Source organism: Gottfriedia sp. NPDC056225, assembly GCF_042267765.1.
Taxonomy (GTDB): domain Bacteria; phylum Bacillota; class Bacilli; order Bacillales; family Bacillaceae_G; genus Gottfriedia.
Genome location: NZ_JBHJTJ010000015.1, coordinates 38,991 through 95,880, shown reverse-complemented (window position 1 = coordinate 95,880; position 56,890 = coordinate 38,991). Strand labels below are relative to the sequence as shown.

Here is a 56,890-nt window from a genome sequence, read left to right as displayed (position 1 = left end):
AAGTAATACTTAATCATAATGTAATAATTCTTTGTTTAAGAAGAGCTTAACTTTAATTTCAAAAATATTAAATTTATTAAATCAATTCAAATATGTACAATAACTAATGTTACTATAAAAAAATTAGGTATTCGGAGGTGGTAGTAGTGTTAGCAAAATTAGTAACTAATCATCCGATAAATAATAATACTGTTATTTTTGTTGAAAATTCGCTTTTCGTGGCGGGTATTCGTACTATATTAGAATTCAATCAAATAAACGCAATTAAATTTAATATAGAAGAAAATGTACTAATTCAAGAAGTTAGTAATTCTGTTCTTATAACGCAGGTTTCAGGCGAAGAAATGGTAAAAGAAGCGAAAAGAATTATGTTACATGATGATTCTACTAAAATAATAACGATAAAAAATACTTTAGACTTTTACGAAATAGATCGTTTACTAAACGTAGGAGTGAAGGGGATTTGTTTAACGGACGTTGACGAAGCGTATTTAGTAAATACTGTTAAGCAAGTTCAAGGTGGACAATTCATGGTAGACAATCGTTTTACAAATGAATTAATAAAAGAATATAGATTCCTTAAAGAGAATTCTATCCATTTTATGCCACCTGATGACAAATATATTAAAGAATTACTTACAAATAGAGAATTCGAAATATTGCACCTTTTAGTAAAAGGATTTTCTAATATCCAAATTGGAAAAGAATTATTTATTTCAAATAAGACTGTTAAAAATCACGTTGCTAATATCTTAATGAAATTAGATGTTCAAGATCGTTTAAATGCAGTAATTAAAGTGATAAAGAATAATTGGATCTCTATTAAGCAGGAAGTAAATTAACTAAAATAGCACTTTATTAAACACGTAGACAACATTAATGAATGCGTGTTTAATAGAGTGCTTTAGTTTTGGAGTAGGCTAAATAAAAATTGAGATAGTAAGTAAAGCTTAATAGTTGGATATTCGTTAATATTTGCGCTGTTATTTACACTAGAAAACAATTCATTAAAAATTAAGTAAAATGACTTTGCAATTTTAATTTCTTCCTCTTGTTTAGATGGCAAAGCGTCTAAAATAAATTAAGAATGATCTCTTAAAACATGCAACCAAAATGAGTGCTCGTAGGTAGCAGTTTGTACAAAATCTGGCATCTATTCCCCCCTGTTAGTTATGCAAGTTAATTATATTAATGATTAAACGAATATAGTATAAAACAAAAAAAGAGAAAACTTTGACAAAACAAAGGTTTTCACTTATTTGTTATTAGTTAGAAATAGTTGAATCCGCTAATAGCTCAAAAGCAGCATGGGTCATTAGTTTTACACCAACTTTTATTGCTTCTTCATCAACCATAAATTTTGGGTGATGCCATCCGTAAGTTATACCCTTTTCTTGATTCCCAGAGCCTAGCCATAAAAAGCAGCCGGGTACTTCTTGTTGATAAAATGAAAAATCTTCTCCGCCCATTGTTGATTCTGCCGTCACAACATTGTCAGTTCCGACTGTTGTAATTGCTGCTTCACGTACTACTTTTGTTACTTTTGAATGGTTGAAGACGGTAGGGAGTAAGATGTCATAATCGATTTCTACTTCTCCTCCAAGTGAATGAACAAGGTTTTGAACTAATGTTTGAAAGCTTGTTTGAATTTGCTTTCGAACTGATTCATTTGAAGTTCGAACGGTACCTTTTAAAATTGCAAATTCGGGAATTACATTATTTGTATTTCCAGCCTGGAATGCCCCAACTGTAATGACAGCTGATTCTTTTGGTGAAATTGTTCGGCTAACTAGTGTTTGTAGAAGGTTGACAACCGCGCTACCAATTACGATCGGATCAATTGCTTTTTCTGGAAGTGCTGCATGACCGCCTTTACCTTTAATCTTAATTGAAAAATCATCTACACTTGCCATTAGGAAGCCTTCTTTTATTCCGATTGTACCAACTGGAAGATCAGGCATATTGTGAAGTCCAACAATTGCTTTTACATCATTAAGCAATCCTTCAGCAATCATTTTCTCTGCACCACCTTCTGCCTCTTCGGCAGGTTGAAAAATTATTCGAACGGTACCAGGAAGTAGATGTTTTAATTCCTGTAAAATGAATCCAACTCCTAGTGCAATTGTAGTGTGAACATCATGCCCACACATATGAGCGACTCCATCAATAACGGAACGAAATGGTAAATTAGCTTCCTCTTGAATTGGTAATGCGTCAATATCTGCTCGGAGTGCAACAATCGGTCCTTCAAGACCAGTTATTTCAGCACATGCTCCAGTTTTACTATTTAAAGATAATTTTTTGATGTTAGCCTTGTCTAATTCTTGATTAATAAAAATCGTTGTTTGGAACTCTTGATTACTTAATTCAGGATACATATGCAAATGTCTACGTATTTCTAATAGTCTTGAAAAATATTTGTCTACTAATGCGTCTATATGTGTTTCTAATTGATTCATCTTAAGATTCTCCTTTTGAACTGAACTCATACCTTTTTGTTTGTTTATGTAATAAATTGTATAATTATTCTACCCTTCATACAATACCTTTTTACTATTTTGTAATTAGATAAGGTGTTTTTTACTATTTTGATATTGTACTCATTGGGTATTTAGAAGTTAACATCTATAAAAAATTTAAGTATATTTATTATTTGTGGATAAGGTGAAATGAGTAAAAATTCATTTTGTAGAACAAGTTTCTCGATGTTCCTGGAAAATAAACTTTCATCCTTTTCTTTTACAAAATTGAAATTCTGTTTTAAGGTATTAGGTATAAAAAAGTAAAGGAGTGAGAGAATTGGTATATGCAGTTGGATTAATGTCAGGTACATCTTTAGATGGAATCGATTCAGCCTTAGTAGAGATCACTGGATATGGATCTGATACAGAGGTTAAATTGATTGATTTTATGACGCTTCCTCTAGAGGAAGCTTTATTAAAAGAGATTGAAGATGCGATTACACTTGTTTCTTCAAATGCCCAGCATTTGTGTAGTTTGAATTTTAAACTTGGCTATGCTTTTGCAGATGCAGTGAAACAAATTTGTAGTAAAAATCAATTTCCACTAAATAAGCTAGATTTTATTGGATCACATGGTCAAACGATTTATCATCAGCCTGAAGTAGAAGCAAATTTTGTACAGTCTACATTGCAGTTAGGTGAATCAGCAGTAATTGCCTATGAAACGAATACGAAGGTTGTTTCTAATTTTCGAGTGATGGATATGGCAGCTGGTGGATATGGAGCACCTTTAGTACCACATTCAGAGTTGTTACTTTATAGGAGTAAAACGAAGACACGCTTATTACAAAATATTGGTGGAATCGGTAATGTAACGATCATTCCAAAGAATGCTACGATTGATGATTTAGTAGCCTTTGATACAGGCCCAGGTAATATGATTATTGATGAAATTTGTAAGCGTTATTTTAATGTGCCATTTGATGCTAGTGGTGAATTGGCTGCTAAGGGGAATGTAAATGAGAGATTACTAGAAAGATGTATGAGTATCCCTTATATATTAGCACCAATACCTAAAACCACAGGCAGAGAGTTATTTGGTACACAGTTTGTTGATGAAATTTTAGTAGAATTTAGTGATGTTTCACCGATTGATTTCATTACTACAATGACGATGTTTACAGCAAAATCAATTGCTGAAAACTACAAAAAGTTTATTTTACCGGATCATCCAATTGATGAAGTCATTGTTGGTGGTGGTGGTAGTCATAATAAAACGCTATTACACATGCTTCAAGAGTTATTAGGTGAACATTCAAAAGTATTAGTCCAAGAGGATATTGGCTTTTCTTCAGATGCAAAAGAGGCAATTGCCTTTGCTATTTTAGCAAATGAAACATTAAATGGTTTACCAAGTAATGTTCCTGGGGCAACAAAGGCAAATCGATTAGTTATTTTAGGAAATATTACACCTAAACCATATTAGGAGGATGAATCGTGAAAAAATTGGGTATCTCAATCTATCCAGAACACTCAACTGTTGAAAAAGATAAGGCTTATATTAAATTAGCTCATCAATATGGTTTTAAACGAATTTTTACTTGTTTATTATCAGTAAACGGTGACAAGGAACAAATTATCAAAGAGTTCAAAGAAATAATTGATTATGCAAATAGTTTAGAGATGGAAGTGCTTGTTGACATTGCACCCCGAGTATTTGGTACTTTAAATATTTCATACAATGATCTATCATTTTTTGCTGAGTTAGGTGCTTACGGTATTAGACTCGATATGGGATTTACTGGGAATGAAGAGTCCATTATGACTTATAATCCTTACGGGTTAAAAATCGAAATTAATATGAGCAATGCTACAAAATATTTAGAGAATATATTAGCTTATAAACCTAACCAGTCAAATTTAATCGGATCTCACAATTTTTATCCACATCGTTACGCAGGTTTAAGCTATTCACATTTTGTAAAATGTAGTGAAGAATTTAAAAAGCATGGAATTCGCACAGCTGCATTTATTAATTCACAAGCTGCAACATATGGTCCATGGCCAGTATCAGAAGGTCTTTGTTCTTTAGAAATGCATCGTAATTTATCGGTTGTAACCCAAGCAAAGCATTTATTTTACTCAGACTTAATTGATGACGTCATTATTGCAAATGCATACGCGTCTGAAGAAGAATTCAAACAGCTTGCAGAACTTAACAATAACGGCAAAGATTTATTTACTTTAACGATTGATCTACATGATTCAATTACAGATTTAGAAAAAAAGATTGTTTTAGATGAATTTCATTTTTATCGAGGGGACGTATCAGATTACCTAATTCGTTCAACGCAATCTCGTGTTAAATACAGAGACGAGGAATTTAAACCAACTTATACACCACAGATTCGTAGAGGAGATATTTTAATCGAAAATGAATTATATGGTCAGTATAAAGGTGAATTGCAAATAGCACTACAGGATATGGAGAATTCAGGGAAAACAAATGTAGTCGGACGCATTGTCGAAGAAGAAATTTTCCTACTAGATTTCTTGCATCCATGGAGTAAATTTCAGTTTAAAGAAAACTAAATAATCAGTATTTCAAAAAGGTGTGAAATTTTTTTTTACGTCTTTTTGAAATTTTATTTCAATTTTTTTCGGAAAATATTGAAATTTATTTTTGGTAGGAATATAATAGCCTCATAGAAAACGATTTCAATTTTTTGAATCTTTTATTTTATCGAAATTAAATTAGGAGGATATAACTATGAAAGTATTATTTGTATGTGCAGGCGGAATGTCTAGTGCAATTGTTGTAAACGCTTTAAAAAAAGAGGGAGAAAAGAACGGATTAAGTCTAGATGTTTTAGCAGTAGGAACGCAAGAGTTTGCTGAAGAAGTTAAGAATGGTTGGGATGTAGCGATGGTTGCACCACAAGTTAGACACCGTTTTGATGGATTTAAAGCTTCATCTGATGAGGCGAATGTACCTTGTGCAGTAATTCCACCTCAAGCATATAGTCCACTTGGAGGGGCAACTTTATTAAAACTAGTTCAAGAATTAGTTAAATAGTTTAGTAATTTAATAAAAAGGGAGAAGAATAAATGGATAAGTTTATTGCATTTTTGGAAAACAATCTATCAACACCAATGGCAAAACTATCTGAACAGAAGCATTTACGCGCGATTCGTGATGGAGTAGTCTCAGCGTTGCCATTTATCATTTTTGGAAGTTTATTCTTAATTATTGCCTTTCCACCAGTTCCTGCAGATTCTGCAGTTGGGGTATGGGCAGCAAAACATGCGGCGGACATTTTAATTCCGTACCGACTTACAATGTACATGATGACCGTTTATATTACCTTTGGAATCGGGTATAGCTTATCTCAAAGTTATAAACTAGATCCACTTTCTGGTGCATTATTAGCTGGCTCCGCGTTTTTATTTACAACTGGGGTTCAAATGATTGATAAAGTAGGTTTTGTGTTACCGATGGCTAACATGGGTGGTCATGGACTTTTCGTTGGTATGATTACATCGATCTTTGCAGTTGAAGTATTACGTTTTTGTAAAACCAAAAATATTACAATTAAAATGCCTGCTTCAGTGCCAAGTTCTGTAGCGCGTTCTTTTGAAGCACTTATACCTGTAACAGTTGTTTTAACAGTAATGACTTTAATTACAGTTGTATTTAAAGTTGATACACATTCTCTTGTAGACAAAGCTGTTGCTCCGCTAATTAGCGCTGGTGATTCACTACCAGGTGTATTAGTACCCGTATTCTTAATTACATTTTTCTGGGCATTTGGTATCCATGGGGTATCGGTAGTAGGTGCAGTTGCACGTCCCGTTTGGGAAGTTTATATAGCTAATAACTCTGCAGCAGTTGCAGCTGGGAAAGTTGGTAGTCAATTACCACATATTGCCCCTGAAACTTTCTTCCAATGGTTTATTTGGATTGGTGGTTCAGGTGCAACACTAGGTCTAGTAATTGCTATGTTAATTGCAGGGAAATCTAGTTACTCAAAAGCTCTTGGAAGAACTACTATTATCCCGAGTATTTTTAACATTAATGAGCCAGTCATTTTCGGTATGCCAATTGTATTAAATCCTGTACTAATTATTCCATTTATGATCGTTCCAATAATTGGTGCTACGGTTGCTTATCTAGCAACTGCAGCTGGATTAGTTAATCCAACTTACGTAACGGTTCCATGGACTTTGCCTGCTCCAATAGGTGCATATTTATCAACAGGTGGAGATTGGAGAGCTATTATTCTAGTAGTAATCAATTTGACTATATCTGTTGTAATCTATTTACCATTCTTTAAAATGTACGATAAAAAATTGTTAGCACAAGAATCGGCTACAATCGAAATCGATAAAGATGTAAAAATGTCTGTATAAATTCATAGTAAAGGGAGTTTGGGATCATAGATTCCAGCTTCCTTTATTTATTACTAAATAAGCAAGAAAGGAAGCTTAACATGAACACTACAAAGAATCTTCATTTTTTTAGTTATAAAGGTGCTTTTGTATTTTTTATATTTATTCTTGCGTTTAATCTTATCTTTAATCCAGTTCTACTATTTATTGGAACGAGCAAAGATCTTGCAGTATTTATTACGAATAGCATAGGTCTGAGTGTAGGACTTACAAGCGTGATTGTATTTATTGAAGGTAAGTTTAAGAATAAGAAACAAGCTTCAATCTTATTTTTTATATTATTAGTTTTCTGCACCGTGACTTGCTATATTGTTGTTTTCAATTCATAAGAAAAAATATGAAATGAAGGTGTATTCAAAATGAATAAAAAAAGCGGAATTAAAATCGTAACAATAGGTGGAGGCTCAAGTTATACTCCAGAATTAGTTGAAGGATTTATAAAAAGATATAATGAACTACCTGTTAGTGAGCTTTGGTTAGTTGATATAGAAGCAGGTAAAGAAAAGCTAGAAATTGTCGGTAATTTGGCTAAACGAATGGTAAAAGAAGCAGGAGTTCCAATGGAAATTCATTTGACTCTTGATCGAAAATTAGCTTTAAAGGATGCTGACTTTGTAACGACCCAAATGCGTGTAGGATTATTAGAAGCAAGAATTAAAGATGAACGTATTCCGCTTCAACTCGGTATGATTGGTCAAGAAACGAATGGTGCAGGTGGTTTATTTAAAGGCTTAAGAACAATTCCTATCTTACTTGAGATTGCAAAAGAAATGCAGCAACTATGCCCAGAAGCTTGGTTGATTAACTTTACAAATCCGGCTGGCATGGTGACAGAGGCTTTGCTTCGTTATAGCAATCATAAAAAAGTAATCGGTGTTTGTAATGTACCAATTAATATGACGATGACAATTGCTAATTTATTAGAAGTGGACAAAAGTCGTGTACATATCGATTTTGCTGGATTAAATCATATGGTTTACGGACTACATGTTTATGTTGATGGAAAAGAAGTGACAAAGCGTGTTTTAGAGCTATTGGCAGATCCAGCTATACAAATGACGATGAAAAATATCGCACCATTACCATGGCAAAAAGAATTTCTTATGTCATTAGGAGTCCTTCCTTGTCCATACCATCGATACTATTACAAAACTAAACATATATTAGATGAAGAATTAGAATCATTCAAAACTGGTACTACTAGAGCAGAAGTTGTTAAGAAATTGGAAGATGACTTATTTGAATTATATAAAGATGAAAACTTAGCAATTAAACCGCCACAGCTTGAAAAACGAGGTGGAGCATATTATAGTGATGCTGCTTGTAGCTTAATTACTTCTATATATAATGACAAAAAGGATATCCAAGTATTAAACGTTCAAAACAATGGTTCAATACAAGGGATTCCAAATGAGTCAGCTGTAGAAGTAAATTGTATTGTTACAAAGCAAGGTCCAATTCCAATTTCAGTCGGTGAATTACCACCTCAAATAAATGGTTTAGTTCAGCAGATTAAATCATTCGAACGAGTTGGGGCAAAAGCAGCCGTTACTGGATCTTATGAGTTGGCTTTACTAGCTTTAACAATTAATCCTTTAGTACCAAGTGATGAAGCTGCAAAGGACGTTTTAGACACATTATTAGATGCTCATAAAGAGTACTTACCATTATTCTTTAAAGATAAATTGGTAGTTCAATAACGATTAAAATAAATAAATAACTAAGGGGATCATGAAGATGAATATGACTAACGAACAAGAAATTTTTGAAATTATATCACACGGTGGAAATGCAAGATCACTAGCTTATGAAGCATTAGAAGCTGCGGAAAAAAATGATTTTGAAACGGCCGATCGTTTAATTGAAGAGTCCCACGAAGAAATCGGTCATGCACATAAAACACAAACGACTTTAATACAAGCTGAATTAAACGGTCAACCATGCGAAAAATCTTTACTGATGATCCATGCACAGGATCATTTAATGACAGCAATGAGCGAGCAAAAGTTAATCGAGCACATCATTCGCTTGCATAAAAAATTAGCTGAAAAATAATAGTTATATAGATAGAGTATAGATAGAGATGGTGGGGGACAGCCTGGTGAAATATATAATTAGTCTTGACGGTGGAGGAACTAAGTCAGAAGCAGTTGCTTATGATTTAGAAGGCAATGTTATTAGCCAAGGTTACTCTGGTTTTAGTAATCTACTAATTAATGAAAAAGATGGAATTAATCACATTATAGAAGCGATTGAAAAATGTTTAGGCACTTTATCAAAGGAAAATTGTCTATTTCTATTTATAGGAATTGCTGGAATTGGTGGAGTTAAAGATCGAAGTCCTTTAGAAAAAGCATTAAATGATGCCTTTCAGATTCCTTTTAAAATTGTAAACGACGCGCAAATTGCCCATGCGGCAATGCTTAATGGGCAAAGCGGTGTATTGACAATTGCCGGTACTGGGTCAATTTGTATTGGAATGCATAAAGAACATACAATTACAGCGGGTGGATGGGGACATCTACTTGGAGATGAAGGAAGCGGTTATTGGATTTGTATGGAAGTTTTTAAAAAAATTACGCAAGAATTTGATGAAGGCATACCGTTAAGTTATTTATCTTTAAAAATGCTAGAAAGATTACAGCTAAAAGAAGCTGATGGACTCAAAAAATATATTTATCATAATATAAAAGCTGAGATTGCATCTCATGTTCCATTCATTGTTGAAATGGCGAATTTGGGTGATCTAATGGCCTTAACAGTACTAGAAAGAGCTGGTCAACATCTTGGAAAAACGACAATCCATGCGATAAAAAAATTAAGCCTTCGAGAAGAGCTTCGAGTTGCTATTAAAGGAAGTATTCTTCAAAGAATACCAGTTGTTCAGAAAACGTTTATTCAAACAATTCATGAGCAATATCCAACAATACTATTCTATACAGAAGATGTTTCCTCGACGTTTGGAGGATATCTTCTAGCGATGAAAGAATTAAATAATTATTAAAAGCAGGAATAGTTTAAGTGCAGGGAGAACTGGAAATGCATTTAATAGAATATCCTTTCCTTCATCCTTAACCCCTGCCCTTTTATTCCTGAACTTAAGGGGTGGTATTGTGTTAGAGGATTTAACAACTGAAATTAGAAATGAGCGTACAAGTAAACTAGATGAGTTAAGTGTTGATGAATTTTTAAAGATAATGAATGAAGAAGATCAAAAAGTAGCATTGGCAGTTAAAGATGAGATCCCGATGATTTCGAAAGTAGTTCAGCTAGTCGTTGAAGCATTTCGAAATGGAGGCCGTTTAATCTATACAGGTGCTGGTACAAGTGGAAGAATTGGACTTTTAGATGCAGTAGAGTGCCCACCTACATTTGGAACTGATCCTAGTGAAGTAGTTGGCTTAATTGCAGGGGGAGAAAGAGCATTTATTAAAGCAGTTGAAGGTGCTGAAGATAGCGAGGAGCTTGGCAAAGAGGACCTTCAAAGTATATCACTTACTAAAAATGATATCGTTATCGGTATTGCTGCATCTGGTAGAACGCCTTATGTAATAGGTGCTTTAAAATATGCTAACGAGATTGGAGCAAAAACCGTCGCTATAGCATGCAATAAAGAATCGAAAATTGGAGAGGTTGCGATACATAAAATTGAAGTAGATAACGGTCCAGAAGTATTAACTGGCTCTACTCGATTAAAAGCGGGGACATCTCAAAAATTAATTTGTAATATGATTTCAACTGCTTCAATGATCGGTATCGGAAAAGTATATAAAAACCTAATGGTAGACTTGCAATTGACGAATATTAAACTAGTAGATCGAGCGAAAAGAATAATTGTAGAAGCAACTGGATGTGATTATGAAACAGCAAGTCATTATTTAGTGAAAGCACATAATCAAACGAAGATAGCAATCGTCATGATTTTAACAGGAATGAATTATGAAGAAGCCATTAAGAGTTTGAAAAAAGCTAGTGGTTTCATTAGCAATGTAGTGAAAAATTAAGTAGAGCGGCAACTAGTAAATCGCTTACTAGCTTGTCGCTTTTCTTTTCGTGGCAAAATTGTATTCAATTTTTATACTATATAATTTATAATTTGTTTAGATTGTATTCATGCGAAAAAGAGTGGAATACAATATTTTTCGGTTTAAAATTTTCATAATTCTTAATTTTATATAAATACAAAGAGAGTTGAGTAGATTAAATGAATGCATTAAACGGCGGTTTAATCATGTTAAAAGAAATGCTATATAAACTTCCTCCATCTGAAAGAAGAGCAGCCAAATATATTATCGAAAATCCAGAAAAATCAATTCAATATACAGTTTTTGAGCTTGCAGAAAAAAGTCAAACAAGTAATTCAGCCATTATTAGATTATGTCGTTCACTAGGCCTAAAAGGGTTTCAGGAGCTAAAGCTACGCATTGCAGGTGATATTATCACGACAACTGAGACAGGTTCAAGAGATATTAATTCAGGAGAATCAACTGCATCCATCGTAAAAAAAATGATGAATAATAATATTCAAGCTATTAAAGATACTAGCGATATTATTAATGTTAGTGATTTAGAAGAAGCTGTACAAGCTCTAACAAAAGCTAGAAATATTTACTTCTTTGGTGTCGGAGGATCAATGGTAGTTGCATTAGACGCCCAGCAAAAGTTTTTACGTATTAAGAAATATACATCTGCATTTACTGATTTACATTCGTTAGCTGTACAAATAGCAAACCACGAAGAAAATGACGTATTAGTTGGAATATCGTTTTCCGGCGAAACATGGGAAGTTCAAAAAGCTCTTCAAATAGCTAAGGAAAATGGTGTAAATACAATTAGTATTACTGGTTTTGGTTCTAATTCAGTTTCGAACCTATCAGATATAAAGTTATTCAATTCTCCACACCGAGAAGCGACATTTCGAAGTGGAGCAACGTCTTCAAGGATGGCTCAACTACACGTAATTGATATTTTATTTATTGCTGTTGCGACACAGGAATACGATCAAACAATTCAGTATATTGACCAAACAAGGACGGCTATTTCATCATTAAAAAAATAAAGATGATAAAAGTAATGAAAGATCGATAATGCTGACGGAAATTTTAAAATATTTGTATCCTCAATTTATTTGAGATATAATACGTTAAACCATTTCTTTACCAGGATCCACGTTAGATAGCCCTTATTCTATTTTGGAATAAGGGTTTTTTGATTTTGCACATTAAGAAAATATAAATTGGAAGGTGGTGAAGGTCAGTCGACGTAGATGCCAATTTTAGGTATAAGTATAAGTGCAACTACCCCTCTGTCTTCGCCTAAGGCTCGCCAATCGGCGAGTTTTCTTTATAAACATAAAAAAGTCAGATTCTACTATGGAGAATCTGACTTTTATTAATTATGCTTTTTTAACGTTAGTTGCTTGTGGACCGCGTTGACCTTGTTCTACTTCAAAAGTAACTGCTTGTCCTTCATCTAATGATTTGAAACCATCAGTTTGAATTGCTGAGAAGTGTACGAATACATCATCACCATTTTCACGCTCGATGAATCCAAAACCTTTTTCTGCATTAAACCATTTTACTTTACCATGTTCCATTAATGTAACCTCCTTGTGCTGCTTATGCACATTGTAATAGTTAAATTTTAACAATTTTATTAAAGATAAGCAAATTTCTCTGAAAAATAATTTATTAATTAATTTTAGCGACTTGTTAAAAGTCCATTTTAAAAGAGCAAAATGAATGAGTTTGATAAAACTTTGAGCATGATATCAAACGGTTCTATTTTCCATTTTTTTTAATGTCTAAAAAATTTTTTTGGAGCTATTTATGCTAGGAAACCTTGTCATATCAACGAATTTTAAGGATGGACAAATTATGTCCATAGGGTGGGTAAAGTCCCTGGAGAAATGCTGATTCGAACGTGTTATAGTGTGCTTAGGAGGTGTTTCTAATGCAAATTTTAATCTGTAAAGAATGCGAAGAAACCATTGAGTACACTGAGTATAAAAAAGTTGTCAAAATCTATTCAACTTGCGAAACTTGCAAAAACGAAGCTACTAATTCAACTGCAGAATAATATATATACTAATAAATGGAAACCAGCAAACTTAATTTCATTCTTTCGGTTTTCTACAATTATTCCAAATATTAAACGGAAAGAGGCACCTCCAAGCTAGGATGGTGCCTCTCACGCTGTTTTGAATCGGATTAATTTATTAATTGCATCACTTTTACTTATAAATGGGCCGCTTTGACCATTTAGCATACGTAATTCACAACGTCTGCACATTTTATCAACAAATTTCACCGTTATATCAACAAAAACTCTTCTTTTATCAACGAAATGCACCGCTTTATCAACAAATTTCACAACTTTATCAATAAAATTCACAATGCGTTTGTATTTTCGATATAGATTGGGTTATATTTCAACACACGAAAAAACACAAGGAAATTCCTTGTGCTTTCTCATCATGTTTATTTTACTTCGTATTCAGCTGCTTTTAAAAGTATATCAACGATATGCACGACTTCCACACGATCTGATTGTTTTTCTCGATCGACACCTAACTTCATTTGAAGTAAGCATCCAGGATTTGCAGTTACTATTGACGTAGCTTGCGTTTTTGTTGCTTGCTTCATCTTGTAATCTAGTATTTGCATCGACATTTCTGATTCGACAATATTATAAATACCGGCAGAACCGCAGCAACGGTCTGCGTCTTTCATTTCGTGATAGTAAACATTTTGAATGGACTTCAATAATGTTCTAGGAGCGGAAGCAGTTCTCATGACATTTCTTAAGTGACATGAATCCTGATACGTAATAATTTGTTCTGGTAAACTTAATTTCACTTTTTTATGGAATTCAACTTCTACTAGAATTTCTGATATATCTTTTAGTTTATTTTTAAATGAAAACGCTCGATCTTTCCAAATCGGATCATCTTTAAGAAGGTGATCGTAGTCAATTAGGAAACCACCACAGCCACCTGCATTTGTAATGATATAATCTACTCCAAGATTCTCGAAAGCTTCGATATTTTTCCTAGCCATATCCTTCGCAATCGACTTTTCACCGCTATGTCCATGCAATGCACCACAGCAGGCTTGGTTCTTAGGAATGACAATTTCACAGCCAGCTAATTGTAAAAGCTTCATTGTGGCATTGTTGGTGTCTAGGAACATCGTATCCATTAAACATCCAGAGAAAAATGCTACCTTTTTAACTTTTTCTTTTAGTGGAGGTAGATAATCAGGGCGTGATTTCATTTGTTTCATAGTTGGAACTTTTGGTAAAACTTTTTCCATAGCAGATAAGTTGTTTGGTATTAACTTCATGATTCCAGCTTTTCTTGCAACGACTTGAAGGCCTGTTCGTTGATATAATCCTAATAAGCCCACAGCTAGTCTCATACGCTTTTGGTGTGGAAAAAGTTCTTTAAATACGACTTTACGTATTGCTCGTGCAGGAAGTGAATGCTTTTTGTGTTGCGCAATAATATCTCTTGCTTCTTCTAGTAAATGGCCGTATTTTACACCAGAAGGACAAACAGGCTCACATGCACGACAACCAAGACAAAGCTCAAGTGTACGTTCCACATCTTCATCTGGTTCAATTAAACCGTCCGTTACTGCTTTCATTAAAGCAATACGCCCACGTGGTGAGTGCGATTCTTTTTGCCCAGATTCAATATATGTTGGACAGCTTGGTAAACAAAAACCGCATCGCATACAGTTTAAAAGCTCATCTTCGTTCATTCGTTCTTTAAATTGTTGACCGATTGCTTGTTGTTCTTGAAGTGTTGTCATTTTGACACCACCATTCTTTTGCGACTATCTTTTGCAAAGACTTTACCAGGGTTCATAATGTGATTTGGATCTAAAGCTGATTTGACAGCAAGCATTGCATTAATGCCTTCTTTGCCAAGCTTTAATTCAAGGTAAGGAGCTTTTACTATTCCAACTCCGTGTTCACCTGTAATCGTGCCACCTAGTTCAATTGCTTTTTCAAATATCTCTGCAAATGCTTCTTCTACTCGTTCCATTTCTTCATGATTACGAGCATCAGTTGGACAAGTAGGGTGTAGATTACCATCGCCCGCATGGCCGAACGTACAAATTTTTACATTATGTTTTTCAGCAATCTCATTAATTGCATTAACCATTTCAGCAATTTTAGAACGAGGTACAGTCGCATCCTCTAAAATTGTTGTCGGTCTTAATTGTGCAAGAGCTGAAAGAGCAGAGCGTCTAGCCGTACGTAATGCTACTGCTTCTTCTTCAGATTTAGCTACACTCACTGAAACGCATTTTTCTTGCTGACAGATTGATTTAATTAATTCGATGTCTCTGTTAACAACTTCTTCGGGACCATCTTGTTCAATTAGTAATACAGCTTTTACATCGGTCGGTAAGCCAATTTGTGCAAAGTTTTCAACTACTTCTAGAGTAGGTTGATCCATAAATTCAAGTGAAGTAGGAATAATTTTATTAGCAATAATTTTAGAAACAGTTTTGGCTGCATCTTCTAAGCTATCATATAATGCAAGCATTGTTTTTTTCGTTTCTGGCATTGGGATTAGCTTCAATGTAGCTTCAGTAATAATCCCTAATGTTCCTTCAGAGCCAACAAATAAGCGAGTGAAATCATAACCTGCAACATCTTTTGCTAGTTTCCCACCAGTTCGAATGATGTCTCCGTTTGCTAATACGATTTCAAGAGCGATTACATAATCACGTGTTACGCCATATTTTAATCCACGCAGGCCACCTGAATTTTCATTAATATTTCCACCTATTGTAGAAATTTTCATTGAGCTTGGATCTGGCGGATAAAATAAACCTTTTTCTTCGATTCTATTGATCATATCAAGTGTCACTACACCTGGTTGAACTGTAATCGTTAAGTTTTCTTCATCAATCTCAAGGATATTGTTTAAGTGTTTAAATAAAATGACGATTCCGCCCTCAGTTGGACAAGTACCACCGCATAAATTCGTTCCCGAACCTCTAGGTACAATTGGAATGATGTGTTCGTTACAAATTTTCACAATTTCGGATACTTCTTTAGTAGAGCGAGGACTAATGACTGCATCCGGAAGTGATTGCAAATTAGGTGTAGCATCGTAAGAGTAGACGAGTCTCTCAACTTTTGAATCATCATAATTTTCATTTCCAACAATTGCTATAAAACGTTGAGCAATGTCTTTTGTAATCATAAATAAATTCCCCCCATTATCTTAATTCAAGTATAAAGAGTTAGCAGACGAATTTACTATAGAGAAAAATACAGAAAAAACACCAATTATCGGTGTTTTTTTGTAGAATCATCTAAAAGATATGTTCCTATATATAGTTTGAATAAATCCTGGATATTTTTAGGATTCAAATTCGTTAATTCATAAATTTTATTTAGACGATATAGTAGTGTGTTTATATGAATATGTAACGCTTGTGCAGTATTTTTAAGCGATAGATTTTGGTTTAAATATTCTTTGATCGTACTATATAAATCTTCTTCGCTTAAAATCGGTGAAATCGTCCGTTGTATAAATGTTTTCTTAATTTCTGGTGAAAGTTCCTGCAAGATTAGATCAATTGTTAAGTCTACATCAAAAATAATTGAACTTGTTTTCAATGCGACCTTCAATGCTCGAACTGCTTGATGGTATGATTTATGTAATTGATTTGGAAGGATTTGTTGACCAACACCAGCAGCGATTGGGAAGTTTAGTCGATTTTTAATTATTTCATAAAGGTCATTTACTCGTTGTAGAGTATCTTTATTCAAATCGTCAACTTTCATCAAAACTACAATTCGGTTATTGCCCCAACGAACAAGTACGTCCTCTGAAGATCGATTAGTTAAATCCAACAATAGTTGGCGAGTATCGATTGGTAACATATTTGAATTTTCCCACTCAAAAATAACAATCTGTCTTGCATAATTTAAATCAATATTTAACATAGTCGAACGTTCATAAAAAGGATCATCCCACTCGATATCTTGAATCCAATCAAATACAAATGCTTCAAGTGCTCTTTGGTGTAAATCAATTTGGTCTGTATAATAATTTTCTCTAATTAATAATTCGGTCATTCTACGAAGCATTTCTCCAAAAGGTGAAATATGTTCGGGATTTCCTGTAATGCCAATCACTCCAACTATTTCATTTTGAAAATAAATAGGAAGATTAATACCAGCCTTTACACCAGTCAATCGACTTTCATCTTCGGAAGTTATCGTAAAAGTTTTCCCCTCATTAATTGCAATTAAGGAACCTTCGTGAAAAGTACCAGTTCGCGTTGGATCCGTACTTGCTATAATGAATCCATCTATATTAATAATAATGATATCCTCTTGTATTAGTTTCCTAACTTCATTTATGATTTTTAAAGCTAACTCATTGAGTACCATGGTTTTCTCCAATCACAATAGTTAATACTAGTATAATGAAAAATTTCGTTATTTCTACTATATGTTATACAATTTAGTTTGTGATAATAGTAAGAGCAGGAAAAATAGGATTCATTTAACCCTGTCTTTTCTTAGTTTTGCCCGTAATATCCTAGTTTTAACGTGAAGGGTTACTAAATGGAAAGGGTATAATAATCTATATATAAGTAATAAAAAGGAGTAAGTGATGAACAATTATAAATTAATCATTCAGTACGATGGAGGCCGTTATAAAGGTTGGCAAAGGCTTGGTAATGGTGAGAACACAATTCAAGGCAAAATTGAACATGTAATTTCAGAAATGGTAGGAAGAGAAATTGAAATTATTGGTAGCAGTCGAACGGATGCAGGTGTACACGCCTTTGAACAGGTTGCTAATTTTAAAATAAAAGAAAACATACCTGAATTAGAAATTAGAAGTTATTTAAATCGTTATCTACCAAATGATATTAGTATAAAAGAAGTTTCGATGGAATCTGACCGTTTTCATTCAAGATATAATACGAGTGCTAAAACGTATGTATATAAAATTTGGAATGAAGAATATACGAATCCTTTTATGCGTAAATATAGTATGCATGTAGAAGAGAACTTAGATCTTAAAAAAATGAAAATGGCAGCAAAGTACTTTTTAGGTGAGCATGACTTTACAGCATTTTCAAATGCCAAGTCTAAGAAGAAATCAATGGTTCGTGAAATCTACTCAATTGATTTTGAAAAGAAAGACGGATTTATTCAAATAAGAATAAGTGGTAATGGGTTCTTATACAATATGGTTCGAAAAGTTGTAGGAACATTAATTGAAGTTGGTACTGGTAGATTAAATGCTGATAATATACCAAAAATAATTGAATTAAAGGATCGTGCACAAGTAAGTAATCTTGCTGATCCTGGTGGGTTATATTTGGAAAAAATAGAGTTTAAGTCATAAACTTGAGTCACCTTAGAGTATTACGAACACAATGTGAACTTTATTGATAAAGCTGTGAACTCCGTTGATATAATGGTGTTTCTCGTTGATATCTCACTGAACTCTGTTGATATATTGCTGATTCACGTTGATATAAATCTGGTACTGGTTAAAATCATCATTTTGCCAGCAGATAATACCTTTTTAACATCAAAAAAGAGCATGGAAATAATATTCCAGTGCTCTTTTTTTAGTTCTTAAGTTTATTTTCTCTAGCATCATATGCTTTTTCTTTAAATAGAAGCATAAGGAAAAATCCGATTAGTAATAAAATTAGCATGAAAAAAACGGAATGATTCCATGTAGATTGTTCGCCTTTAATGAACTGCATCGCATCGATTACAATTACCGCCCCTAAATTACCTGCCATTAGAAGTAGCCCAGTTGCTTCTCCTGATACAGTTTCATCAACTAGCTCTTCTGTAGATGATAATAGTAAGGCGAAGGCCGGTAAAAAAATGAATCCAAGGACACTACCTAATACGAGTAGAAATGTAAAGTTTCCTGAAGTGCAAACAGGATAAATTAAAAGGAGGGATCCGATTATCGTAAAGAGTAAAAATGGTTTTCGTTTGCCAACTTTGTCTGATAAAAATGGAATAATAACTGAGCCAATTATGCCCCCAATGATTAGAGAGCCTCCGACAATTCCAGCTTGTTCCGAGGAAATTCCGAACGGTTTTAATATTTGTTCAAGCCAGGAAGTTAGCCCATTAAAGACGCCTAATCCTAAAAAGGAAACAATATTTAACAGTAAAAGGTTTTTGGTTTTGAGTAATTTAAATGTAGTACTAAAACTACTAGATGTCGTTTGTTTAAAATCTGTATTATGATGACCGATGAAGTAGAAGATGAGAGTAGCAAGTATTGTTAGAATTGCCATGATGACTAAAGTTAATTGAAATCCAAAAAAATCGACAAAAAGGGGAGTCACTGCTAATGCTATTGCCATGCCGATGAACATCCCTACGGTGCCAATGCCTGTTGCGGTAGCTTGCTTAGTTTTAGGAAACCAGTCAACGACTAAACTTGATATGGCATTTAAAATATAAGGTTGGCCAATCGCAATTCCTATTTGACCAAGTAAGAGGAATGAGAAGCTTGAATCAAATATTCTGATACAAGAAAAAACTGACATGAATAATCCACCTATTAATATGCTAACACGATATCCACGTCGATCAATTACTTTGCCAGAGTGTATTGAAAGGAGTATATAAATTAGTGGGAATACAATTAATAACCAATTAATGTCTGACTCGGTTACTTCATAATGCGATTTTAAATAAGAGATAAGAGGTGCAAAATTTAGCCAAAGCATTTGACTAATACCAGCAAGTACAGCAAATGACACTAAGACATACCAGTTTGTGAATGGCTTAGAAACTTTAGTAGACGTCATTCGATCACTTCCCTAACATATTTTCTATAAATAAATCGATTTAATAGAATATATGTTACGAAGTCTACTAATAACAACTCGTTTGAATAAACAAATATAAACATTTTCTTCAAATTTAAACACCTCTAAAAGTAGCCTAACTAATCTGCTACTTTTAGAGGTGTATTTAAACTATTGATTCCTTTCTAAGTAATCAATCGCGTTTTTTAATCTGTTTAATCCTTCAATAATCTTAGATTTTGGGCATCCAATATTCATTCGGATAAAATCCTTTCCGGCCAAACCGTATGTTTCTCCAGGCATGATCGCTACTTTTGCATGATGAACAAGTGCATGCTGTAACTGCTCGGTAGAAAAAGGGAGCTGGGAAATATCAATCCATGCCAGGTATGTTGATTCAGGCATAGTAAATTTAAGTTTTGGAAGGTTTTTATTAATGAAATCTTCTACCGTTTTTAAATTATCATGTATATATTCGACCAACTCATCAACCCAGTCGCCACATGTATTGTACGCTTTAATTGTCGCCAGTGTCCCAAAAATACTTGCTGATGAAAGGCCGTCTCGATTTTTTAATGATAAGAGAAATTCATTATTCATTGTTTCATTAGGTAAAATCATATATGAGCCACCTAATCCAGGCGTATTAAATGTTTTACTAGCGGAAGTACAAATACATACCTTTTCCAAATTGATGCTAGTGTTTATGATTGGAATATGAGAATTAGGCTCATGCACAATATCCATATGAATTTCATCAGAAATAATGAAAACATTATGTTTATTACACAAGTCAATAATTGCTTTCAATTCATGTTTTGTCCAAACCCGACCTGTAGGATTATGTGGACTACATAATAGCATGACTTTAGCACGCTTGTGAGATAGTTTTTGTTCCAAATCATCAAAGTCGATTCGGTATTTACCATTTTCGTAGAGTAATTGATTGTCAGAAATGAGTCGATTGTTATCTTGAATGACTTTAAAGAAAGCATCATAAGCTGGAGTTTGCATCACGATATGATCACCTTCAATCGTCAAGTATTCAATTACTTTCGAGATCGAATAAATGACACTTGGACTGTAAACGATCCAATCTTCTTTTATTTCACATGAGAAACGATTACGAAACCAACCGATAATTGAATCTTTAAATTCAGCATGATTCCAACGCGTATAGCCAAATATGCCGTGATTCATTCGTGTTTCTAATGTCTGTATTATTTCATCTGGACACTGAAAGTCTGTATCTGAAATCGAGAAGGGGAGCAAATCTGGTTCTCCAAAACGATCTTCAATATAGTCCCACTGTGTACAATAAGTGCCAGTTCGATCAATCATTTGATCAAATTTGTATTTCATTTCGTACATCCCCAATTTTATTTATGATGATAATTTTTCTAATTGTGATTTAAGAATACCTACTTGTGGACCAATAACAACTTGTAAATTGTGTTCATCTAATTTCACAACACCAAGTGCACCGCAATCCTTTAATACTTTTTCGTTAATCATCTGCATATTATCGACAACAAGTCTCAATCTAGTAATGCAGTTATCTAGTGATTGAATATTCTCTTTCCCACCTAAAGCAGTAAGAATTTTTAAAGCTTGTGCATTTGTACCTTTAACTACTGGTTCTTTACTTTGATTTTCTTCTTCTGCTATTTCTCTACCAGGAGTTTTTAAGTTGAATTTTAATATTGCGTATCTGAAAACTGAGTAATAGACGGCAAACCAAATTGCACCTATAACGGGTACGAGATACCATTTTGTTTTAACGCCTTGTAAAACACCGAAGATAATAAAATCAAGTATGCCACCATCAGTATTACCGATTGTTAAGTGAAGCAGAGCCATTACCATAAAACCTAATCCTGTTAAAATAACATGAATGAAATATAACGGTGGAGAAACGAATAAGAATAAGAATTCGATTGGTTCTGTGATTCCGGTTACAAAAGTTGCAATAACACCTGAAATTAAAAGTCCTTTAATTTTCTTACGATTTTCTGGACGAGCAGTGTGATAAATTGCCAGTGCTACTGCTGGTAGACCAAACATAAATGTTGGCATTTTTCCTTGTGATAAGAAAGCTGTCGCTGAAGGACTAAATGGTACACCAGCTTTTAATTGTGCGTAGAATATATTTAGAGCCCCAGATACTGATTGACCATTAACAACCTCAGTGCCACCAGCATCAGTAAATCGAATCATTGCAACTAAAATATGATGAAGACCAAACGGTAATAGTAAACGCTCACCAGCACCAAATAAAAATGGTCCGAATACACCAGATTTTTGAATCAAAGTTCCAATACCTGTAATTGCGATTGCAAAAATTGGCCAAATCATTGGAATGATAATCCCGACGATTGATAAAGTAAGTGTTGTTATGATTGGAACGAAGCGGGCACCGCCAAAAAAGGCGAATGCATCTGGAAGTTTTATACTATAAAAACGGCTATGTAATAAATAAACGATTATACCGGCAATGATCCCGCCTAACACACCCATTTCGATTGTTTGGATCCCCATTACCATACCTTGGCCAGCTTGACGCATTTTATCTGCTGCTACTAATTGATTTGTTTCTGTTAAATAAAAATTAATTGATAAGTGCATGATGACATAACCAACAAAACCAGAGAAAGCAGCTACGCCTTTTTCATAACGTACAAGACCAAACGGAATGGCCATCGCAAATAAAACTGGTAAGTACGAAAATGCAAAACCACCTATCGTAGACATAAAGCTAAAAATAACTTGCAGTACATGATTTCCTAAAAATGGGAATGTATCAATTGTTGTTGGACTAGTAAATGAACTTCCAATACCCAACATAAGACCCATAAAGGCCAATAAGGCTACAGGTACCATAAAAGTCTTACCTAAACCTTGGAAAAATTCCCATAGCTGTGATTTAACGGACTTCTTCTTTGCCATGTTATTAGCTCCTTCGTTTTTTATTATGTCTTAAGAATACTCACACCCAAAAAGATTAACAACCGTTTGAGATGATTATGTAAGCGTGTACAATTTTTGTATATTGGAAAGAAATTAAGAGTAGAAAAAGAAGTGAAAGCAGGAAGAGAAAAAAGCAGGGGGACTAGGAAAAGTTTAAAAATTTTACCTAGATCCTGCTCATTATTTTTCATTTAGATAGGCAATGATTATGAAGTCAAGTACCATACTTAAAGGGAATCGTGATGTCATATCAAGTTCTCCGAAGTAAGTATTTGTAATGTAGGCTTGGAGTGATAAATTTACTTCTTTTTGTAGGCGGTTGCTGTGATTTCCGGTGATGGCAATCGTTTTAACATTTCTGTTTTTTAAAATATGAGCGAACTCCAACATGTGCAAAGTTTCTCCACTATATGAAACTAATATAGCTAAATCATTTTCTGTTAAACTATTTGCTGCACTTCGTAGCTCGTCCCAATCAGTTCGGGCATTACATAGTTTTCCCGCAAACATAAGTTTTCTAGAAGCATCGACACAAGCAGGAAGAGAATTACCAACTCCAAAAAACTCTACATGTGTGCTTTCTTTTAGTAATTTAGCGGCTAGCTTTATTTTTTCCTCATCAATATACTCTAATGTTCGCTCCATTTCTTCCTTCATTCTCTCAATATGTGTATTCAGTAGATAGGAGGTAGAAGACACTGGACTTTGAGCTTTATTCGTTTCCATTGAGAGGGTATACTTTAAGTCCTGAAACCCACGAAATCCTAATTGTTGGCATGTTCTACTGATCGTAGCTGTAGAGACATAAAGCTCCTTAGATACCTCATCAAGATTAAGCTTCGTAATATAATCAGTATTTTGCAAAATATAATCCAAAACTTGTTTTTCAAGCTGGCTTAGTTTTTCTCTATTTTGTGATAGACGCTTTAATAGTATTTGCATAAAATCTCACCTGCTTTTAGTGAACTAGAATAATATCTTATTATATAGCAATTATTCAGAATTAAGTGAAAGAAATGTGGGTAATTTGCAACAGGATTAAAGAAGAGAAAGATATTTTAATTTTAATTTAATCTATTCAAAAGAATAATAGGGTGATAATTTAATATAGAGATTAAATTTTTTAATTAAATCTAAATAAAGGGGAAATCATTAGTTGAATAATTTGCAGGATATTTTTATTCAGAATGGATTTAAAGTAACAAATGAGGGAAGTAAGTCAATTGAATTTGAAAATAGTTTAATCAATGAAGTAATTTATTTACTCCCTAATATTGAAATTACTATTGTTAGGAGTCCAGAGAAGATTGAAGAGAAACCAGAATTAATTAATGATAACATACGCAAAAATCACAATGCATCGTTTAAAAAGTTCCCTAAAAAAAGAAATAAAGGGAAAAGTCCAATTCACTATGGCTATGCCTTTAAATTTCAATCACCTCAAGAATTATCTACGTTTCTTTACACTTTAAATAAAAATTAACTTAAACGAAAAGGGGAAAGAATATTGAAAAAGTATTTTACATTTTTAATTGTTATTAGTTTTATTCTATTAAGTTTTAAAAAACCAGTAGAAGCAAGTACAATTACATATCCTATTAATCAACCAACCTATGTTTATAAAGATAAAAAATTCACCTCAAATATTAAAGGTGATATAAGACCAAAAAAGAAGGTAACAGTCGTTAAATCTAGCAAAGATTGGTATTATGTAAAATACACAGATCTAAATGATAACCAGCAATATGGATGGATTAACACTAAGGGCACGAAGGTACAAATAACGAAACCTAAGACATTTTATTCAGTACCTATGAAGACGAATGCTAATTTAGTAAAAAAGAAGGTATTAAAAGGTTATTACATAATAAAAGGTGCAACGAAGACAGGGTGGTACAAGGTCTTATATAATAATCAAGATTATTTTATTCCGATCTCACCTTTTAATGTTACTCTAAATGTAAATACTTTAGCATTTAAAAATCCAATGGAGCAGACCAATCATATAACTGTAAAAAGTGGAACATATACAATATTAGATGAACAGGCGGAAAATTGGTATAAAATCTCTTATAATAAACAGCAAGTTTGGGTGCAAAAAATAAAAAAAGTAAGATCCGACGAAAAAGATGTTTTTAAGAGTGGCTTAAATATTGTTAAAGAGTTGGAAGGAAACGCATGCACTAAGTTGGGGAATGATCATGGCGGTTTGACTAAGTATGGAATTACCCAAACTGTTTATGATGAATATCGAAAGGGTCAAAAATTAGGGGGAAACTCTGTTTGTTATATCTCAAATAAAGGGGTTGAAGACATAATATACAATACATATTATGTACCAACTAACGGAACAAAAATGAGCTCAAAATTAGCAATTGTCATGTTAGATACAGCTGTTAATTTTGGTAAAGGGACCGCGTACGCGATTTTTCAAAGAGCATTGAGCATTGATAAAGGAACGACGAATTGGGGTCCATTAACTAATTATAGTTTTAACCATTTACCGACGAACCAGGAAAATGATGTTGCATTAAGAATGATATATGAAAGAATGCGTTCGCGTTATAATATTGTAGCCAAAGACCCCGGTCAAGGGCAATTTCTTAAAGGCTGGCTAGCTAGAGATCAGAAGTTACTCACGAAATTGGCATTGAAATAGTATAGTTTAGAGAGTGGGTGTCCCAAAAGTAATTTTTTAGGGACACCTTTTTTATGTTTAAAAGTAAAAAGGATATGAATCAATTCAGGAGAAAAGATTCATATCCTCAAGGTAGTAAAGTTTTAAATTAAAACTCACCAGTTCCGTGATTAAACATCCAATGAATGCCGAACTTGTCCGTTAAGCTACCGTAAGCTTTGCTCCAAAAAGTTTCTTGAAGCTCCATTTCAACTTTACCGCCATCACTTAACTTATTAAAGACAGATCTAAGTTCTTCTAAGTCTTCACTTAAAAATGATAAATGAATATTATTGCCTTCCACAAAAGGGAAACCAGGGAATGTATCTGAGAACATAACATTGCTACCGCTAATGTTAAGTCTTGTATGCATAACTAAATTTTTTGCTTCTTCAGGTAGTGGGTACTCTGGATTTGGAGGTGCTTCTCCAAAAGTCATGATTTTTGGTGTTTCCGTGTTAAATACAGCTGCATAGAACTCAACTGCTTGACGAGTATTTCCATTAAAATTTAAATAAACATCGATTGGCATTTAATTCACTCCTATTTCTTATGTATTTAAAAGCCTACAAATCCATTCTATCCAAAAAAAGGGAAATTAACAAACTAAGATTTGTAAAATATGTGAAATATTCTGATTTTATTTTTAATTGGAAATAAAAAAGTGGAATCGCAAATAAATTAAAAAAATATCAAATGAATAACTCAAAATGAACTAAATTAAGTCGTTTCTATAAAATTATTTCTTAAAAAACAATTAATCTTCTGTAAATCACTTCATGAGTAGGTTAAAAAGCTTCTGTTCAAATAAAATTTGCTCAGTTTTAACCCGGACCGCTAATCTCCATAAAAGTAATTACTGAGAAGTTCGTAGAAAATTGTCGTAAAGATAGTAAAGACTGATTATCTTGTTTGTTTTACTGGCCATATATTTTCCTATTCTATAAGTGGTATTCCACTAATGAAAATGTAAAATTGCATCTTTATACTAATTAAACTTGCAATTGCCTCAACATTTATTTAGCTTTTCCCGGAAAAATAAATTTTTTTCGTACCTCATCGACTGAATATGTCAAAAATTTCTTTTTTTCTACTCGGTATTATGAAAAATTTTCCTGTTCGTGCATGCCAAAAGTCCAATTGAATAACCCAATATGATTATAGGGGTTACGTAATTAAAATTAAGTTAGTATCAACTTTCTTACCAAAGCATTAGCAATTAATTGGAACTGTTTGGGGTGAATCTATTTTTATTTTAATAGATTGAGAACATTAAAGTTTACTGTAGAGGAGATTAGAAATGAAAAAGAGAAAAAGCTTTCCTTACCAAGTTCTAGCGACGACAACTTTAGCTTCAATGTTATTTACATCAACTGGATTTGCTGAAGGAACAAACGAAAATCAAGTACCAGCTCCAAGTTTAGATGAAATTGTAAAACAAGGTCAAAAAATTTTTGCTGAGGAGCAGAAGCAAGCAGGAGGAGAGGTTGTAGATCCATTTGGATATAAAGATTTAAAAAATGCCCAAGCTTATAAACCAACTGATAAAGTACGTGTAATTGTTGAAGTTGAGGAACCAACATCTACAGATACTTCTACTCAAACTAAAAAAACACGTTTTAAACAAAAGCAGGATCAAGTAATCTCACAAATTTCAAAGGGAAGATCGACTCCTAAAATTAAGCAACGTTTTTATGAAGGATTTAATGGATTTAGTATGGAAACTGAATATCGTAACTTAAACGATATTCAAGCAACTCCAGGTGTAACAAATGTACATATCGCAAGACAATACCAACCATCAATGGGAGCAAGTAAAGAATTAGTACAAGCTCAAAAAGTATGGCAAAGTTACGGATATCAAGGTGAAGGATTGTTAGTAGGGATTGTCGATACAGGAATCGATTACACACATAAAGATATGACGATCACTGTAAAAGGTAAAGCGAAAGAAAAGTGGACGAAAGAAAATATTCAAAGCAAGCTTGATCAAACAAGTGTCGGTGATATTTGGTATAGTGACAAAGTTCCAACTGGTTATGACTGGGCAGATCATGATACAGATGTAATCCCGCATGGTGCAGGGAATGAACATGGTATGCACGTAGCTGGCACTGTTGGTGCAAATGGTGATGAATCGAATGATGGAGTTCAAGGTATTGCTCCAGGCGTACAGTTATTAGCAGAAAAAGTATTCTCTGATAATGGAAACGGTGGTGCTTATGAAGATGATATCATAGCAGGTATTGAGCACGCTGTAACAATGGGTGCAGATGTTATTAATATGAGTTTAGGAACTGATTCTGGTTTTGTTAGTGAAGTAGATGATCCTATTCAAAAAGCGATTCGTGAAGCGACTGAGCAAGGTACACTTGTAATTGTCGCGGGTGGAAACTCTGCTTATAGTACACAAAATAATTTGTTACAATCTTCTGCAAAACCTTATGCCGAAAATCCTGATATTGGTACTGTTGGGGAACCAGGAGTAAGCCCTTATGCTATTTCAGTTGCATCATATGAAAATACAAGCATACATATGAGTACACTTCAAGAAGAAAATGGTTTACAACTTCCTTACCAAGATCAAACACAATATAATTTTAACTTGTCAAAAGTATTATCTCCATTAGAGTCGTATGACATGGTATATGTAGGAGAAGGTAAAACGGCAGATTTTAAAAATCTTCCTGATTTAACAGGTAAGATTGTCGTTGCAAAACCAAATGTAAAGTATAGTACTTACACTTATATTCAATCTGAAGCGCAGAAGAAGCACGCAAAAGCGGTGATCCTTGTTCCTGCAAATGAGGATATTGATTATCCATACGTTTATTGGAGTTCTTACTCATTATTCCCGCAGGCAGCTACGACAAGTAAAGCGATTGGTGATGCATTGATTTCTAAGTTAAAGAGCGGTTATGTTGTAAAAATGAAACCTTCTAAAGGTGTATATGTAGATAATCCAGCTAAGAATACGATGTCATATTTCTCATCTTATGGAGCTCCACATACGCTAGACTTTAAACCTGAAATATCAGCACCAGGAGGTAATATCTACTCAACAGTACCGGATAACGGGTATGAAGTAATGAGCGGTACGTCAATGGCATCGCCACATGTTGCTGGTGGTTCAGCATTAGTATTGCAATCACTTTATGAAAAAGGATTAAAGCATTCAGAAGAAACGGCATTAAAAGCGAAGATTGCTTTAATGAATACTGCGAAATTAGTACAGGATCCTCGTACGAATAATGAAGTGCCGTATTCTCCACGCGTTCAAGGTTCTGGTTTAATGCAAATTCAAAATGCAATTAAAACACCGGTGATTGTTACGAGAAAAAATACACCACTTGAGCAGGCGGGAGCAGTTGCGTTAAAAGAAATTAAAAATGATCGTGCGGTCTTTAATTTAAATGTTGAATCGCTTCAAACAGAGAAAACGAAAGATGAATATGAGTACACTGTAAATGTTGACTTATTAACTGACGGAATTGAAACGAAACAATTTGACTTAGATAACGATGGCGCATTAGATACAAAAGACTATTTAACTTTAAAAAGCGAACGTATTGAAGGTGCTTCTGTATACGTTAACGGCGAAAAATTATCTGGATCAGAAGGTGCAACATTAAAAATTAAATCTGGTCAGAAGAAAAACCTAAATGTTGAAATTCGTTTGCCTAGAACGATGAAGAAAAATGAATTTGTTGAAGGATTTGTGCATCTTGTACCAACAGGACAAAATAGTGATTCTGCAGTACCTTTAACAGTACCATACATGGGCTTTAATGGAGATTGGGATGAGCCTAAAAATATTGATCCGGCGGCATATGAAAAAGATGCATTCTTAGGCTATACGACGCTTTGGAATGATGAAATAGGAGCGGAAGGGGTATTCCCATTAGGTTATGACCCAAGAACAGGAAGATTTAATATGGATCGAATTGTCATGTCTCCTAATACTCCATTGAACGAAGTGTACCCATCATTTACAGTACTTCGTAATTTAGAGAAGGCAGAAATGTATATTGAAGACCAAAAAGGCAAATTGATTCAATATTTAAGTGATTTTAGTGAATACACTGGGACTGGTCAACCTTGGAAATTCCGTAAAAATATTATGTCTTACAGAGATTATATGAACACTGGATATTTTTGGGATTTAAAGGATAAAAATGGACAGTTAGTGAAGGATGGCACTTATAACTATGTCATTAAAACAACGCTTGATTATAATGGTGCGAAGCCACAAATCGTTAAACTTCCATTGCATATTGACTCAGTTGCGCCAGTAGTATCTGATATTAAGGTAACACCTAAAGATGGTCAATATGAAATATCCTTTAAAGCAACAGATAGTGGAAGTGGCTATAATGGAGCAATTGTTTGGTACAATGGTAAATATACTCCACTACAACAAGGTGCAACATCAATTCTTGTAAAAGAAGAGCCAAAAAGCGTAGTTGTTTTAGGAGCAGATTATGCCCTAAATCAAAGTTATACAGTTTGGGGAGATCCTTCTTATATTAATGAAGAAATGCTTGTTAGTTACTTCAGTGTCTATCCAAACAAAAACGTAAATGCTAAAACTCCAGCAGGAATCAATGCATTTGCAAATAACGCTATAAATTGGAAAGTGTATGTTAAAGATGTAAATGGTAATGTAATTGATACTTTAAACGTAGAAAATCAAACTGAAATTCACTTGAAATGGACTCCAGAAGCTGATGTTCCAAACGGTACGTATTCAGTTTATGCTGATGCATCTAGTAAAGATGGATTTAAAGTAACAACTAAGCCACAAACAGTTACAGTACAGCAATAAAAATGCAAATAATAAAAGTGTAGGAAGAATTTTTCCTACACTTTTTCATTTTTAACAAGATTATTAATGTAGAAAGTACTAAAAACCAACTTTAATCGGGTTATTAATATGATTTTCTGAACATTTGGTCCATAATAGAGAATAGAAGTAGTTTGTATGTTTTTTGCAGAAAGGTGTTTAGTAAATGAGGCATTTAACAATCTTATCAAAAATTGAAAATTACATGGATCGATTTACGCAAGCGGAAAAAAAAATCGCTGTATATATAATGGAGCATGCTGAAATAGTACCGAACTTAACGACTAAAGATATTTCTAATAATACTGGAGCGAGTGAGGCGAGTGTTGTTCGATTTTGTAAAACAATTGGAATCGGAAGTTTTAAAGCATTCAAAATAGCTTTAGTTCGTGATTTGACTGTTGCTGAAATGAATATTAATGATTTTTCTGTAATGGATAAAACGGACACACCGTATGATTTATTTAATAAAGTAACATATGTAAATAAAGCTGCGATTGAAGCGACAGTATCAACTTTAGATAAAAGAGAATTAGAAAAAGCAACCGAAGAAATTGTAAAAGCAAAAAAGATCATATTTTACGGAGTGGGCGGGTCAGCTGTATCAGCAATGGACGGAGCATATAAATTTGGAAAAATTGGCTACCACGCTATTATGTCTCCAGATTTCCATATGGTGATCACATTAGTAGGACATATGGAAGAAGGAGATATTTTTGTTGCTGTTTCTAATTCAGGTAAAACGAAAGATGTTTTAGAGCTGGCGCGTTTTGCTAAGAAAAGAGGAGCGACAATCATTGCAATTACTAAGCTAGGTAAATCTCCTTTATTTAAGGAAGCAGATATCAAACTTTGTACCCCAGATATGGAACAGGACAATCGAATTGGTAGTATAGCTTCTAAAATGGCACAACAAAATATAATCGATTCATTATATGTAATTTGCTTTAACCGTATTGGAAACAAGGTATCAACTAAGTTACATGAGTATAGTGAAGAAGCAGGCAAATTAAGAAGATAAAAGTGAATATGGATGATGAAAGAAGATGAGCAAAAGTAAAATTTGACTTGTCTTCTTTTTTTTCGACTAATAGGAGTAAAATGTCAAAATTTGAAGAGGGAATTTTATCCAAAATATTAATGTTACATATTTTACAGTAGAAAATGCATATTTTTAATATTTGTAATAATACTAAAGTGCTAAACTTCATTACTAGTATGAAATAAAAATATGAGGCTAAAGGTAGTGGTTTTAAAAAAACAAGCTATAAAAACTGACGAATTTCGTCATTATTCTATAAAAAAATGTTAGAAAAATGTTAGAAAATAATGAAAAATGTTAGTATTTGATGAAAAATACCCTCTATAACTAAAAGAATTTTTAGAATATTATTAAAATGTACTAAGGAAACTATTAGGGAGGGCTTATTTTGAACAAATTTGTTTTATCAAGTTTCGCATCTGTGATGGTTGCAGGCACATTATTTTCTGGAATTCCATTAAAAACAGCATCATCTGAAAGCTTAAGTAAAGTGCATAGTCAATTAGCTAAGCATTCAAAAAGTACTTTAGATTTATCGTTAGTAAATGATGAAAAACTTTTAGCTGCATTAGTTAAACGTGGAGTTATTTCTGGAAATGCTTCTCAAGATCAGAAGCAGGCTGCATTACAGAATTATTTAGAGGTTAAAGGACAAGCTAATTTAGTAACAGAAAAAGATCCAATTGCTAGTAAAGCTAAAAAAGCAGAAGCTGCTAAACATAATGAATTTAAAGATTTTAATAACGGATTATTACATGGAAATGGTAAGAAAAATGGTCAATTAAAGGGTAATCCTGATCCTGTTAAAGAGTCAGCTTCACCAGGTATTCAGAAGAAGGGTAAACTTTTAACATTAATGGTTGAGTTTTCTGATCTTCCACATAATCAAATTAAGCCTTCAGAAACAGACAATTACTATAAAGATTACGATACAAAACACTATGAAGATATGATTTTTGGTGAAAACGGTGTGAAAGGTCCAAACGGAGAAACATTCCTTTCACAAAAACAATATTATGAACAGCAATCTGGTGGGACTTATACTGTTGATGGGAAAGCATATGGTTGGTTAAAGGTACCTGGAACTGCAACATTTTACGGAGCAGATTCTAAATCTGGACATGATAATGTAGCGCCAGGAGGATCAAAACAATTAGTAGTTGATACATATAAGGCTGCATTAGCTGCAGGAATTCCTTTACAAGATTATGATTTAGAAGATCCACATGATTTAGATGGTGACGGAAACTACTGGGAGCCAGATGGATTAGTTGATCATCTTCAAATTATTCACTCAGGTATGGGACAAGAAGCTGGCGGTGGAGCACAAGGCGACAATGCAATTTGGTCACACCGTTCTGCTAAATACGTTGACGATACAGATGTACGTGGAGAAGGTTTACCAGGATTCTATGACTACACAATGATGCCTGAAGACGGAGCAACAGGTGTATTCGCACACGAATATGGTCATGATTTAGGATTACCAGATGAGTACGATACAATTTATTCTGGTGATGGTGAAGCTGTTGAATATTGGTCAATCATGTCAGCAGGTTCATGGGCTGGAAAAATTCCAGGAACAGAGCCAACTGGTTTCTCTCCTTGGGCTAAGTCATATTTCCAATCAACATTAGGTGGAAAATGGACAAACCCAACTGTTGTAAATTGGGAAGATGTATCGACAAAAGGTACTCAATTCTTATTAGACCAAGCAAATTCACCACTTGGACAAAATAACCAAGCGGTTCAAGTGAATTTACCGAAAAAAACTACACCAGTTAATAAACCAGCTACTGGCACTTATGAATACTGGGGTGGACAAGCAGACGAAATGGATAATAGTTTAGTAACAAATGTAGATTTAACAGGTAAATCATCAGCATCATTAACTTTTGATGCTTGGTACGATATGGAAGAACAGTGGGATTTCGCATTTGTTCAAGTTTCAACTGACAATGGTGCTACTTGGAAGTCATTAGGTAACGAACATACTAGAAATGATGTCGTTTCAAATGGCTATCCAACAATCATAAGCTCAATGCCTGGTTTTTCTGGCAAATCAAATGGATGGGAAGCACAAAGCTTTGATTTATCAGCATATAAAGGTCAAAAAATTCAGCTTCGCTTACGTTCTGCAACTGACTGGGGTACTTCAAATGTTGGATTCTTTGCAGATAATATCAAAGTAGTAGCAGATGGAGCTACAATTATTGATGATGGAGCTGAAAATGCAACTTCTCCATTTACATTAAAAGGATTCTCAAAATTCGATGGTAACAAATATTCAAATCATTACTATTTGTTAGAATGGCGTAACCAAAAAGGTGCTGACGAAGGTTTAGCTCATATTAAACGAGGAAACTCTCTATTAAGCTATGATGGTGGTTTAGTAGTATGGTATGTTGATGATAGCTTTACAGAAAACTGGACAGGTGTTCACCCAGGTGATGGTTTCTTAGGTGTTGTTGACGCGCATGATGATACGAATTTATTATGGAACTACGGTGATCAAGCAGTTTCACGCTATGCTGTTGCGGATGCAGCATTCGGATTAAATTCAACATCAGGTTATAACATTGGTTATACAACAGGTGAAAAATTGACTTCTCCAAGTCAAGTAGGTATCTCATTATTTGATGATAGCAAGGACTATAATAACAAGTTCTTACCAGATGCTGGTCGTAACATTGGACACTTTGGTTTAAAAGTTCGAGTTAATGGTCAGTCTACTGATAAATCAGTTGGATCAATCGTAGTATACAAATAATATGAAATCAGAAAGGCAACTTGATGTTGTCTTTCTTTTTTTTGACTCTTTTATAATTAAAGTCTTCCATTATTTGTGGATTTTTTTGAAATGAAATTTCATTAAAAATCACATGTTATATTGACTTTTAATTTCGAAAGCTTAAAATGATAAGCAAATAGTATTATTCTAATAGTAGGAAGAAGGAATGAGATTATGCTAGGGATATCAATCTATTTATCTGAAAAAAATATTGAAAAGAATAAAAAGTATATCGAAATAGCGAAGAAAAATGGATTTACTTCAATTTTTACCTCATTACACATACCGGAAGATGACCCTTCAACTTATAAAAATCTACTTCAAAACCTTGGTGCAGTGGCAATGGAAAATGAAGTCGAGCTTATGGCAGATATTTCAGCAAAATCACTTACTCATTTAGGGCTAGATTACTCAAACGTTAGTGAATTACTAAATTGGGGTGTTACTGGATTACGAGTTGATTACGGACTGGACGAAAAACAAATAGCAGACCTTTCTAAAAAAATGAAAATTGCTCTAAATGCAAGTACACTAACACCTGCATTTTTAAATGAATTACTTAAATTTGGATTACAAACTGAAAACGTAGAAGCTTGGCATAATTTTTATCCGCGCCCTGAAACGGGATTATCAACAGATTATTTAATTGAAAAAAATAAATGGTTAAAAAGCTGTGGAATTACAACAATGGCATTTATTCAAGGCGATGATGAAATGAGAGGGCCTTTGTTTAAAGGATTACCAACTTTGGAAAAGCATCGTGGAATGGATCCTCTACTTGCTTATTTAGAGTTAACTCAAAAATGCTATGTTGATAAAGTTTTAGTTGGCGATATTAGTATTAAAGTAGAAAAGATGACTACTCTTTCAAAAATGAATGGCTTGATCGAGCTAAGATATAGACCATATTCACATAAAGAGGAAATTCTTTCAATCGTTGAAAGGATTCATACAAATCGTGAAGATCCTGCGCGTGATGTAATTCGATCAATGGAATCTAGATTATACGGTAGTTTTGGTGAGACTAGTTTAAAGCCAGTAAATACAATTACACGAGAGATGGGCTCAGTTACAATCGACAATGAACGATATGGTAGATACGGAGGGGAGTTACAAATTATGCTTACTAATCTACCAAGCGATGAAAAGGTAAATGTAATAGGGAAGATTATTGAAGATGATCTATCGTTATTGCAATTTATTGGAGCAGGTAAGAAATTTAAATTAAAAAGAGTATAAAATAGACATTGAATTGTCTACAAGAAAAGCGTGTTTAAAGTTAACACGCTTTTTGTGTAAAAATAGACTGAACATATTTAAAAGCGATATTATGTATATATAAAACTAATATTGAATGGTCGTGGATTAGTGATTGATAAGTATTATGATGATTTGTTGAATATAAAAACAGAGGGAGAGCAAAAAGGTTTTAATGCCTCATTTCATTATCATCGATATGAGGCAACACCTTATAATGCTCTAGAGCAATTGTTTCAGCAATATTTAATTTCATGCGATGATCGTGTAGTTGACTTTGGTTGCGGTAAAGGAAGATTAAATTTCTATCTTAATAATAAATTTGATGCTACTGTTGTTGGAATTGAAATGAATGAAAAGTATTACAATGAGGCTGTTGAGAATAAAGAAAATTACTTAATGAAAAAAAGAATGAGCGAAGATAAAATTTTATTTTATTGCTGCTTGGCAGAAGATTATTCAATTGAACCATCTGATAATCGTTTTTATTTTTTTAATCCTTTTTCAATCCAAATTTTTAGGAGCATCATTAATAATATTTTAATTTCAGTTGAACAATCAAAGAGAGAAATTGAAATTATTTTATATTATAGTTCTGACGATTATATTTACTTTTTAGAAAACCAAACTGCTTTTGAATTAAAACAAGAGGTTATATTACCAGATGTTTATAAACAAAATCCAAATGAACGGTTTTTAATTTATCGATTGGCTTATTAAATTTTTAAGTTTCAAGGATATATTGGACCTAATGGAGAATTTTTACTGAAGTGGATATTCAAAATAAAGAGTTGGAAGGAAGAGTTTAATTTGTATAAGATTAATCCTTTTTCAGAGTCATTTAAAAATACAAATCAACAATTAGTTGGTCACGGAGTTAGAAATATTCAAATACTAAAAGACGCATTAAATGAACTAGATGGAAATGAAGAAAGTGATGTGTATGGAGCAGGGAATTTTATTGAAGACTTCCAAACAAAAATGGCAGAGTTTTTAGGGAAAGAATCAGCGGTTTTTTTTCCTAGCGGTACAATGGCTCAGCAAATCGCCTTAAGAATTTGGTGTGATCAAAAAGGAATCAATAAAGTTGCTTATCACCCTCTATCTCATTTAGAAATTCATGAAGAAGATGGATTGAAAAAATTACATAATATAGAGCCTATTTTACTGGCAGATAAAAGCCGCGTAATCGAATTAGAGGATGTTTTAGCAATGAATGAAGAAATCTCTTGTTTATTACTAGAACTGCCACAACGTGAAATCGGTGGACAATTACCATCATATGAAACACTTGAATCAATTTCATCGTACTGCCGTGAAAAAGGAATTAAATTGCAGTTAGATGGTGCTAGATTAATGGAAATTCTTCCATACTATAAAAAGACAGCTGCTGAAGTTTGTAGTTTATTCGATAGTGTTTATATGTCATTTTATAAAGGAATCGGAGGAGTTGCAGGAGCAATTCTTGCGGGGGATACTGACTTTATAAATGAATCAAAAGTTTGGAAAAGAAGACATGGTGGAGATTTAATTAGTCTTTATCCGTACATAATCAGTGCAAATGTTTATTTTGATCAAAGAGCAAATAAGATGGAGCAATATTATCATAATGCAGTTGAATTAGCTGAATTGTTTAATAGCTGTCACGGAATTAGTACAATACCACAAATACCAGTTTCAAATATGTTTCATGTTCACTATAACGCTCCACTCGAAAAAATTAAACAAATTATAATAGCTCTTCAGGAAGAAACAAAAATTGGGATTACTAGTAATTTAAGACCAGTTAATGAAGAGGTTTGTTATAGCGAAATTAGTATTGGTGATCAGTACTCAGCGATTTCTAAAGAAGACCTCCATAATGTATTTAAGAAATTAAATGAGGAAATGAAATCAATTTAAAGACGAGTTTTTATTAAACCTAATAAAGGAGCTTGATTACATGCAAAAAATTACAACGTTTTTAATGTTTGAAGGACAAGCAGAAGAGGCAATGAATTATTATATGTCAGTATTTAAAAATTCGGAAGTTGTAAACATCAAGCGCTACGGTGCAGAAATGGGTGAGTTTGAAGGGAAAGTGATCCATGCTACCTTCACATTAAATGGCCAGGAATTTATGTGTATCGATAGTTCGGTAAAACACAAGTTTACGTTTACTCCATCCGTTTCATTATATGTGACGTGTGAAACGAATGAAGAAATTGAGAATGCATACGAAAAATTAAGTAAAGATGGAGAAATTTTAATGCCATTACAAGCTTATCCATTCAGCGAAAAATTCGTGTGGGTAAATGATCAATTCGGTGTATCATGGCAATTAACGCTCGCTAAAAACTAAATAGTATTAAAAAATCGTGTCAGTAACAATGGCACGATTTTTTTATGCTCTTAATCGCATTACCTCATTTTATAAAATACAAACCATCTTGGTTAATTGTAGTTAGCAAGCATAATAGTAGTAAATGTCATTTCACCAAGTTAACCAATGATTCATAAGTAAACAACAACGATCTAAATATAACTGGAAAAGAGCTCAACAGTATAAAAATTGAGTTTATGATAACACTTGAGAAATACTAATATTTTTTGAAATATCCAGTTTAAAAAGAGCAGAATTATTGCAAACTTTTATTATATGAAATTTTATAAAAGGTGAGAAATTATCGATATGAATGAAGTTAATAAGATTATTGAAAAGGAATTTGATCAACAATTAATCAATAAATATGCGAGTCTAATGGCATTGGGTAATGGCTGCATTGGTTTACGATCTACTCATGAGGAAGAGTATGAAGGTCAAATTAGGGGGATGTATGTAGCGGGCGTCTACAATCAGTTATCTCCAAGTCAAACGACTAAGTTAGTGAATCTTCCTGATTTAGTTGGGATGGAAATTGAAATAAATGGTGATGTATTTTCGAATGCAACTGGCCAATTTTTATTTTATGACCGTAAATTAGATATGCTGACGGGCGAATTGATTAGAGAAGTAATTTGGAAAAATAAAGATGGTAATCGTTTCCACTTTTTGTTTCAGCGTTTCGTTTCAAAAGATGATTTACACTTACTTGCTTCAAAGCTTACCGTTACTGCTTTAGATTGCAATGCGATAATAAAAATAAAAACGGGTATTAATGCACAGTGTGTAAATCAAGAGAAAAATGAGCTGACAGAGGAATTAGTAAAAGTTTTTGATAAAAGAATTATGCAAGGTGTTTACCAGACAACGGAAAGTAAGTATAAAATTGCGATAGCAACCACTTTTGTTTCTCCAGATGAGAGTGAAGTATCATTTTTTACATTAAATAATCAACTTCTAGCGGCAGTTACACAAGAGCTAGTTGTAGATCATTCAGTTTGGTTTGAAAAAATTAGTTCAATTTATACTTCTAATGAGATGTTACGAGAAGATCCAGCCGCGGCCAGTGTAAATACAGTGCAGAAATATTTATCAGAGGGTTACGATAATTTGAGAAACAGTACGACAATCAAATGGCAGGACTTTTGGAAGCAAAAAAGAGTTGAAATTACGTCAAAGGACAAAGAGGATCAGTATGCGCTAGATTTTTCTTTATATCATATTGAAGCAATGACGCCAGCTCATGATGATCGGTTAAGTATAGGTTCTAGGGGATTAACAGGCGAAGGGAATAAAGGTCTCGTATATTGGGGGACAGAAATGTTTATCGCACCATTTCACTTATTTACTGAACCAGAGATTATGAAAAGATTACTACGATATCGTTATCAACATATTAAAGAAGCAAAGGTAAATGCAGCCCTCGCTGGTTATCAAGGTACTTTATTTCCTTGGGCAAGTGCTTTTTCAGGCAAAGAAGAAACACTTAAGAGATCAGAGAATAATAAAGTCTCGGATGACATTCAAGACCCTAAGCTGGCAAAGGGAAGTGTACATATTGTGGCAGATATTGCATTTGCTGTTGTGCAATACTATGAAAATACTCTAAATGAAGGCTTTATGGCTAAAGAAGGACTTGAACTACTTAAAGAAACGGCACGCTTTTGGGTGAGTAGGACGACAGATGTAAATGGTGATTTACTGATTAATAACGTAATTGGACCTGGTGGATTTACCGAGCTAGTTGATAATAATGCTTATACAAATTATATGGCTTTTTTTAATGTCCAGAATGCATTGAATTTTATGGGGAAATACAATGACCCTGATGCTGAATTACTACAAAAATGTACTGACTTTTTAAAGCGATTGTATTTGCCAAAACCTAATGATGAAAATATTATTCCACAGGACGATACATTTTTAGAACAACCTGAAATTGACTTAACGGAATATAAGCAGTCCCTTGGTAGTCGTGAAATTCTATTAGATTATTCTCAAAAAGAACTAAATGAATTACAAGTTTTAAAGCAAGCTGATGTTGTGATGTTGCTTTATCTTTTTCCAGATTTATTTTCAACCGATATCGTTAAAAAGAATTTGGAATACTACGAGGAGCGTACTGTTCACGAGACTTCAATAAGTAATTTAGTTCATGCAATCGTTGCTGCGAGATGCGATTATATAGATGAAGCTTATCAATTATTTCAAGAAGGCTGTTTAATTGATTTAGGACCGAATCCAAATTCTTCGGATGAAGGAATTCACGCAGCGTCTCTAGGTGCAAATTGGTTAGCGGCCATTTTTGGCTTTGCAAATATCTCAATGGATATAAACCGATTAAAGATTGAACCAAAATTACCTTCTAGCTGGGACAAAATGAATTTCCCATTTTTATGGCAAGGAGCAAAACTCGAAATTATCATTGCTAAACGAACGATGACAATTACAAAACAATATGGTCCACCAGTAACTTTAGAAATAAATGGAGAAACATTTGATTTAACCGATAAGTTAAAGGTAGGGTTATAAGAAGCATGAAAGCAGGAAGCTTTTTTTTAATCCTGCTTTTTATCTTTTTCTACTCTTCGTATAGTTCTAATGGTAATCCATCTGGATCTTGGAAAAACGTGAATTTTTTATTTGTTAGTTCGTCAATGCGAATTGGTTCTACATATACATCATTTTGTTGTAAGTATTGAATACTTTCTTCAATATTGCGAACAGAAAAGGCTAAATGGCGTAACCCAGCTGCTTCTGGATTTGTTGGTCTTTTTGGAGGGTTAGGAAATGAGAATAACTCAATTTGTCCATTATTACCAATCTTTAAGTCTAATTTATAAGAGTTTCGTTCCTCGCGATACGTCTCTTTAATAAGCTGACAACCCAATAAATTCATGTAAAAATGCTTTGATAATTCATAATTAGAGCAAATTATAGCGATATGGTGGATGCTCTTTATTTCCATATTAAATCTCCTTTTGATTAAATTATTTAAACTTTTCCTAGTTTATCATGATAATTGAGAAAGGAATACATATTTACGAGGACGCTAGAGAATTAATAGGAAGGGAAATCATAAAGTCTTGTAGAACTAAAAAAAATAATGGGAGCGATCTCCCATTAAGCGTTTGAAAATTATCTTCTTCTCTTTTTATCATCTTTTGCTAAAATTTGTACTTTCTTAATAACTTCTAGTTCTACAATAACATTTACGTGCTTATCGTTTACCGGATTGACATTTAATACAGTGCCTTTCCGACCTTTAATATGGATCACGTCACCTGTGTTGGGGACATTTTTGAGCAGTTGGTTTAATAGTTCAACGTTTTTCTCAATATAATGAACTACAATCATATCGCTTCAACTCCTCTAATAATTCTATCTTTATACAATATTTAAATTTAATTAAAATAAGAACATTTTTTAGCTGATTATTTATCAATAAAAGGTCATATATTAAGTGCAGACAGTTAGTTCTGAATATCGTTAGAAACTACTTGTAACTCATTATAATTTTAAGCATTTATTTTGATAATTTAAGAAAATAAACAGATTGAGAGGGAGCCAATGCGTAAAAAATTTATATCTATAATCGTAATCAGTATGCTTTTAGTTGGATGCAAGCATGGCGAAAAGTCTGTAAAAACGGTTAAAAACGAAGATAAAAGTCCACAGAATGAACATGTAATCGATAAAGGAGAAGTTGATACGGTTTATGCTCCATTAAACGGATTACCCATTAGTCAAGTAAGTGAACAAAGGCCAGTTGCAGTAATGGTTAATAATTACTATTTGGCTAGACCTCAAAGTGGATTAAGCAATGCAGATGTTGTTTATGAAATTTTAGCAGAAGGGGATATTACAAGATTTCTAGCCATATTCCAAAGTGATATACCTGAGAAAATTGGGCCAGTCAGAAGTGCGAGAGATTATTACATTAATTTAGCAAATGGATATCATGCATTATTTATTTGTCACGGAAACAGCCCAAAGGCAAAAGAAATGATGGATGCTGGAATGATTGACGCATTAAACGGATTGATCTACGATGGTACTTTATTTAAAAGAGATAAAACGCGAAAAGCACCTCATAATTCGTATATTTTAAAAGAAGGTATTGAAAAAGGAGTTGCCCAGAGACATTACTCATACACTGAAAAAGTAACTCCATTAGACTTTACGCAAACTGACTTGGTTTTTGATAATTCATGGAAAAATACATCAGAGGTTTTTATAAGATACTCTCATGACGCTAGAAATAATGTAACTTACAAGTACTCGAGTTCAACAAAACAATTTCAGCGAATTCAAAACGGAATTGTAGCAAAGGATGCCTTGAATAGGAAAGAGCTTCAAATTAAAAATATACTTGTCGTTGAAGCCAACCATAAAATAATAGATAGCTACGGTCGTCGCGCAATTGATATTGAAGACGGTGGAAAAGGTTATTATATTGTAGACGGAGAGTATATGAATATCGAATGGAAAAATGTAGATGGGCGAATCCTTCCATATACACTAGACGGAACGGAAATAAAGTTAGAGCCTGGTCAAACTTGGATTAACTTTGTACCAGCTTTAAAGGATGTAACAATAAAATAGAGCGATTAAAAGCAGATAATTTTTAAAGTTATCTGCTTTTAAATTTTTAAAAGGGTTTAGTGGCTCACTTAATAGTAAATGTCGCTAACAATACTAAGTTTGACCAAAAAAATCTACGATGTTACGATAAAAATTATTATTCGTTTATTTATAGTATGAAGGGAGGAGCGAGTGTGGCTGAAAAATTTGAAAACATCGGCTTAGTAGACGAGCGATATAAAAATCTAAAAGCCGACTGTGAGAGCTGCTTTGGCTTATGTTGTGTTGCATTACCATTTGCTGCTTCGGCTGACTTTGCTAAAGATAAAATTGCTGGAAAACCATGTCATAATTTACAATCAGACTACCGATGCGGAGTTCATCATAATTTAAGAGAATTAGGTTACAAAGGATGTACTGTTTTTGATTGCTTTGGTGCGGGACAAAAAGTATCACAAGTAACCTTCAATGGAAACGATTGGAGACAAAATCCTGAATTAGCTAATGAGATGTATGAAGTTTTTCCGATTATGAAGCAGATTCATGAAATGCTTTGGTATTTAAATGAAAGCCTGATGCTTACTGCTGCAAGTGAGATCCATAATGACATAAAAATAATATTAGAAGAAACTGAAAAATTAACACATATGGACGCTAAGTTAATATTAAACTTAGATATTATACTTCAACGTGCAGAAGTAAACGCTGTACTTTTGCGTGCAAGTGAGCTATCTAGGGCAGAGGCTTTAAGTAAATTTAAAAACAATAAGAAGCGTCAAAAAACTGGAAGAGGCTTAGACCTTATGGGTGCTAAATTAAAGAATGCAAATTTTATAGGTGCAAACTTAAGAGGATCCTATCTTATAGCTGCTGATTTAAGTGGGGCCGATTTAAGGGGAGCCGATTTAATTGGAGCAGACTTGCGAGATGCTAATTTGAGTGGAGCGGATCTTACGGGCAGTATTTTTCTAACCCAAGCTCAAATAAACTCAGCAAAGGGAGATCGTCATACAAAAATACCAGTGACACTTAAAAGACCATCTCATTGGTAAAACAAAAAAATGAACCATTTAATGGTTCATTTTTAATTTGTTCACATACCAGGTCATAGCAATGAAGTAGCCGATAAAAGGAGAAGTTCCATAACCGATAATCGGCACTGGGAAGTTTCCAAAAAAGCTTGAAAGAATGCAAATTGCTAAATAAGTCCCTAGACTAAACGATAATAATTTTGCATTGGTTGGTGGAATAAAGAAAAATGGCATTAGTAAAATTAAAAGTGAGATGATTGCAATGACTAGCAATCCAATTCCCATATCCTTTACTAAACTTAAAATGTCCTCGACATAGGACACTGGTGCAAGTTTATCTAAATGAGACCAGCTATAGACTATTAAAAGTATAAAGATGATGAATAATAGTAATTGAGTCTTTTTATGTTTTTTTACACCTAATAATAAAATCGAGATCGCAATTGTAAAAGCAGTTAGTTGAGATGCATCTGGTTGAAAATATAGTAATAGTGTAAAAAATAGTATAAAACTAAAAGTAATCCAAATTGCTTTAGACTTCATTAAATTTGATAGGTGTATGATTAATAATGGAACGAATGCGAAGGCGATATTAATCCTTACGGGACCAATTGCCAACCAACGATGTACACCTTGCAATCCGCCATCAAAGAAGGTTAGTAATAGTAATATGAATATGCATGTAATGACAATGATATTTGTCTTATTCTTTAAAGTTTTTGGACCTCGTAACAGAACTAAAAAAGAGATGATTCCTCCAACAATTGAAATAACAATATTTTGTCCATATATGGATGGCGATACGTGATTATTGATCATAGCAATTACACCAATGATCATAGCGGGTATTGTTAAGACGAGCGGTAATAAGTTTATTTTTTTTGAATTTAGCATCTTGTTCTAAATGGCCTTCCTTTACGAAAAATTATCTTGTTCTGATGATTGTACATAGCTTCTCTAATCCATCGGATAAGTCATTTTCGCTAACAAGCGAATAACTAATACGAAGTGAAGCAACATCTGCTTTATTGTTATAACAAGCTACACCTGGTAAAAATGAAATATTTTCTTTATTAGCTTTTCTTAATAAGTCAAAAATATCTAGATTCGATTCATGAAATGTCAGCCACAAATTAAAGCCACCATCAGGTATCCGGCAATCTAGTTGATCACTAAGTGAAGATAGTATGTTAACACTTGTATCACGTCGGATTTGTAGAGCAATTCGTAGTTTTTCAACGTGACTTCGCATTCGATCGGTTCGTAAAAATGGTAAAATCGCCTTTTGAGTTAGTAAAGGGCTTCCTACATCCATTGAAGCCTTTATTGCGAGTAGCCATTCTAAGACTGGTCCATTTGCCAGCAATGCAGCAATTCTAATACCGGGTGCTAACGTTTTACTGAAGCCTTTAATATAGATGACATGATCTGATTGATCGTAATACTTAAGTGGGAAATATTGAATTGATTGTTCAAAATAAATATCACTAAATGAATCATCTTCAAGAATAAAGAAATTATAGCGTTGTGCTAGTTCAATTAATTCTTTTCTTCGATCATTACTCATTGAGATTCCTGTTGGGTTTTGGAAGGCAGGGTTAACATAAACTAATTTTGGCATAAATTTAATGCACAAGTCTTCTATTAAATCTGATCGAATTCCTTCTTCATCCATCTCGACTGGTATTATATGAATCCCTTTATTTATAAAAATATCAAGTGCACCGCCGTAGCACGGACTTTCTACGATAATTGAATCACCAGGTTTTAATAATGCTTGAGCTACTAAATCAATTCCTTGCTGCACTCCACTTGTAATGATTAGATCATTAGCGCTACAGCGTATTTTTTGAAATTCATATAAATGATTAACAACCTCTGTTCTTAGTTCAAAATCTCCTTGAACAGGTCCGTATGTCGTTAAAATTGAGGCATCATTTCTTAATAACTTTTGCATTTCATCTGCTAAAAATTTATTAGGAAGTAGACGCGGGTAGACAACTGCTTTTGAAAAATCATATTTTAGCTGTTCTCTATTTATTAAATATTGGGACCTGACAATATTGATTCCTAAAGTCTGTTGCCAGTTAGAACTTGAATCTACTTGCAACGTTTTATTCACTTTCTTTCTTATAAATACTCCTTTACCTTGCTCCACCGTGACATAGCCGTTTGTCTCTAACCATTTATAAGCCTTTCTAACTGTTAAAACACTTATTGAAAGTTCATCGGCCAAAATCCGTAAAGATGGTAATTTCTCGTTAGGCATGAGTAGACCACTTTGAATGCTACCTGCAATCTGGGTACTTACTTGAAGATAAATCGGAACTGTTGATTTTTTATGAATTTGAATTTTCATGTATTCACCACTAGTTTTTAAATAATAAATTAATAAAAAAAAGATCAATCGTCAATGAAAAAAAAGCTAACTGTTATATGCTCTATTATACTGTTATACTCCTACTTTAATATAATACCTTTATCAAAGGGGTGATGAAATGATCATTATTAATTATTTGTTTATTTGTATTATTTTCGGTACAACTTTTCTGGCAATAAAATTTGGAATTGAGTCAGGGGTTTCACCTTTATTTTCAGCCGGCGTACGATTTACCTTAGCGGGATTGATCGTCATAACATATTTTCTTCTTAAAGGGCAAAACGTGAAAAAATTTATTTTATCAAAGCGACTAATGTATATTGGATTTTGCTTAACTTTTATGACATTTTCAACACTATATTGGGCTGAGCAGTATATAACATCAGGGTTAGCTGCAGTTTTGTCTGCAACTGGTCCTATGATGATTTTACTTTTTCAATTAAGGCGTAATAATAAGAGAATTGAACGTAAACAGTTAATAGCGTTAATAATGGCTTTTGCTGGTGTGGTCTTCGTTTGTTTACCGGGGATTAGTCAACATATCTCTTACTTATGGGTGGCTGCTTGTGTGGCAGTATTAATAGGGGAAGCATTTTACGGATTAGGTTCTATTACTTCGAAAGAAGTCTTAACAGATTTTAAAAGTGTATCGCCGTTTTTAATCAATGCTTTTCAAATGCTATATGGTGGAATATTTCTTCTTCTATTTTCATTTGTAATAGAAAAACCGAATATTTCAATTTTAAGTTCTTGGGATGCGCAGTGGCCTATATTGTACCTTATTTTTATAGGTTCAATTGGGGGACATGGTTTGTACAGCTGGTTATTAGCGAAAACGAACCCAGTCTTTCCATCAACATGGCTATACGTATCGCCGTTAATTGCAAGTGTATTAGGATATTTCGTAATGGATGAACCAATTAAACCTATCATGGCAATTGGTGGAATATTAATCTTATCCGGTGTATTCATTGCAAATTGGTCCACTTTTTCTATGTATAGAAAGCAAGGGAAGCTTTTTAAAAAAGAAGTGGAAGTTTCAAAATAGTTTTAGGACCTTGGTGTGTAGTTTTGAGACACCGTCTATTTGTGAGAAATACGAACAAAATATGTACTTTGTTCATAAAGCTGTGAACTTTGTGCATAAAGTAGTATTTTTTGTTAATAAACTGCAGATTTTTTTGCATAAGGCAGCGGTTTTCGTTCATAAAAAGCTTGCCCGTTGAATATGGCTTCTTTAAGTAATGGCATCCTCCACATTTTTAAATAAAAAACTGCAGAAAATCCACAAGGAATTGAATACCTTGTGGATTTTCTGCAGTTTAATTTGATTTTTGTACAAATGCCCAAATATAACCGTCTGGATCTCGTAAGCAAAATTCCTTATAGCCCCATGGTTGAACAGTAGGTTTTGTGATGACCTTTTCTCCATTTGAGAAATCTAGTGGAGTCAATTCTTTTTCTACTATGTTTTCAAATAGTGGATCGACTTCTTTTACTACGAATTGAAAGACAGCATCCGTATTTGATTGTGTTTCTGTCGGATGTAGCATTACTTCACCATCACCTACTTTAAACCAGTGCATATCTTCATGGCCTCTTAAATATTCAAATCCAACTTTTTCATACCAATTTTTAGAAGAGTTTGTGTCTTTACAAAATATAACAATATCTAAAACTCCATTCATTTAAACAGCTCCTTAACTAGTATTGTGTTCACTGTATTAACTATTCTTTATGTAATGTATTCTTACCTTTTTATTAATGGATTAATGAATGCGGATTAACATACTTTTCTAAAAAATGTCAAAATTTCTAAAGAAAAATGCCCCTTTTACCGATATATAAATATAGAACAGTTTTTTAGCCGACTTTGGCAAAAAGGGTTGCTTTCGCCATAAGTCTTATTTTTAGGCTGAGAAACTTCGAATATCGTCTCTGGTATGAGTCTAGAGTTTGCAGAATGAACAAACCTGAAATTTGGAAAGCAAGAGGGGGATCGAAAAAAGAACATTAAATTTTTTGAAATAGGAAGGAGGACGTTGCCTAATTGTTTGAAAAAAATGGTTACATCAAACAGGAAGTATGTATAGATTTCAATTAATTTATGGCAACGGGATTGTAAGATGCTTTTAAAACTATGGAATAATGTATTAAAAATTGGGATGATTTTATCTATTCTATCTAGTAGTCTCTTTTTTGGAGTAAATAGTAGTAAAGCAGCTACTACACAAACCGGCGTAGTGACTGCGGCTTCTTTAAATATGAGAACTGGACCAAGCACTGCCTATAGTAAAATCATGACCTTGAAAAAAGGAAATAAACTAACGATAACTGAAAGAAAAAATGGTTGGTATAAGTTTAAGTTTAGTAAAAAAATAGGGTGGGCATCGGCTAAGTATATTAAATTAGTTAAAAAAACTCCAACTGCTCCAAAAGTTTTATTCTCTGGTGAAATAACTGCATCTTCACTAAACGTAAGAACAAGTCCTAATGTTACGAGTAAGGTAATTACAACTCTAAAAAAAGGTACTAAAGTTTCAATCGTAGAAAAAAAATCTACTTGGTACAGAATAAATACAACCAAAGGATATGGATGGGTAAGTTCGGCATACGTGAAACAAATTGTTACTGTAGTAAAGCCGCCTTCAGCGAAACCACCAGAAGAGAGTAAACCGAATCCCCCAACAACAAAGCCACCAAGTGGAGACACTTCAGCAATCGATCAACAAGATAAAAGCGGTCGAGTTACTACCGCGTCTTTAAATGTAAGAACTGGCCCAGGTACTACGTATAAGTCAATAACAAGCATTAAAGTCGGTACTGTAGTTAAAATTAAAGCAGAAAAAGATGGATGGTATGAAATCGAAGCTGGTACGATTGTTGGGTGGGTTAGTGCGAAATATATCCAGCAGATAAGCGATGACGATATGAATTTAAAAAATTTTACTCTAGTTATTGATCCAGGGCATGGTGGAAGTGATCCTGGTGCAACATTTAAAACAAGTAGCGGGGATATCTATAAAGAAAGTATGATTGTCTTATATGTCTCCCAATTTTTAAACGATTATTTAGTGGAACTACCGATTCAAACATATTTTACTCGTGAGTCTGACACATATCCAACATTAAAGCAGCGTGTCGAATTTGCTAAATCCAAAAAGGCGAAGGCATTTATTAGTATCCATATTAATGCATCTTCTTCGCATAATGGAAATGGAACAGAAACATATTATTATGGTGAATCAAAGAATTCTCCTACTAATTCGCCGACGAAATTAGAAGATAGTATGACACTTGCTGAAACTATTCAAAATAGGCTGGTTGAAAAATTAGAGTTAAAGGATCGTGGTACTAAAAGTGGTAACTTTCAAGTAATTCGCGAATCAACGATGGCATCAATTTTAACTGAATTAAGCTATATAGATCATCCAACGGATAATGTGAAGCTAAGTAATGAGATCTGGCAGCAAGAAGCAGCTGAAGGGATTTATTTAGGAATACTAGATTACTTAAGTATTCAAGGATACAACGTAGATTCATATTATATAAACGATTAAAAGGACTCTCCAAAAGTCATTATATGACTAATGGAGAGTCCTTTTTTTAGTATTTTTCATAGAATTTCTTAGAAGTTGATGAAAATTGACAAAATTTTTCGGAAATGAAATCAAATCAACTATCGTTATAATGAAATTGTAATCTTTGCTTAAAAGTTTAAGAAGTAAAAAACAATAGAAAATAATTGGTAGGTGAGAAGAGTGAACGCAGCACTATATAAAGAAATTGAATGGATATGTCTGGAGAAAGGTTGGACAAAAACGGATTTAGCTCAAAGGTCAGGTATACATATAAGTGAAATAAGTCGTCTTTTTAATCACAAACGTTCGGTTACACTTAAATATTTGGATGCTATTACAGAGGCTATTGAGTTAGAGGAAGGTGCACTTTATTCATATTTTGCTGAGGAATGTTTTAATGAAGAACAACTATTAGATAAGCGTAAAAGTGTACAGTTTTTGTTTAAGTGTTTTTTGAAAGGTTACGAGGAACATTGTGAAAAGTTGCTACAAATAATGACGACAGAGAAATCAGACACTGCTCGGACCAATTATTTGAATTATATTTTCTTCGTTGCTGAAGAGCTTTTTAAAGCAGGAGAAGAAGAAAAAGCAATGCTATTGTATGAGATTATTATTGAAAATGATTCGAAAAATAGTATGGAACTGTTAGCAATTAGTTATTTTCGGCGGTTTTATATTTTAAGGATGACTGATGACGCCCAGCATGCATTGACGGATGTGCTTGAATATCTATTTTGTATGCCAAAAAAAGTAATAAAAGAAGCCTACTTATGGATTGTCGCATTTTACTATTGGCGTGAGCGATGGGAAGAAGTACTTTATTATGCTGAGAGGTTAAGGAAGCTTGTTAAAGACGGTGAATATTATGGTAGAGCTCTTATGTATAAGAGCTTTGCATTGGCACGTCTTGGAGGAACGCTTGAAGAAATAGTTGAATTAACTGATTGTTATGCCCAAGTAAATGACTATTTTGCAGATTTAGCGATTGGAAATCGACTTGCATCTTATTTGGATTTTGGCTACTTAGAGTATGTAGATCAGTATCTTACATGGTTAGAAGATAGAGAGGATGTTCATATTGGTTTACCAAAGGTGCTTGAGGCATATATTCATTTGAATCGTTTAGAGGATGCTAAAAAAATACTAGATTTATATAAGCACAAGATTAACGAGCTAGACGAAAGTGTTGAATCTTGGTTAAAACAAAAAGTATATTTAGAGTTTCGATATGCATATGCTTTGTTTCAGTGTGAAAGCTTACAATTTCCAAATGGGCTAGATGAATTATTGGATGTCGCTTATGTAGCAAATCAAATAGGAAATTTGGAAAGATTTAATAAGTGCTTACTAGTTTACTGGAGATATAAACATCATGCGACTTCGAACCAAATAAATAAGTATATACAATTATTAAGTATTAATGGGATGAAAGAGAGTTCTTCAAGTAATTTTGCATAGGCTATTAGATTTAAATTAATTGAAGTTGTGGAATATAGATTAGAAGAATTAAAGTTTAGATAAAAAATATTAAAAAAATATAATTTGACGTAATTTTCAGAAAATAAAATTATATCAAATCTCAATATAATGAACTTATTAAGAAAAGAAAGTAGGGATAGTAGTTGAAAAAGAAAATGTTTAGAAATGTTACAACATTAGCATTAACAACAGGACTTATTAGTACTACGATTACACCAATCTCCTTTTCACATCAAGTTCATGCACAAGCAACTTCGAAGATTGAACAAGTATTAGCAAAACTTACGCCTCAGCAGCGTGAGGCAATTAAGCAATTAAAGCTAAATGACAAAGAGGGAGTTAATTTGTCACCTGAAGTTGATCAAACAAGTGATAAGCCTACTTCTGTCATTGTCGAATTTAAGGACAAGCCTGGACAGACTGCTGTTTTAGAAGCAGAAGCTGATGGAGTAAATCTAACAGCGGAGGATGCGAAAGAAAAAGTAGATGCATCACATGAAACTTTCCAAAAAGACTTAAAAACTATTTTTAGCAGTGAATTAAAATCAAAGAAAAATCCGTATTCGATTAAACGATCATATAAAAAAGCATTTAATGGGGTCTCTATGACTCTACCAGCTAACAAAGTAAAGGCTTTACTTAAATCTAATGCAGTAAAAGCCGTCTGGAGTGATATGCAGGTCCAAGTAGAGCCACCTTCTATTAAGGATACGCCAGCTAAGCAAACTGCAACTCATACGATGGTTACATTCCCAGGTGTTGAAAAACTTCATCAAGAAGGCTTTACAGGAAAAGGTGTAAAAGTTGGTATTATTGATACTGGAATTGATTATAACCACCCAGATTTAAAAGATGCTTTTAAAGGTGGTTACGATTTCGTCGATAATGACAATGACCCAATGGAAACGTCATATGCCGATTGGCAGAAGTCTGGACAGCCTGAAATAGGTTCAAGTGGAGAAGCTTACTATACAGAGCATGGTACACATGTTGCCGGAATTATTGCAGGACAAGCGAAAAATAAAGCAGATTTTGCAGTAGAGGGTGTTGCACCAGATGCGGATATTTATTCTTATCGTGTTTTAGGGCCATATGGTTCTGGATCTACTTCTGCAATTTTAGCTGGTATTGATAAAGCCGTATCAGATGGAATGGATATTATAAATATGTCACTTGGAGCAAATTACAATGACCCATTATTCCCTACGAGTATTGCCGTAAACAATGCTGTACTTGCAGGAGTAACAGCAATTGTCGCGGCTGGAAACTCTGGGGATAGAATGTATTCGCTTGGCGCACCGGGTAATGCTCCTTTAGCAATTACAGTTGGGGCGAGTGACACATCTGTTACAATTCCAAGTTTTTCAGGTGCATTACACCCTTCAACAGGCGATATATCTGTTGATTTAAAATTAGCTGCTCAAGGTTTGACTGATAACATAGCGGATTTTGAAGGGCAAACTTTACAAATGGTGAATGTATCATTCGGTGGTGAACCTAGTTATTCTAAGCGTGATGCGAATGGTAATTATGTACCAATTGATGTAAAAGGAAAAGTTGTTCTTGCGCAACGAGGGAGCTATGGAATTACTCAGATCATTGCGACAGCTAAATCGCATGGAGCAAAGGCTGTTGTTTTATATGACGCAGATCAGCCATTAGGAGATGTATACCTTGGAGATGCCTATGGCTTACTTCCAACATTTTTACTAAGTAATGTACAAGGGAGAGCATTAGCTGCTAAATTACCTTTAGGTGCATCAGCTGGAATACCTTTAGACTTCACATTTAGTAATATGAAACAGACAGTGGCTGTCGGCGATAAATTGGCACCATTCAGCTCGCGTGGTCCATCTCGTGTGTTATATGATATTAAACCTGAAGTAACAGCACCTGGAGTATCTGTTTTTTCTACTGTTCCTTCATATATGCACGGGGCAGACCAAATTGGAAACTATCAATACGCATATGAACGCTTATCTGGAACATCAATGGCAACTCCTAACGTTGTTGGGGTAGCAGCATTATTAAAGCAAGCTCACCCAGATATGTCTCCTTCAGATATTAAATCAACACTTATGAATACAGCAGATCCATTATCTGATAAATACAGCGTATATGAAGTTGGTGCAGGACGTGTTAACCCTTATGATGCCGTTCATGCCCAAACAGAAATTCAAGTAAAAGATAAAACTTCAACTGTAAAAGATAATGCAAGTAATAATGGGGCAACTACTTTAGCAAGTAAAGGAATTAAACAAATTAAAAATATTACTGGTGCATTAAGTTTTGGTGAGCAAGCAGTCACTGGTAAAGACTTATCAGACCAACGTTCAATCACATTATTTAATAAAAGCTCAGTAGATAAGACATATGATGTCAAGGTTCAATTCCAAACATTAGCTGCACGATACACAAATGATTCTAGAGCAGATCAAGATGCAACTGCAAATGGAGTTACATTAGATGTGAAATCAACTGTAAAAGTAAAACGATATAGCAGTGTTAATATGGATGCTACAATCAACATTCCTAAAAATGCGAAACTTGGAACGTATGAAGGGTATGTTGTATATACAAACCAAAAGGATCCTAATGAAACATATAAAATTCCATTTGCAATTCATACGGTAAAAGAAGGTATCGACTATTTGACTGGTAATCCACCGGCATTTACAGTACCTTATGAAGCGGCAAGTAATGCGACAAGATGGTCAATTGGTGTAAACTTTAAATTAAATTCTCATATGCGATATTTTGATTTCTTTATTGTGGATCCTAAAACAGACAAAGAAATCGGATTCTTAGGCTCAGCTGACGGTATGGGAGCAGATGAGAATATCGAGTATTATTACCGTGGAGTTCTGAATAATGGTCAATATTATCCTTTAACTGGTGATGCAAACAATCCAATTGCATATGATCTTAAAGAGCTTGATCCAGGCCTTTGGAAAATTAGAATGGTAGGAACTAATGATAAAGGTGAAACTTTCACTGCAGATGCACCGGTTTACAATGGAGTGAAAGAAGCTAAAGTAACGATGAACAATATGAAAGCTGGAGGCATTTACGAAACTGCTAATCCAACTGACACGAAAGTTACTGTATCAGGTAATGTCTTAGATAAAGAAATAGATGAGATGAAAGCAGCAGGAATTAATGCTTCTCAAGGAGATAACAATTTTACATATTATAATCCTAATACTTCTCAAGAGAAAAGTATACCGCTAGACTCACAAGGTAATTTCAATGCTGAAATACCGTTAAGTACATCTGGTCCAATAGTAAATGCAATTACAGAGTACGACTTCTCAGATTATAGCAAATCGACTGTTCGAAATTACGGTAGTTTTATTGACGCATATTTTGTTAGAAAAGGAACGGCATATACATCTGCAATTTCTGATAAACAACGTATAAACATGGGTGAATCTACAACTGTAACTTTCTCAACAAAAAATGTGAAAACAAACGTGAAGAAAGCTGAATTTACATTCCTTTATCCAAGCCAGTTCCTTGATTTAGTGAATGTACAACCAAATTCGGCATTTAAAGGCAAACTGGACGTTCAATATACGACTGCTGCTTTTAATAACTCGTTAACTAAAATGACAATCACTGCTACAGCAACTGGAGATTTAGCGAATACTGGAATTGCTGGAGATGCTTCATTAGTAGACTTAACATTAAAAGCAAAAGATCAATACTACAAAGGGCCAATGAACTTTTACAATGCAACTGGTTCAAGTAGATTCTTTAATGCTGTTTATACAAATGTGGATAATACTACTGTAACGACGCAAGGTATTCAACCTTATTTCTATATTACTCCAACATATTCACTTATGAGATCGGAAGTTCAGGCAGAAGGTTTAATGACTTTTGGTGGAGAGCCTCAGGGGAAACTAATTGATTATAATAAAGCAGGTACAAAAATTAGTGTGAAAGATTCAAATGGTAAAGAGTATGGTGTAACTGATAAATTAGGTTATTCTGAGTCATTCTCATATGCATTTAGAACTAGATTACCGATCAATGATGATGAGTATACATTGAAAATTGACGTACCAGGCCACTTTACGTTCTCGAAAGATTTTAATATTGGTGTAAAAGAAGATGGAAAAACTACAGCAGGATCAAAACCAATTAATTATGACTATATACCTGGTGGAGACGTAAATAAAGATAATGTCATTGACGTAAAAGATGCGATTTACATCCAAACATATTGGGATACAAATAAACGTGACGCTGACATTAACTATGATGGAGTTGTTGATGCAAAAGATATGCAATATGTCATCAATAACTACCTAATGCAAAACCCTTGGAATGACAACTCACCAAAAGCAGCTACAAAATATAAGAGCAAAACATTGGATGATGTATTAGTAGGACTTGGTTTAGAGTAATTAATAAGATAACTAGTTAATCGGTAACCATTATTTGGTTACCGATTTTTTTAGTGATTAAATAATACAAAATTCTGTAAGGTAGAAATCCAAACAGAATGTGTACTTTATTGATATAGTTGTGAACTTCGTTGATAAAGTACCTATTTTTGTTTATAAAATATTCAGAGTCCTGTTTATTTCTTCGAAAGATTGAGAAAAATAATTTGATGCAGATAAAATTTGACCGATTTTACGGATACATTTAATTAGGATTAATTAAAAAGATTAATAAACGTTGTGATACAATGAATTAGTCATTTTTGAGTAAATATTATGAAACAACCATTATTATTAATGATAGAAAATAGAAAGTAAGGTAAATAAAATGAATAAATTTTCAAGTTTAGGTTTAAGTGAAGAATTAACGGAGTATTTAACTGAATTAGGTATTACAGAGCCCACTCCAATTCAAGAGAAGGCAATTCCAATTGTATTTGAAGGGAAGGATTTAATAGGCCAAGCACAAACAGGAACGGGTAAAACATTTGCATTCCTATTTCCAATCCTTGAAAGAATTAACTTAGAATTACCACATACTCAAGCATTAGTAGTTGCTCCAACTAGGGAGTTAGCTCTTCAAATTACGGCTGAGGCAAAAAGGATTGTTAGCGAAGATTTCGGTGTACTTGCCGTTTATGGTGGCCAAGACGTCGAACAGCAAGCGCGCAAACTAAAAAGTGGTGCTCACTTAATCATTGCAACACCTGGTCGCCTTTTAGATCATTTAAGAAGAGGGACAATTAAATTAGATAAAGTTGATTTTCTAGTACTCGATGAAGCAGATCAAATGTTACATATTGGATTTTTACATGAGGTGGAAGACATTATCAATCAAACACCCGTATCAAGACAAACGTTATTATTTTCTGCTACGATGCCAGATCAAATCCAATCTCTAGCAAAGCGCTATATGAAAAAACCAGAAGTAATAAAAGTAAAAGCTAAGAGAATTACACTAGATGAAATTGAACAACTAATTATCGAAACGACAGATCGTGGGAAATATAATGCACTGTTGAGCCAAATAAAAGAGACAAAACCATTTCTAGCGATCATTTTCTGTAGAACAAAAAGAAGAGCTAATAAGTTAAATGAACAATTAAAAGGAAAAGGATTATTATCTGAAGAACTTCACGGAGATCTAACCCAAGGCAAGCGGGAAAAAGTTATGAAAATGTTTCGTGAAGCTAAAATACAATATCTTGTAGCAACAGATGTAGCAGCCAGAGGAATCGATGTTGATGGTGTAACTCATGTATTCAACTATGATATACCACTAGACACAGAAAGTTATGTTCATCGAATTGGAAGAACTGGTCGAGCAGGAGATACTGGTACAGCGATTACATTTGTTACGCCAAAAGATTTTCAAGATATGAAAATGATAGAAAAAGAACTTAATCTTTCAATTAATAGAATAGAAATGGAAAGAGTAGATAGAACAGAGAATGAAGGAAGTACAGGCAGACCGGACAGATCAAGAGGTACAGGAAGAACTGAAAGATCAGGAAGTGGAAGCAGAACTGAAAGATCAGAAAGTGGAAGCAGAGCGGAAAGAACAGGAAATGCTGGCAGAGCGGAAAGATCAGGAAGTGGAAGTAGAGCGGAAAGATCAGGAAGTGGAAGTAGAGCGGAAAGATCAGGAAGTGGAAGTAGAGCGGAAAGATCAGGAAGTGGAAGTAGAGCGGAAAGATC

At 33.7% G+C, this 56,890-nt stretch carries 45 protein-coding genes; 30 read left to right on the top strand and 15 right to left on the bottom strand.

The features are described from left to right. The first annotated feature begins 146 nt into the window (after positions 1 to 146). Complete coding sequence (locus ACFCYN_RS12280; protein WP_098119322.1) at positions 147 to 842, top strand: helix-turn-helix transcriptional regulator; 696 nt, start codon at positions 147 to 149, stop codon at positions 840 to 842. A gap of 423 nt (positions 843 to 1,265) precedes the next feature. On the opposite strand, the gene ACFCYN_RS12275 is transcribed toward ACFCYN_RS12280, so the two are convergent. Continuing rightward, positions 1,266 to 2,459, bottom strand: coding sequence for a M20 metallopeptidase family protein (locus tag ACFCYN_RS12275; protein WP_216853991.1), 1,194 nt, complete (start codon positions 2,457 to 2,459; stop codon positions 1,266 to 1,268). 340 nt (positions 2,460 to 2,799) lie between these two features. On the opposite strand from ACFCYN_RS12275, the gene anmK reads away from it, so the two are divergent. The 10 genes from anmK (at position 2,800) to ACFCYN_RS12225 (ending at position 11,970) form a co-directional block, all read left to right on the top strand. Beyond that, positions 2,800 to 3,948 (top strand): anhydro-N-acetylmuramic acid kinase AnmK, encoded by a 1,149-nt coding sequence (gene anmK / locus ACFCYN_RS12270; RefSeq protein WP_172447034.1) that lies wholly within the window; start codon positions 2,800 to 2,802, stop codon positions 3,946 to 3,948. An 11-nt stretch (positions 3,949 to 3,959) separates the two neighbouring features. Continuing rightward, a complete protein-coding gene (locus ACFCYN_RS12265; protein WP_375949544.1) occupies positions 3,960 to 5,054 on the top strand; it encodes a DUF871 domain-containing protein in 1,095 nt (364 codons plus the stop codon). 178 nt (positions 5,055 to 5,232) lie between these two features. Beyond that, positions 5,233 to 5,538 (top strand): PTS sugar transporter subunit IIB, encoded by a 306-nt coding sequence (locus ACFCYN_RS12260; RefSeq protein WP_098119318.1) that lies wholly within the window; start codon positions 5,233 to 5,235, stop codon positions 5,536 to 5,538. 32 nt (positions 5,539 to 5,570) lie between these two features. After that, positions 5,571 to 6,872, top strand: a complete 1,302-nt coding sequence (locus tag ACFCYN_RS12255) for a PTS sugar transporter subunit IIC (protein WP_172447037.1) — start codon at positions 5,571 to 5,573, stop codon at positions 6,870 to 6,872. A gap of 80 nt (positions 6,873 to 6,952) precedes the next feature. Further along, a complete protein-coding gene (locus tag ACFCYN_RS12250; RefSeq protein WP_172447038.1) occupies positions 6,953 to 7,240 on the top strand; it encodes a hypothetical protein in 288 nt (95 codons plus the stop codon). Between the two features lie 30 nt (positions 7,241 to 7,270). After that, positions 7,271 to 8,611: a 6-phospho-beta-glucosidase gene (locus tag ACFCYN_RS12245; protein WP_375949541.1), complete on the top strand. Its 1,341-nt coding sequence runs from the start codon at positions 7,271 to 7,273 to the stop codon at positions 8,609 to 8,611. Positions 8,612 to 8,648: 37 nt separating this feature from the next. Continuing rightward, positions 8,649 to 8,966, top strand: coding sequence for a PTS lactose/cellobiose transporter subunit IIA (locus ACFCYN_RS12240; RefSeq protein ID WP_172447040.1), 318 nt, complete (start codon positions 8,649 to 8,651; stop codon positions 8,964 to 8,966). A 46-nt stretch (positions 8,967 to 9,012) separates the two neighbouring features. Next, entirely contained in the window at positions 9,013 to 9,915 is a 903-nt protein-coding gene (locus ACFCYN_RS12235; protein WP_375949539.1) for an N-acetylglucosamine kinase, read from the top strand. A 109-nt stretch (positions 9,916 to 10,024) separates the two neighbouring features. Next, positions 10,025 to 10,915, top strand: a complete 891-nt coding sequence (gene murQ, locus ACFCYN_RS12230; RefSeq protein ID WP_375949537.1) for an N-acetylmuramic acid 6-phosphate etherase — start codon at positions 10,025 to 10,027, stop codon at positions 10,913 to 10,915. Between the two features lie 200 nt (positions 10,916 to 11,115). Beyond that, entirely contained in the window at positions 11,116 to 11,970 is an 855-nt protein-coding gene (locus ACFCYN_RS12225; protein ID WP_375949535.1) for a MurR/RpiR family transcriptional regulator, read from the top strand. Between the two features lie 336 nt (positions 11,971 to 12,306). Here ACFCYN_RS12225 and ACFCYN_RS12220 read toward each other — a convergent pair whose 3' ends face one another. Next, on the bottom strand, positions 12,307 to 12,507 hold the full coding sequence (locus ACFCYN_RS12220) for a cold-shock protein (RefSeq protein ID WP_069032402.1): 201 nt from the start codon (positions 12,505 to 12,507) through the stop codon (positions 12,307 to 12,309). Positions 12,508 to 12,863: 356 nt separating this feature from the next. Between ACFCYN_RS12220 and ACFCYN_RS12215 the strand changes: the two genes are divergently transcribed. Further along, positions 12,864 to 12,989, top strand: coding sequence for a GapA-binding peptide SR1P (locus tag ACFCYN_RS12215; RefSeq protein ID WP_098119311.1), 126 nt, complete (start codon positions 12,864 to 12,866; stop codon positions 12,987 to 12,989). Between the two features lie 401 nt (positions 12,990 to 13,390). Here ACFCYN_RS12215 and ACFCYN_RS12210 read toward each other — a convergent pair whose 3' ends face one another. The 3 genes from ACFCYN_RS12210 to ACFCYN_RS12200 all read right to left on the bottom strand — a co-directional run bounded on the left by ACFCYN_RS12210 (position 13,391) and on the right by ACFCYN_RS12200 (position 17,333). Continuing rightward, a complete protein-coding gene (locus tag ACFCYN_RS12210) occupies positions 13,391 to 14,725 on the bottom strand; it encodes a (Fe-S)-binding protein (RefSeq protein WP_172447044.1) in 1,335 nt (444 codons plus the stop codon). Then, positions 14,722 to 16,134 (bottom strand): glycolate oxidase subunit GlcD, encoded by a 1,413-nt coding sequence (glcD, locus tag ACFCYN_RS12205; protein WP_172447045.1) that lies wholly within the window; start codon positions 16,132 to 16,134, stop codon positions 14,722 to 14,724. The genes ACFCYN_RS12210 and glcD overlap by 4 nt, the downstream gene beginning before the upstream one ends. An 86-nt stretch (positions 16,135 to 16,220) precedes the next feature. Then, entirely contained in the window at positions 16,221 to 17,333 is a 1,113-nt protein-coding gene (locus tag ACFCYN_RS12200) for a PucR family transcriptional regulator (protein WP_375949531.1), read from the bottom strand. 226 nt (positions 17,334 to 17,559) lie between these two features. Here ACFCYN_RS12200 and truA point away from each other — a divergent pair, with 226 nt between their 5' ends. Then, the gene (truA, locus tag ACFCYN_RS12195; RefSeq protein WP_375949529.1) at positions 17,560 to 18,303 is read left to right on the top strand and encodes a tRNA pseudouridine(38-40) synthase TruA; all 744 of its coding nucleotides are present in this window, start codon (positions 17,560 to 17,562) and stop codon (positions 18,301 to 18,303) included. A 229-nt stretch (positions 18,304 to 18,532) separates the two neighbouring features. Here truA and ACFCYN_RS12190 read toward each other — a convergent pair whose 3' ends face one another. From ACFCYN_RS12190 to ACFCYN_RS12175, 4 genes are all read right to left on the bottom strand, one after another. Further along, positions 18,533 to 19,744, bottom strand: coding sequence for an MFS transporter (locus tag ACFCYN_RS12190; RefSeq protein WP_375949527.1), 1,212 nt, complete (start codon positions 19,742 to 19,744; stop codon positions 18,533 to 18,535). A gap of 171 nt (positions 19,745 to 19,915) precedes the next feature. Then, positions 19,916 to 21,106, bottom strand: coding sequence for a MalY/PatB family protein (locus tag ACFCYN_RS12185; RefSeq protein ID WP_172447049.1), 1,191 nt, complete (start codon positions 21,104 to 21,106; stop codon positions 19,916 to 19,918). A gap of 21 nt (positions 21,107 to 21,127) precedes the next feature. After that, positions 21,128 to 22,690 carry a maltose/glucose-specific PTS transporter subunit IIBC gene (gene malX / locus ACFCYN_RS12180; protein ID WP_172447050.1) on the bottom strand — a complete coding sequence of 521 codons (1,563 nt, stop codon included), beginning with the start codon at positions 22,688 to 22,690 and terminating at the stop codon, positions 21,128 to 21,130. Positions 22,691 to 22,891: 201 nt separating this feature from the next. After that, complete coding sequence (locus ACFCYN_RS12175) at positions 22,892 to 23,653, bottom strand: MurR/RpiR family transcriptional regulator (protein WP_172447051.1); 762 nt, start codon at positions 23,651 to 23,653, stop codon at positions 22,892 to 22,894. A gap of 214 nt (positions 23,654 to 23,867) precedes the next feature. Here ACFCYN_RS12175 and ACFCYN_RS12170 point away from each other — a divergent pair, with 214 nt between their 5' ends. Beyond that, complete coding sequence (locus tag ACFCYN_RS12170) at positions 23,868 to 24,194, top strand: hypothetical protein (RefSeq protein WP_172447052.1); 327 nt, start codon at positions 23,868 to 23,870, stop codon at positions 24,192 to 24,194. Positions 24,195 to 24,218: 24 nt separating this feature from the next. Then, a complete protein-coding gene (locus ACFCYN_RS12165) occupies positions 24,219 to 25,370 on the top strand; it encodes a glycosyl hydrolase 108 family protein (RefSeq protein WP_375949524.1) in 1,152 nt (383 codons plus the stop codon). Positions 25,371 to 25,497: 127 nt separating this feature from the next. On the opposite strand, the gene ACFCYN_RS12160 is transcribed toward ACFCYN_RS12165, so the two are convergent. Further along, complete coding sequence (locus ACFCYN_RS12160; protein WP_172447054.1) at positions 25,498 to 25,920, bottom strand: VOC family protein; 423 nt, start codon at positions 25,918 to 25,920, stop codon at positions 25,498 to 25,500. Between the two features lie 768 nt (positions 25,921 to 26,688). On the opposite strand from ACFCYN_RS12160, the gene ACFCYN_RS12155 reads away from it, so the two are divergent. The 8 genes from ACFCYN_RS12155 (at position 26,689) to ACFCYN_RS12120 (ending at position 40,215) form a co-directional block, all read left to right on the top strand. After that, positions 26,689 to 30,213 carry a S8 family serine peptidase gene (locus ACFCYN_RS12155; RefSeq protein ID WP_375949521.1) on the top strand — a complete coding sequence of 1,175 codons (3,525 nt, stop codon included), beginning with the start codon at positions 26,689 to 26,691 and terminating at the stop codon, positions 30,211 to 30,213. A 184-nt stretch (positions 30,214 to 30,397) separates the two neighbouring features. Then, the gene (locus ACFCYN_RS12150) at positions 30,398 to 31,252 is read left to right on the top strand and encodes a MurR/RpiR family transcriptional regulator (protein ID WP_098119298.1); all 855 of its coding nucleotides are present in this window, start codon (positions 30,398 to 30,400) and stop codon (positions 31,250 to 31,252) included. A gap of 409 nt (positions 31,253 to 31,661) precedes the next feature. Continuing rightward, entirely contained in the window at positions 31,662 to 34,043 is a 2,382-nt protein-coding gene (locus ACFCYN_RS12145) for an immune inhibitor A domain-containing protein (RefSeq protein WP_375949519.1), read from the top strand. Between the two features lie 195 nt (positions 34,044 to 34,238). Next, positions 34,239 to 35,303, top strand: coding sequence for a DUF871 domain-containing protein (locus tag ACFCYN_RS12140; protein WP_375949517.1), 1,065 nt, complete (start codon positions 34,239 to 34,241; stop codon positions 35,301 to 35,303). Positions 35,304 to 35,432: 129 nt separating this feature from the next. Beyond that, positions 35,433 to 36,041 (top strand): methyltransferase, encoded by a 609-nt coding sequence (locus ACFCYN_RS12135; RefSeq protein WP_172447058.1) that lies wholly within the window; start codon positions 35,433 to 35,435, stop codon positions 36,039 to 36,041. 90 nt (positions 36,042 to 36,131) lie between these two features. Beyond that, positions 36,132 to 37,223, top strand: a complete 1,092-nt coding sequence (locus tag ACFCYN_RS12130) for a threonine aldolase family protein (RefSeq protein WP_375949514.1) — start codon at positions 36,132 to 36,134, stop codon at positions 37,221 to 37,223. A 40-nt stretch (positions 37,224 to 37,263) separates the two neighbouring features. Then, positions 37,264 to 37,662 (top strand): VOC family protein, encoded by a 399-nt coding sequence (locus tag ACFCYN_RS12125; RefSeq protein ID WP_375949512.1) that lies wholly within the window; start codon positions 37,264 to 37,266, stop codon positions 37,660 to 37,662. Between the two features lie 330 nt (positions 37,663 to 37,992). Next, positions 37,993 to 40,215, top strand: a complete 2,223-nt coding sequence (locus tag ACFCYN_RS12120) for a glycosyl hydrolase family 65 domain-containing protein (protein WP_375949510.1) — start codon at positions 37,993 to 37,995, stop codon at positions 40,213 to 40,215. A 49-nt stretch (positions 40,216 to 40,264) separates the two neighbouring features. Here ACFCYN_RS12120 and gloA2 read toward each other — a convergent pair whose 3' ends face one another. Next, on the bottom strand, positions 40,265 to 40,651 hold the full coding sequence (gloA2, locus tag ACFCYN_RS12115; protein ID WP_172447062.1) for an SMU1112c/YaeR family gloxylase I-like metalloprotein: 387 nt from the start codon (positions 40,649 to 40,651) through the stop codon (positions 40,265 to 40,267). Between the two features lie 170 nt (positions 40,652 to 40,821). Next, positions 40,822 to 41,040, bottom strand: coding sequence for a hypothetical protein (locus tag ACFCYN_RS12110; protein ID WP_098170758.1), 219 nt, complete (start codon positions 41,038 to 41,040; stop codon positions 40,822 to 40,824). A 213-nt stretch (positions 41,041 to 41,253) separates the two neighbouring features. On the opposite strand from ACFCYN_RS12110, the gene ACFCYN_RS12105 reads away from it, so the two are divergent. Next, entirely contained in the window at positions 41,254 to 42,288 is a 1,035-nt protein-coding gene (locus tag ACFCYN_RS12105) for a DUF3048 domain-containing protein (protein WP_375949508.1), read from the top strand. A gap of 155 nt (positions 42,289 to 42,443) precedes the next feature. Then, on the top strand, positions 42,444 to 43,319 hold the full coding sequence (locus ACFCYN_RS12100) for a pentapeptide repeat-containing protein (RefSeq protein ID WP_172447791.1): 876 nt from the start codon (positions 42,444 to 42,446) through the stop codon (positions 43,317 to 43,319). A gap of 18 nt (positions 43,320 to 43,337) precedes the next feature. On the opposite strand, the gene ACFCYN_RS12095 is transcribed toward ACFCYN_RS12100, so the two are convergent. Further along, positions 43,338 to 44,192 carry an FtsW/RodA/SpoVE family cell cycle protein gene (locus ACFCYN_RS12095; RefSeq protein WP_375949506.1) on the bottom strand — a complete coding sequence of 285 codons (855 nt, stop codon included), beginning with the start codon at positions 44,190 to 44,192 and terminating at the stop codon, positions 43,338 to 43,340. Positions 44,193 to 44,223: 31 nt separating this feature from the next. Continuing rightward, a complete protein-coding gene (gene pdxR / locus ACFCYN_RS12090) occupies positions 44,224 to 45,657 on the bottom strand; it encodes a MocR-like pyridoxine biosynthesis transcription factor PdxR (RefSeq protein ID WP_172447065.1) in 1,434 nt (477 codons plus the stop codon). A gap of 139 nt (positions 45,658 to 45,796) precedes the next feature. Between pdxR and ACFCYN_RS12085 the strand changes: the two genes are divergently transcribed. Continuing rightward, the gene (locus ACFCYN_RS12085; RefSeq protein WP_172447066.1) at positions 45,797 to 46,726 is read left to right on the top strand and encodes a DMT family transporter; all 930 of its coding nucleotides are present in this window, start codon (positions 45,797 to 45,799) and stop codon (positions 46,724 to 46,726) included. Between the two features lie 274 nt (positions 46,727 to 47,000). Here ACFCYN_RS12085 and ACFCYN_RS12080 read toward each other — a convergent pair whose 3' ends face one another. Beyond that, a complete protein-coding gene (locus ACFCYN_RS12080) occupies positions 47,001 to 47,366 on the bottom strand; it encodes a VOC family protein (protein ID WP_172447067.1) in 366 nt (121 codons plus the stop codon). 438 nt (positions 47,367 to 47,804) lie between these two features. Between ACFCYN_RS12080 and ACFCYN_RS12075 the strand changes: the two genes are divergently transcribed. The 4 genes from ACFCYN_RS12075 to ACFCYN_RS12060 all read left to right on the top strand — a co-directional run. Beyond that, positions 47,805 to 49,238: an N-acetylmuramoyl-L-alanine amidase family protein gene (locus ACFCYN_RS12075; RefSeq protein WP_375949503.1), complete on the top strand. Its 1,434-nt coding sequence runs from the start codon at positions 47,805 to 47,807 to the stop codon at positions 49,236 to 49,238. A gap of 201 nt (positions 49,239 to 49,439) precedes the next feature. Next, positions 49,440 to 50,720, top strand: a complete 1,281-nt coding sequence (locus tag ACFCYN_RS12070; protein WP_172447069.1) for a helix-turn-helix domain-containing protein — start codon at positions 49,440 to 49,442, stop codon at positions 50,718 to 50,720. A gap of 164 nt (positions 50,721 to 50,884) precedes the next feature. Further along, positions 50,885 to 55,153 (top strand): S8 family serine peptidase, encoded by a 4,269-nt coding sequence (locus ACFCYN_RS12065; protein ID WP_375949501.1) that lies wholly within the window; start codon positions 50,885 to 50,887, stop codon positions 55,151 to 55,153. A 367-nt stretch (positions 55,154 to 55,520) separates the two neighbouring features. After that, positions 55,521 to 56,890: DEAD/DEAH box helicase (locus ACFCYN_RS12060; RefSeq protein WP_375949499.1), on the top strand; the 1,370-nt coding region annotated here is incomplete at its 3' end.

What these genes read in the sequence shown, in the direction of transcription:
- ACFCYN_RS12255 (WP_172447037.1), top strand. Translation starts at nt 5,571, where the DNA reads ATGGATAAGTTTATTGCATTTTTGGAAAACAATCTATCAACACCAATG.
- ACFCYN_RS12075 (WP_375949503.1), top strand. Translation starts at nt 47,805, where the DNA reads ATGCTTTTAAAACTATGGAATAATGTATTAAAAATTGGGATGATTTTA.
- ACFCYN_RS12105 (WP_375949508.1), top strand. Translation starts at nt 41,254, where the DNA reads ATGCGTAAAAAATTTATATCTATAATCGTAATCAGTATGCTTTTAGTT.
- ACFCYN_RS12100 (WP_172447791.1), top strand. Translation starts at nt 42,444, where the DNA reads ATGAAGGGAGGAGCGAGTGTGGCTGAAAAATTTGAAAACATCGGCTTA.
- ACFCYN_RS12220 (WP_069032402.1), bottom strand. Translation starts at nt 12,507, where the DNA reads ATGGAACATGGTAAAGTAAAATGGTTTAATGCAGAAAAAGGTTTTGGA.
- ACFCYN_RS12185 (WP_172447049.1), bottom strand. Translation starts at nt 21,106, where the DNA reads ATGAAATACAAATTTGATCAAATGATTGATCGAACTGGCACTTATTGT.
- ACFCYN_RS12175 (WP_172447051.1), bottom strand. Translation starts at nt 23,653, where the DNA reads ATGCAAATACTATTAAAGCGTCTATCACAAAATAGAGAAAAACTAAGC.
- ACFCYN_RS12085 (WP_172447066.1), top strand. Translation starts at nt 45,797, where the DNA reads ATGATCATTATTAATTATTTGTTTATTTGTATTATTTTCGGTACAACT.
- truA (WP_375949529.1), top strand. Translation starts at nt 17,560, where the DNA reads ATGAACAATTATAAATTAATCATTCAGTACGATGGAGGCCGTTATAAA.
- ACFCYN_RS12215 (WP_098119311.1), top strand. Translation starts at nt 12,864, where the DNA reads ATGCAAATTTTAATCTGTAAAGAATGCGAAGAAACCATTGAGTACACT.
- ACFCYN_RS12125 (WP_375949512.1), top strand. Translation starts at nt 37,264, where the DNA reads ATGCAAAAAATTACAACGTTTTTAATGTTTGAAGGACAAGCAGAAGAG.
- ACFCYN_RS12150 (WP_098119298.1), top strand. Translation starts at nt 30,398, where the DNA reads ATGAGGCATTTAACAATCTTATCAAAAATTGAAAATTACATGGATCGA.
- ACFCYN_RS12275 (WP_216853991.1), bottom strand. Translation starts at nt 2,459, where the DNA reads ATGAATCAATTAGAAACACATATAGACGCATTAGTAGACAAATATTTT.
- ACFCYN_RS12095 (WP_375949506.1), bottom strand. Translation starts at nt 44,192, where the DNA reads ATGCTAAATTCAAAAAAAATAAACTTATTACCGCTCGTCTTAACAATA.
- ACFCYN_RS12260 (WP_098119318.1), top strand. Translation starts at nt 5,233, where the DNA reads ATGAAAGTATTATTTGTATGTGCAGGCGGAATGTCTAGTGCAATTGTT.
- ACFCYN_RS12245 (WP_375949541.1), top strand. Translation starts at nt 7,271, where the DNA reads ATGAATAAAAAAAGCGGAATTAAAATCGTAACAATAGGTGGAGGCTCA.
- glcD (WP_172447045.1), bottom strand. Translation starts at nt 16,134, where the DNA reads ATGATTACAAAAGACATTGCTCAACGTTTTATAGCAATTGTTGGAAAT.
- malX (WP_172447050.1), bottom strand. Translation starts at nt 22,690, where the DNA reads ATGGCAAAGAAGAAGTCCGTTAAATCACAGCTATGGGAATTTTTCCAA.
- ACFCYN_RS12160 (WP_172447054.1), bottom strand. Translation starts at nt 25,920, where the DNA reads ATGCCAATCGATGTTTATTTAAATTTTAATGGAAATACTCGTCAAGCA.
- gloA2 (WP_172447062.1), bottom strand. Translation starts at nt 40,651, where the DNA reads ATGGAAATAAAGAGCATCCACCATATCGCTATAATTTGCTCTAATTAT.
- pdxR (WP_172447065.1), bottom strand. Translation starts at nt 45,657, where the DNA reads ATGAAAATTCAAATTCATAAAAAATCAACAGTTCCGATTTATCTTCAA.
- ACFCYN_RS12250 (WP_172447038.1), top strand. Translation starts at nt 6,953, where the DNA reads ATGAACACTACAAAGAATCTTCATTTTTTTAGTTATAAAGGTGCTTTT.
- ACFCYN_RS12200 (WP_375949531.1), bottom strand. Translation starts at nt 17,333, where the DNA reads ATGGTACTCAATGAGTTAGCTTTAAAAATCATAAATGAAGTTAGGAAA.
- ACFCYN_RS12140 (WP_375949517.1), top strand. Translation starts at nt 34,239, where the DNA reads ATGCTAGGGATATCAATCTATTTATCTGAAAAAAATATTGAAAAGAAT.
- ACFCYN_RS12210 (WP_172447044.1), bottom strand. Translation starts at nt 14,725, where the DNA reads ATGACAACACTTCAAGAACAACAAGCAATCGGTCAACAATTTAAAGAA.
- ACFCYN_RS12080 (WP_172447067.1), bottom strand. Translation starts at nt 47,366, where the DNA reads ATGAATGGAGTTTTAGATATTGTTATATTTTGTAAAGACACAAACTCT.
- ACFCYN_RS12240 (WP_172447040.1), top strand. Translation starts at nt 8,649, where the DNA reads ATGAATATGACTAACGAACAAGAAATTTTTGAAATTATATCACACGGT.
- ACFCYN_RS12155 (WP_375949521.1), top strand. Translation starts at nt 26,689, where the DNA reads ATGAAAAAGAGAAAAAGCTTTCCTTACCAAGTTCTAGCGACGACAACT.
- ACFCYN_RS12110 (WP_098170758.1), bottom strand. Translation starts at nt 41,040, where the DNA reads ATGATTGTAGTTCATTATATTGAGAAAAACGTTGAACTATTAAACCAA.
- ACFCYN_RS12225 (WP_375949535.1), top strand. Translation starts at nt 11,116, where the DNA reads ATGAATGCATTAAACGGCGGTTTAATCATGTTAAAAGAAATGCTATAT.
- ACFCYN_RS12120 (WP_375949510.1), top strand. Translation starts at nt 37,993, where the DNA reads ATGAATGAAGTTAATAAGATTATTGAAAAGGAATTTGATCAACAATTA.
- ACFCYN_RS12190 (WP_375949527.1), bottom strand. Translation starts at nt 19,744, where the DNA reads ATGACGTCTACTAAAGTTTCTAAGCCATTCACAAACTGGTATGTCTTA.